Genomic DNA, 57448 nt, shown 5'->3' with positions numbered 1-57448 from the left:
CGGGCAGCGCCGCGTCCTGGAGGACTCCGCGGCGATCCTGTCCCGCGCCAACCAGGCCCTGGCCACCCTGGAGCGGTACAAGCTCCGGCTCGACGAAGTGGCCGGCACCCTGTCCGCGCTGGAGATCGAGGACCTGGTGACGGTGCGCGATGTCACCGCCGTCGCCCAGCGGTTGGAGATGGTCCGCCGGATCGCCACCGAAATCGCCGAGTACGTCGTGGAGTTGGGCTCCGACGGGCGCCTGCTCGCGCTCCAGCTCGACGAGTTGATCGCCGGCGTGGAGCCCGAACGCGAGCTCGTCGCGCGCGACTACGTCCCCGAGCCGACCGCCAAGCGCAGCCGTACCGTCGTGGAGGCGATGGCCGAACTGGACGCGCTGCCGCAGAACGAGTTGATCGAACTCACCACGGTGGCACGCGCGTTGGGCTACACCGGGTCGCCGGAGTCGTTGGACTCCGCGGTCTCGCCGCGCGGTTACCGGCTGCTGGCCAAGGTGCCGCGGCTGCCGAACACCATCATCGAGCGGCTGGTCGAGCACTTCGGCGGCCTGCAGAAGCTGCTCGCCGCCAGCGTGGACGACCTCCAGACCGTCGAGGGCGTCGGCGAGGCCCGCGCCCGGTCGGTCCGCGAGGGCCTGTCCCGGCTGGCCGAGTCCTCGATCCTCGAACGGTACGTGTAAGTCCGGCCGTTCAGCCGGCCCGGCCGGCGTCCGGCCGGTTCAGTCGTCCGTGAGCTGGAAGGACGCCTGCTTGCTGCCGTACCCGGGCTTCTGCAACTGCACCAGGTAGGTGCCGGGCTTGGCCTGCGCACCCTTCGGCTTCGCGCACTGCGGCGAGCTGGTCTTGCCGTTCCAGTTCAGCGTGTAGGACATCGAGGAGTGCGCGGGGACCTGGAGCAGGTGGGAGCCGGTGGTCGGGCAGTCGTCCGACGCCCAGACGTGGCTGGCGCCCGGCGCGCCGGTGACCGTGAACACCGCGCTCTTCGGACCGACGTCGATCTTGCAGCCGGCCGCGCCGGAGTTCGTCGCCACCAGCCGGAACTCCGGGTTCTGGCCGGGCTGGTAGGAGTTGCGCACGCTGCTGAGCGAGAGCGTGACGGTGCCCGGGGCGCAGGTCGGCAGCGAGGAACCGGCCGGCACTTCCTGGCCGGGCGCCGGCACCGTGCCGCCGGTGCCGCCGCTGCCGGAGCCGGCCGTACCCGCGCCTGCCGCGGAGCCGCCGTCACCCGCGCCGCCGTCACCCGCGCCGCTCGAAGAGCCGTCGCCCGCACCGCCGTTGGTACCGCCGTTGTCGCCGCCACCGGACGAGCCGCCGGACGAGTCGCTCGGCGCGGTGTCGCGGCCGCCGGGCTCCCCGCCGTTGTGCGGGCCGGACGGCGTGGGACCCGGGGTGATCGTGGCCGCCGGGGTGTGCGAGTCGGCGGGGGCGCTCGCCCCGTGGCCTCCGCCGCCACCACGGAAGTTGACCACCCATACCGCGATCGCCGCCGCCAGCGCGAGCAGGCACAGCAAAACAGCCCGCCGCCGCCAGTAGATAGACGATGGCAGAGGTCCGACGGGATTGCGCACAGAGCCCACAGACGCACTCTAGGGGAGATCAGTACCGTGGTGTCGCACCACCCGCCGCCATACGTCCGCTCTTTGCCGATCATCACGTTTACATCGCCCCGAAGTTGCCCCTCTCGGCACCCCAACTCGCCGCCGCCCGGCGCCATCCGCGGCACCCCCGACCCCGTCGTCACTCTGACGTGATCATCGGTAGCTGTCCGTGTCCATTGTCCCTGGCATGTGCGAGGATCGACCCGCGATGAGCAACGACCTCTCCTCCACCCAGCTTCCGGCGTCGCCCCTCTCGACGGACGACGCCGCGGCCGGCGCCCCCGGCGGCTCCGCCCGCCCCGCGTCGGTGACCACCCCTTCCTCCACGCCCGCACCCGAACCCGAACCCGCGCCCACTCCCTCATCCGACTCCCCGGCGCCCGTTCCCGTCGTGCTGCCCGCCGCCGGGGCCCTGCACGGCACCGTGATCGACTGGTTCGACGAACACGCGCGGGACCTGCCCTGGCGGCGGCCCGACGCGGGCGCCTGGTCGGTGATGGTGAGCGAGTTCATGCTGCAGCAGACCCCGGTGAACCGGGTGCTGCCGGTGCACGCGGAGTGGCTGGAGCGCTGGCCGCGCCCGGCCGACCTCGCCGCGGAGTCGCCGGGCGAGGCGGTCCGGGCCTGGGGCCGGCTCGGCTACCCCCGGCGCGCCCTGCGGCTGCACGCCGCCGCGACGGCCATAGCACATCAGCACGACGGCGAAGTACCCCGCGAGCACAGCGAGTTGCTGGCCCTGCCGGGCATCGGGGAGTACACCGCGGCGGCCGTGGCATCGTTCGCGTACGGCCGGCGGCACATCGTTCTCGACACGAACGTGCGACGGGTCTTCGCACGGGTCGTCACCGGTGTGGAGTACCCGCCGAACGCCACGACGGCTGCGGAGCGCAAGATCGCGGCCGCCCTGCTGCCCGAGGACGACAGCACCGCGGCGCGATGGGCCGCGGCCACCATGGAGTTGGGCGCGCTGGTGTGCGCGGCGCGCTCCCCGCGGTGCGGCAGCTGCCCGCTGGCGGCCCGCTGCGCCTGGCGGTTGGCCGGCTCCCCCGCGCACGAGGGCCCGCCGCGGCGCGGCCAGACGTACGCGGGCACCGACCGGCAGGTGCGCGGCCGGCTGCTGGCGATCCTGCGGGCGAGCCGCAACCCGGTGCCGCGCGCCCTGCTGGACACCGCCTGGAGCGAGCCCGTACAGCGTGCCCGCGCGCTCGACGGCCTGATCGCGGACGGTCTCGTGGAGCAGCTGCCCGACGACCACTTCCGCCTGCCGGTCTGACCGAGCCGGCCGGCTCCCGTGCGCAGTGCGGGTGCGGGTGCGGGTGCGGGTGCAGGTGCGGGCCGGAGGGATGCGAACCCCCGGAGGGTGTCACGGCAGATCCCGCCGCTCCCCCGCGACCGCCCGGGCGGGGGCACCTCCGCCCGGGCGGCGCAAGGGGCCGCTCTGCCACAGCCCGCACCCTGGTGTCACCACCCGCACGCTCACGCCCCCGCCCGGCCCCGGCGACCGTTTTACCGCCGCCCGGCGTCCCGTTCCCCCGCCGTCCGTTCCCCCGCCGTCCGTTCCCCCGCCGCTCGACCGCCGGGACGCCCGGGACGCCCGCCCGCATATCGGTGCCGCGCCCCTCTCCGCCCCCTCCCCCGGGCGCTGTTACACAACCGATGGGTTGCTGTGCGGTCGTCGTGCGGTGCTGGTCGCCAAAGCCCAACATCCGGTTCGTAGCGTCGATAGCGGCCGTGGGAGGCGTTCTCGTCGGCCCGTGAACGGTAGAGCGTTATCGGCGGGGTGGAGGCGGCACAGATGGCGGCGAACAGCGGGGTTCTGGAGTTCGAGGAGTACGTACGGACCCGGCAGGACGCCCTGTTGCGCAGTGCCCGGCGACTGGTGCCGGACCCGGTGGACGCCCAGGACCTGGTGCAGACCGCGCTGGTGCGTACCTACCCGCGCTGGGACGGCATCGCCGACAAGCGGCTCGCGGACGCGTACATGCGCCGGGTGATGATCAACACCAGGACCGAGTGGTGGCGCAGCCGGCGGCTGGAGGAGGTGCCGACCGGCGACCTGCCCGAGTCGAGCGTCGACGACGGCGCCGAGCAGCGCGCCGACCGGGAGATGCTGCGCGACGTGATGCGGGTGCTGGCGCCGCAGCAGCGGCAGGTGGTGATCATGCGGCACTACGGCCAGCTCAGCACCGAGGAGACGGCCCGTGCGTTGGGGATGTCGGCGGGTACCGTGAAGAGCACGCTGCACCGGGCGCTGGCCCGGCTGCGGCACGAGCTGGAGCACGGCAGGTACGGGTACACGCGGAGGGAGAGCCAGTGCGCCGCATAGCGCTGACTGCCGCCGTGGGTGCCTTCGCCTGCGTCACGGCCGCGGGCTGCGGTACGACGGTGACCGGTGCGCGGCAGGAGGGCCCGGCGCCCACCGCGACGATGAAGACGCCGGACACCGGCGCGCCCGCGCTCGCCGCCGACCCCGCCGCGCTGGCCGGGATGGTGCGGCGCGACTCCAGCGTGAGCGCCGACGTGCGGGAGGACCTGGAGCCGTGCACGGCCGGCGACGCCGACGACGACTCCGACGGCACCAGCCCGTCCGACGCGTCCGACGCCACCTACCCGCTGGACACCGACTCCGGCGACCTCACCTCGGGCGACGGCCCGGACCTGGTGGTCAACGTCACCACCTGCGGCGACGGCCTCGGCATCGCCGCCTACGTGTACCGGATGACCGGCACGAAGTACCGCTGCGTGTTCGCCGACGAGCGCTCCCCCGTCTACGGCAGCGTGATCAACGGCCGGCTCCAGGTCGTCCACGAGGTCTACCGGACCGATGACGCGGTGGCGTACCCGACCGGTGAGGAAACGGTCACCTACGCCTGGCACGGCACCCACTTCCTCCAGGTCTCCCGCTCCTACTTCGACTTCGGCGCGAAGACGCCCTCCGCGAAGCCCGAGCCGACCTCCACCGAGCCCGCGCCGCTGCCCAGCTCCGAACCGCTCGACCCGGGACTGCCGTCGGACACCGACCCGACCACGTCGCCCTCCCGGACGCCCTCCGCCACCGCGGAACCCAGGTCCTCGGCCGGCGCCGCGCGGGTCGGCAGCGCGAGTGGGGGACGATAGGGACATGGCCGCCACCCACGTGTTGTTCGTCGAGGACGACGACGTCATCCGCGAGGCGACCACGCTCGCCCTGGAACGCGACGGCTTCCAGGTCACCGCGGCCCCCGACGGCGTCGCCGGGCTGGAGTCGTTCCGGGCACGGCAGCCCGACCTCGCCCTGCTCGACGTGATGGTGCCGGGCATCGACGGAGTGAGCCTGTGCCGCCGCATCCGCGACGAGTCCATGGTCCCGGTGATCATGGTCTCGGCGCGGGCCGACGCGATCGACGTGGTGCTCGGCCTGGAGGCCGGCGCCGACGACTACGTCACCAAGCCGTTCGACGGCGCGGTGCTGGTCGCCCGCATCCGCGCGGTGCTGCGCCGTTTCCGCGCCGCCTCCCCCAGCGAGGAGGTCGACGAGGGCGCCGTGCTGTCCTTCGGGGACATCGAGATCGACCCGGAGGGCATGGAGGTCACCCGGGCCGGCCGCCGGCTGGCGCTGACCCCCACCGAGATGCGGCTGCTGCTGGAGTTCGCCGGCGCCCCCGGCACCGTGCTGTCCCGCGACCGCCTGCTGGCCCGGGTCTGGGACTACGCCTGGGGCGGCGACACCCGCGTGGTCGACGTCCACGTGCAGCGGCTGCGGACGAAGATCGGCCAGGACCGGCTGGAGACCGTACGCGGCTTCGGCTACAAGCTGAGGGCCTGAGGTGGCCGCGTACGAGCCGCCGCGTTCGCCGGTTCCCGGGCCCGCCCGCGATCCGGCCGCCACCGTTCCGGCGCCGGCCGCGATACCGCGCCCGGCCCGCGAGCGCTTCCCCGCGCCGCCCGATCCGCCGGCCGCGCCGCCCGCACCGGGTTCACCGAGTTCACCGGGTCCACCGGACGTACCGGGCTCGCTCGACCCGCTCGATCGCGAACTCCTCGACGGCGAGCCGTTCCACGCGTTCCCCGGCGCCCCCGGCGATGACCGGTCCGACCCTTCCGACCTCACCGAGCCGACCGACCCGGGCCCCTCGTCCCGTCGCCGCCGGCGCCCCTCGGACCGCCCGGCCCCCCGCGGCACCCGCCCGTCCCTGTCCGCCCGGCTCGGCCGCCTCGGCCGGCTCTGCGCCCGCCTGACCCGCAGGGCCCGCCGCGTCCTGCGGCGCCACCCGCTGCTGCGCCGCCTGCTCCTGCGCCGCGGCCTGCGCTGGAAGATCAGCGCGGCCATCGCCGCGGTCTCCGCCCTGGTCGTCCTCACCCTCAGCCTGGTCGTGCACAACGCCGCCCGGGTCAGCATGATCAACTCCACCCGGGACGTCCAGGACGAACGCGTCCAGTCCGCGCTGCGGATCTACGAGGCCACCGGCCGGCTGGTCTTCTACGCCCGGCTCGACGACCCCGACCTGCCCCCGGCGCTCAAGAGCTACGCCGCCAAGGGCCAGCGCGCCACCTACGTCGCCGCCGGCCGCCACGGCGCCCCGACCGTATGGGCCGAGACCCCGGCCGGCGGCCACCACGTGCTGTCGCTCAAGAGCGCCTTCAGCGACCGCTACTCCGTACTGGTCGACCTCGACCAGGCGCTCATCGTCGGCTCCATCACGGTGGTGGTCGGCGGCACCGCGATCGGCGTGCTGATCGGTGGCCGGATGTCGCGCCGGCTGCGCAAGGCCGCCACCGCGGCCCGCAAGGTCGCCGACGGCGACACCCAGGTGCGGGTGCGCGAGGCGATCGGGGGCCGCCGGGTCCGCGACGAGACCGACGAACTGGCCCGCGCGGTCGACGGCATGGCCGACGCGCTCCAGCTGCGGCTGGAGGCCGAGCGCCGGGTCACCGCCGACATCGCGCACGAGCTGCGCACCCCCGTCACCGGCCTGCTCACCGCCGCGGAACTGCTCCCGCCCGGCCGCCCGTCGGAGCTCGTCCGGGACCGGGTGCACGCGCTGCGCACCCTCGTGGAGGACGTCCTCGAAGTGGCCCGGCTGGACGGCGCCGCCGAGCACCCCGAACTCCAGGAGATCGCGCTCGGCGAGTTCGTCCGCCGCCGCGTGCCCGTGCTCGCGCCCGACGCCGAGGTGGTGGTCGCCGAGGACGCCGTCGTGCAGACCGACCCCCGCCGCCTGGAGCGGGTACTCGGCAACCTCCTGGCCAACGCGCTGCGGCACGGCGCGCCCCGGATCGAGGTCCTGGTCGACGGTGCGTTCGTCCGGGTCCGCGACCACGGCCCCGGGTTCCCCGCCGACCTGCTGCGCGAGGGGCCGAGCCGCTTCCGTACCGGCCGCACCGACCGCGCCGGCGGCGGCCACGGCCTGGGGCTGACCATCGCGGTCGGCCAGACCCGGGTGCTCGGCGCCCGCCTCACCTTCCGCAACGCCCCCGCCTCGGAGGGCGGCGGCGCCATCGCCCAGCTCCTGCTCCCCCGCGCCTGATCCGGGCCGGTCGGCTCGGCGCGGCCAGGAGGCTCAGCCGGGCACGTCAGCCCAGCGGGGCCGGGGGCCCGGCCCCCGACCCCATCCACCCCGGCCCGGCGCCGTACTCCCAGGCCCGGCGCCGTACTCCCAGGCCCGGCGCCGTACTCCCAGGCCCGGGCCTGTATCCCGGCCCCGTACTCCCAGGCCCGGCCCCCGTACCCCTGGCTCCGTACTCCCGGGAGTGCGGGCCCGGCACTGCGCTCTCAGATCGCGTCGACCTGCACCGGCGCCCCGCCGTCCGCCGGGTCCGCGGCCTTGGGACCGGACCCGCGCAGCGGCGTCTCGATGACGAACAGCGCGGCGATGAAGCCGAGCACGCTGACCATCGCGCCCCACAGGAAGACCTGGTGGGTGCCGGAGGACACCGCGTGGAAGTACCCGTCCTTCACCGTGGACGACAGGCGCGCGACCGCCTTGGGGTCGAGCTGGGCGCCGCCGCCGAGCGCGGCCGAGCCCTTGTCGCCCAGGCGCGCGGTCATGACGTCCTGCACCCGGTGCGAGAAGAGCGCGCCGAACAGCGAGACGCCGAAGGAGCCCCCGATGGTGCGGAAGAGCGTCGCCGAGGAGGAGCCCACACCCATGTCCCGCATCTCCACGCTGTTCTGCGCCACCAGCAGGGTGATCTGCATGATGCAGCCCATACCGGCGCCGAGCACGGCCATGTAGATGCCGGAGGTGGTGCGGGATGTGTCGACGCCCATCGTCGACAGCAGGTAGAGCCCGACGGTGATCAGCACGCCGCCGACGATCGGGAAGACCTTGTACCGGCCGGTGCTGGAGGTGAGCCGCCCGGCGACCATGGACACCAGCATCATCGCGAGCAGCATCGGCAGCAGGAGCAGGCCGGAGTTGGTGGCGGAGGCACCCTGCACGGTCTGCTGGTAGAGCGGCAGGAAGGTCATCGCGCCGAACATCGTGAAGCCGACGAGGAAGCCGACCACCGAGATCAGCGAGAAGTTGCGGCTGCGGAAGATGCGCAGCGGCAGCACCGGCTCCGCGGCACGGGTCTCGACGAAGAGGAAGCCGGCCAGCGCGACCAGGCCGAGCACCAGCAGGCCGAGGATCTGCGCGGAGCCCCAGGCGTACTGCGTGCCGCCCCAGGTGGTGAGCAGCACCAGCGAGGTGATCGCGACGGTGAGCAGGCCTGCGCCGAGGTAGTCGATCCGGACCGCGCCGCCGGGCTTCTTCTTCGGCAGGTGCAGCACGATGGTGATCACGGTCAGCGCGACCGCGCCGATCGGCAGGTTGATGTAGAAGCTCCAGCGCCAGCCCCAGTTGTCGGTGATGGAGCCGCCGACCAGCGGGCCGCCGATCATCGCCACCGCCATCACGCCGGCCATCATGCCCTGGTACTTGCCGCGCTCGCGGGGCGGGATCAGGTCGCCCATGATCGCCATCACGCCGACCATCAGGCCGCCGGCGCCCAGCCCCTGGATCGCCCGGAAGGCGATGAGCTGGTCCATCGACTGGGACATCCCGGACAGCGCCGAGCCGACCAGGAACAGCACGATCGAGGTGAGGAAGATCCCCTTGCGGCCGTACATGTCGCCGAGCTTGCCCCAGATCGGGGTGGAGGCGGCGGTGGCCAGGGTGTAGGCGGTGACCACCCACGACAGGTGGTTGAGGCCACCCAGCTCGCCGACGATGGTGGGCATCGCGGTGCCCACGATCATGTTGTCGAGCATCGCGAGCAGCATGGCGATCAGCAGACCCCCCATCACCACCCGCACGCTGCGCTGGCGCGGTTCGGCGGCAGCAGGCGGTGTGTCACTGCGAGGCGTGTCGGTCTGGGTCATGACCGGCGTCCCTTCCTCCGGGAGGAGGGCGGAGTCGTTCACTGAACTTACTTGCCGCCCGGCTAGTTATCTCGTCCAGCAGCAAGGTAGGACCCTAACTAGCCGGGCGTCAAGTAAGTGCGTAAGGTCGTGGTGGGGCCGTACCGTGAGTGGGCCCGTCACGCCGTGACCGTCCGAGGTCACGCGTAGTGCAGCAGGAGAGCGACCGCCATGGCTACACCGCACCACGCTCGGCGCAGCGATACGCGCCGCCGCATCCAGGACGTCGCCCTGAAGCTCTTCGCCGAGCAGGGGTACGAGAAGACGTCGCTGCGAGAGATCGCCGAGCGACTGGATGTCACCAAGGCCGCGCTGTACTACCACTTCAAGACGAAGGAAGACATCCTGATCAGCGTCTCGGAGGACCTCACGGCCCCGATCGACGAGCTGATCGCCTGGGCCCAGGGCCAGCCGCGCACGCTGGACACCAAGCAGGAGCTGCTGCGCCGCTACGGCGACGCGCTGTGGGGCGCCACCGACCTCTTCCGGTTCTTCCAGGAGAACCAGGCCACCGTTCGCGACCTGGCCATCGGCGAGTCCTTCAAGAGCCGGATCACCGCGCTCAGCGAGCTGCTGAAGGAGCCGGACTCGCCGATGACCGCGCAGGTGCGCTCGCTGACCGCGCTCTTCGCGATGCACGCGGGGATGTTCGCCATGCAGAACATCGCGGGCGGCGCCGAGGAGAAGCGCGCGGCCGTCCTCGCGGTCGCCCTCGACCTGGTCGCCCAGGCGGACGCCGACCTCGTCACCGGCTGAGGCCGGACGCCGGGCATACGGGCGCGGGGCCGCGGGGCTCGGGACTACGGGCCCCGGGCTCCGGGCCCCGGCACCGCCGCACCAGGGCGGGCACGGCGGCGGAACACGCGAAGGGGACCCGGGCATCACCGATGCCCGGGTCCCCATTTCGAGGGTCGCGCCCGCCTTACGGGTTGACGCCGTGCGCGCGCAGGAAGTGCAGCGGCTCGACCGAGGAGCCGTAGTACGGAGTGGTCCGGACCTCGAAGTGCAGGTGCGGGCCGGTCGAGTTGCCGGTGGAGCCGGACAGGCCGATCTTCTCCGCGGTGTTCACGTGCTCGCCCACGTGCACGCCTATCTTCGACAGGTGGCCGTACTGCGTGTACAGGTGCGACCCGTGCTTGATCACGATGTTGTTGCCGTAGGCGCCGCCCCAGCCGGCCGTCACCACGGTGCCCTCGTGCGCGGCGCGGACGGTGGTGCCGCTGTTGACGACGAAGTCCTGGCCGGAGTGGGTGTGAATCCAGTGCGGACCCGCCTGCGCGTAGCCCGCGCCCAGCTTGTAGCCGGTGGTCGGGGTGACCCACGACGCCTGGAGCTTCTTGGCCTTCGCGGCGGCCTTCACCTTCGCGTCCGCCTTCGCCTTGGCGTCGGCCTTCGCCTTGGCCGCGGTCTGGTCCGCGGCGGTCTTCTGGCTGACCGCCTGGGCGTGCACGGCGTCGGAGATGCTGGCGACCGTTTCGGCCGACATGAAGCCCGAGGCGCTCTGGGAGGCCGCGGCGTCCTGGGAGGAGGAGTGCGACGTGGCGGCGAACGCCGCCGTAGAGCCCAGCGCGAGCGCCACCACCAGGCCGCCGCCCACTACGGCGACCCGGCCGCGGGTGACGGTCTTCGGGGAGCGGTTCTGCGTCGTTGAGTTCTTGCGCATGAAGAAATGACCTCACTGGATGGGGGAGCGGCGAATCCGGCAGCGGTCCGTCGCGAATCCTTGGTAACCCGACATTCCGGGCACTGGCAAGGACCCCCCTTACTACGGACATTCGTAGCCGAAAAGATGCTTGATGTCCGAATTGCCCGATGCAGGTTCCTTGTAGGTACACGCCCCCGCCCCACGCACTATTTCCGTTAGTAAGTGGTCCGCGTCACGTGGGACACCTCACCGGCACTACGGTGGGAACGGCTTTCCGTGGAGCATCGGGCGCGGCTCCGGCGGAGGATTCCGAGCGTTCCCGGACCGGCGGGTCCGGGCCGAGAGGGGGGGCGGAAGAACCATGACCGCACAGGACCAGACCCAGGACGCGGCCGGGCCCGCGCTGACCGGCATGGAGCTGGCCGACGCCGTCGAGGCGGTACGGGCCGGGCTGATGGAGGGCGCGGTGCGCGGCGCCGGCGCGAACGTACGGTTCGAGGTCGGCGAGATCCACATGGAGTTCACGGTGGAGCTACAGCGGACCAGGACCGGCCGCGGCGGCGTCAAGGCGTGGATCGTCGAGGCCGGCGCGGAGGCCGCCCGCACCTCCGGCGCCACCCACACCGTCTCCCTGACCCTGCACCCGAAGTCCGCCACCGGCGGCTTCCTCGAGATCAAGGCCCCGGACGACGCGAACCCGTCGAGCGTGCAGTACGAGGGCTGACCGCCCCGTGCCCGCCCACCCGGCACCCCGCGTCGCACCGCACGTCGCGCCCCGCCGCCTCGCCGTCCTCCAGTCCGGCCACGTCCAGGGCAGCGGCTACCTGCTGACCCCGACCCTGGTGCTGACCGCCGCCCACGTCGTCGCCGGCGACGCCCCCGTACGGCTCACCACGCCCGGCGGCCCGATCCGCGCCGAGGGCCGGCGCGTGGGCACCTGGTACGACCCGGGGCGCGGCATCGACGTGGCGCTGGTCGCCGGCGAGCAGCGGCTCGCCGACGACGACGCCTTCCCCGACGCTCCCCCCGGCCACGCCTTCCCCGCCGACCGCTGGGCCGACACCGCGTCCCTCGACCCGGTCGCCGGCTGCGAGGCGATCGGCTTCCCGCACGTGCAGCGCTTCGACGGCGGCCGGCTGGACACCGAGCAGGTCATCGGCACCTACAAGCCCGGATCGAACCTCTTCAGCGAGTACGGCGTGCTCGTCGTGGACGGCGCCCCACCCACGACCGCCGACGACGACACCTCGCCATGGGCGGGCCTGTCCGGTGCCGCGGTCCTCACCGGCGGCGCCCTGCTCGGCGTGGTCGTCGCCCAGCAGAACGGCTGGCAGCAGAGCCGGATCGCCTTCACCCCGCTCGCCCGCCTGCTCGGCGACGAGACCTTCGTCGACGCCCTGGCCGCCCACGGATACCGCGTCCCGCGCCTGGTCAGCCCGCCCCGCCGCCCCCCGGACTTCGAGACCCGCTACGCCGACCACCTCGCCCGGCACCACGGCACCCTGCGGATCTTCGGCATCGACTTCACCGCCCGCTCCCGCGTCACCTGGCCGCTGGACAGCGCGTACTACGGCCTGGAGGTCACCGCCGACCGCGGCACCGGCGCCGACGGCTGGGCGCCCGGCCGGGCCGCGACCGACATCGCGGGCGGCGCCGCCGGCGGCGCCGCCGTCCGTACCGGGCCACTCCCCGCCGAGCGGGCGCTCGCCGGGCAGGACCGGGTGCTGCTGCGCGGGGTGGCCGGCTCCGGCAAGAGCACGCTGGTGCAGTGGCTCGCGGTCGGCACCGCCCGCCAGGACCTCGGCGAGCACCTGCGCCACCTGCACGGCCTGGTGCCGTACGTCCTCCCGCTGCGGACCATCGCCCGCCAGGAGAGGCTGCCGATGCCCGCGGAATTCCTGACCTCGGTGGGCACCCCGCTCACCGCTCCCCCGGGCTGGACCGAGCAGGTGCTCACCGACCGGCGCGCGCTGGTGCTGGTCGACGGCCTGGACGAGGTCGACGAGCGCACCCGGACCCGGGTCGGCGAGTGGCTGCGCCTGCTGCTCGACACCTACCCGGGCAACCGCTGGCTGGTCACCTCCCGCCCCTCCGCCGTCGAGGACTCCTGGCTCGCCGACATGGGCTTCACCGAGCTGACCCTCGCCCCGATGAGCCGCGCCGACATCCGCGCGTTCACCGCCCGCTGGCACGACGCGGCCCGCGCCACGGTGCCCGGCGACCCCGAGGAGTTGGCCCGCCTCGACGCGTACGAACGCTCCCTGCACGACGCCCTGCACACCAAGCAGGACCTCGCCCGGCTCGCCACCAACCCCCTCATGTGCGGCCTCATCTGCGCCCTGCACCGCGACCGCAACGGCTACCTCCCCACCGGCCGCAAGGAGCTGTACGACGCCGCCCTGTCGATGCTGCTCAACCGCCGCGACCGCGAGCGCGACCTCGAACCCCAGCTCACCGAGGCCCCGCAGATCCAGCTGCTGCAACGGCTTGCGTACTGGCTGGTGAAGAACGGCCAGGCGGAGATGGACCGGGCCGACGCGGTCGAGCTGGTGGCCGCCTCGCTGCCCGCGATGCCCGCGGTCGAGGCCGCGCTCGGCTCCGCCCCCGACGTCTACCGCCACCTGCTCGTCCGCAGCGGCCTGATCCGCGAGCCGGTCGCCGGCACCACCGTGGACTTCGTCCACCGCACCTTCCAGGACTACCTCGCCGCGAAGACCGCGATCGAGGAGCGCGACTTCGACCTCATGGTCCGCAACGCCCACCACGACCAGTGGGCCGACGTGATCCGGATGGCCGTCGCCCACGCCCGCCCCGACGAGCGCGCCCGCCTGCTCAAGAAGCTCCTCACCCGCGGCGACCGCACGAAGACCCACCGCAGCCGCCTCCACCTCCTCGCGCTCGCCTGTCTCGAACACGCCACGGAGCTGGACCCGGCGGTCCGGTCGGAGGTCGAGAAGCGGGGGGCCGCGCTGATCCCGCCTCACTCTTTCGGCGAGGCGGAGGAGCTGGCCGAGGTCGGCCCCATGGTGCTGGAGCTCCTGCCGGGACCGGAGGGGCTGGACGACGAGCAGGCGGAGGCCGTGGTGTACACCGCCTGGCTGATCGGCGGCGACCCCGCGGTGCCCCTACTGGCACGCTTCACGGATCACCCCGTGAACAGCGTGCGCGATCGGTTGGCCCGGTTCCCCCTCGGTGTCGACCGACTGCACTACGCGGCAAAAGTCATGGACCGGCTGCCGCGAGCTGACACGCGGTATTTCGTCGGGTCCATCGACGATCTGCGCGCAGTGCTCACGCTCGGCGGAATCGAGATCCTTAGCGCCTTCGCAACACTTGGCGGCGGATTCGACGACCTCCTCAGCGCCCAGGGTCTGACCGCCCTCGAATGGGCGGACCCCGTCACCGACGAGATGCTGACGAAGCTGGGCGCGCTGCCGAAGCTGGGCGACCTGCGGCTCGGCAAATGCGCCGGCCTCACGGATCTGTCGCCGTTGACGGGCCGGCCACTGATCGGCCTCAACTTGAACGGACTATCGCCCAGCATCGACCTCAGCGGCCTCGGTAACCTCCCGCTCCTCACGTCCCTCGCGATCAGCAGCAACGACCCCACCTGGCCGGGCACGGTCGCGCTCCCCGACGGGCTGCCCCTCACCCACCTCTACACGGGATACGGGACCCGAGGGCTCGAAGGCATCGAGCGGCTGACCGGGCTCGTGCACCTCGGCTGCCACTCGCCGCTGCCGGACCGGTTCGCCCGCGCCGACTGGGACCGGCTCGCATCGATGCCCGAGCTGACCTCCCTGTCCCTCAGCAACGGCATCACCGCGTTGCTCGAAGAGGACTTCCCACCGCTGCCGAACATCCGCGTGCTGTCCGTGACGGCGGTGCGGGACGGACTGCCGGTCGACGTGCTACGGCACTTCCCGGGCGTGGAGGAACTGTCGATCCGCCCCCTGCAGCGTTACGGCAGTGCGAGCCGGCCGCCCATCGACCTGGCGCCCTTCGCGGCGCTGCCCCGGCTCAGCCGGATCACCCTGCACGGCATCGACCCGGCAGCGATCCTGAACGCCGACGCCCTCCCCGCGCACGTCACCGTCACGCTCTGACCAGGCACCCGCGCCGAACCCAAAAGGCCCGGCCCCGGCTCCCCTCGCGGGGTGCCGGGGCCGGGCCCTGGTAGGCGCACACGCGCGCTCGGCTCACGCCGAGCGCGGCGTCACTCCTTGGAGAGGTTCGGTGCGCCGCCGGCCGTCTCCACGGGCGGGGCGTCGGCCACGGTGACCTTCTCCTCGCCGCGGAAGGTGAAGGTCGCACTCTCGCCTTCGCCCTCGACGTCCACGACCACGATGTGGCCGGGGCGCAGCTCGCCGAAGAGGATCTTCTCGGAGAGCGTGTCCTCGATCTCGCGCTGGATCGTCCGGCGCAGCGGCCGGGCGCCCATCACCGGGTCGTAGCCGTGCTTGGAGAGGAGTTCCTTCGCCTCCATGCTCAGCTCGATGCCCATGTCGCGGTCGCGCAGCCGCTCGTCCACCGCACCGATCATCAGGTCGACGATCTGGAGGATGTCCTCCTGGCTGAGCTGCGGGAAGACGATGACGTCGTCCACACGGTTGAGGAACTCGGGGCGGAAGTGCTGCTTCAGCTCGTCGCTGACCTTGTTCTTCATCCGCTCGTACCCGGACTTGGTGTCGCCCTGGGCGGCGAAGCCCAGGTTGAAGCCCTTGGAGATGTCCCGGGTGCCGAGGTTCGTGGTCATGATGATGACGGTGTTCTTGAAGTCCACCACCCGGCCCTGGGAGTCGGTCAGCCGACCGTCCTCCAGGATCTGCAACAGGCTGTTGAAGATGTCGGGGTGGGCCTTCTCGACCTCGTCGAAGAGCACGACCGAGAACGGCTTGCGGCGGACCTTCTCGGTGAGCTGGCCGCCCTCTTCGTATCCCACGTATCCGGGCGGGGAGCCGAAGAGCCGCGAGACGGTGTGCTTCTCGCTGAACTCGGACATGTCGAGCGAGATCAGCGCGTCCTCGTCGCCGAAGAGGAACTCCGCGAGCGCCTTGGACAGCTCGGTCTTACCGACGCCGGACGGGCCGGCGAAGATGAACGAGCCGCCGGGACGCTTGGGGTCCTTCAGGCCGGCACGGGTGCGGCGGATCGCCTTGGAGAGCGCCTTGACCGCGTCGACCTGCCCGATGATGCGCTTGTGGAGCTCGTCCTCCATGTGCAGCAGCCGGGTGGACTCCTCCTCGGTCAGCTTGAAGACCGGGATGCCGGTGGCGGTCGCCAGGACCTCGGCGATCAGCTCGCCGTCGACCTCGGCGACGACGTCCATGTCGCCGGCCTTCCACTCCTTCTCGCGCTTGGACTTCGCGGCGAGGAGCTGCTTCTCGTTGTCCCGCAGGGAGGCGGCCTTCTCGAAGTCCTGCGAGTCGATCGCGGACTCCTTCTCCCGGCGCACCTCGGCGATCTTCTCGTCGAACTCGCGCAGGTCCGGCGGCGCGGTCATCCGGCGGATGCGCATCCGCGAGCCCGCCTCGTCGATCAGGTCGATCGCCTTGTCCGGCAGGAACCGGTCCGAGATGTAGCGGTCGGCGAGCGTGGCCGCCTGCACCAGGGCCTCGTCGGTGATGGAGACGCGGTGGTGTGCTTCGTACCGGTCCCGCAGGCCCTTGAGGATCTCGATGGTGTGCGGCAGCGACGGCTCCGCGACCTGGATCGGCTGGAAGCGGCGCTCGAGCGCGGCGTCCTTCTCCAGGTACTTGCGGTACTCGTCGAGCGTGGTGGCACCGATGGTCTGCAGCTCGCCGCGGGCCAGCATCGGCTTCAGGATCGAGGCCGCGTCGATCGCGCCCTCGGCCGCGCCGGCGCCCACCAGGGTGTGCAGCTCGTCGATGAACAGGATGATGTCGCCGCGGGTGCGGATCTCCTTGAGCACCTTCTTCAGGCGCTCCTCGAAGTCACCGCGGTACCGCGAGCCGGCCACCAGGGCGCCGAGGTCAAGCGTGTAGAGCTGCTTGTCCTTCAGCGTCTCGGGCACCTCGCCCTTGACGATCGCCTGGGCCAGACCCTCCACGACGGCGGTCTTGCCGACGCCGGGCTCGCCGATGAGCACCGGGTTGTTCTTCGTCCGGCGGGACAGCACCTGCATGACCCGCTCGATCTCCTTCTCGCGCCCGATCACCGGGTCGAGCTTGGACTCACGAGCGGCCTGGGTGAGGTTGCGGCCGAACTGGTCCAGGACGAGCGAGGTCGAGGGAGTGCCCTCGGCCGGCCCGCCGGCCGTGGCCGACTCCTTCCCGCCGGAGTAACCGGAGAGCAGCTGGATGACCTGCTGCCTGACCCGGTTCAGATCGGCGCCCAGCTTCACCAGGACCTGGGCGGCGACGCCCTCGCCCTCGCGAATCAGGCCGAGCAGGATGTGCTCGGTGCCGATGTAGTTGTGGCCGAGCTGAAGGGCTTCGCGGAGCGACAGCTCCAGCACCTTCTTGGCACGGGGAGTGAAGGGGATGTGGCCGGACGGGGCCTGCTGCCCCTGCCCGATGATCTCCTCCACCTGCTGGCGGACCGCCTCAAGAGAAATCCCGAGGCTCTCCAGGGCCTTAGCGGCGACACCCTCACCCTCATGGATCAGGCCCAGGAGGATGTGCTCGGTGCCGATGTAGTTGTGGTTGAGCATCCGGGCTTCTTCCTGAGCCAGGACGACAACCCGCCGCGCGCGGTCGGTGAACCTCTCGAACATCGTTAATCGCTCCTCAGAGCGGTCGGGCAGTGAGGGGTCGGTCCCCTCCCTGTCCTTCCGCATGCTAGTCCCGCACAGCGGCGCCGCTCACGAATCACCCCCGCTCTCGCGAGGAAAGCCGCGCAACCGGCTGACGTCACTCCCACAACCTCGATGGTGCGAGACGATGTTCCCGCAGGCCAGGCGAATGCCCCCTTAATCAGTACGCCCGTGGCGAACGCCCGCCCCGCCTGCCCGAACACCAGCCCGTCCCACTAGGTACTTCTTACCCTCGGTGGCCGACAATCCACACCGCGAGGGCACTCGGCTCTGCGCTACGGGCGAACAACCCGCGCCGCTTTCCGGCCATCTGCGACCAACCTGCCGTCTCCCCCGCCGTCACCCCGGCCGGAAACTCCGCCGCCACCCGCATCACCAGGTGTGTTCGAATCCGGACGGCACGTAACCAGCGCGCTGGAGCGGCAGTTGACACGGCATGGGCTGGTACGAGCACGAACTGGGGTGGCCGCTGGTCGGGGGCCCGCCCCCGGCGCTGGTCACGGGGGTGCGGTTCGACGCGCTCGACGTGCCGGCGGAGGCGGGTTTCGCGATGCTGAGCCGGTTCTCCCGCCCGGGTCTGCTCGGGCCGGTCGCGCTGGACGGCCACCGGGTGCGGCTGCTGGTCGCCGCCGGAACGGCCGAGGAGCTGCCCGGGCTGCTGGAGTGGCTTGAGTGGGGGGGCATCGAGCTGGACCTCGCGGCCCTGGGCGCCGGGCAGAGCCTGCGGGCCCCCGCGCACCCCGAGTGGGGCCGCAGGGAGGCCGCGTACGACCGATCCGCACCGGTGTGGCTGCGGCCTCCTCGGCCTGGGTTCGACGTGGAGTCGACCGTGCCCGCGCTGCGTGTCGCTCCCGAGGCCGACGAAACGGGGGTTCCCGTCGGGCTCGGCACGCTGGTGGCCGCATTGGCGACCGCCTGCCACCGCGTCACGCTGCGGGCCCGCTGCCCCGATCAGCCGTGGGCCTTCTCGTACGCCTCACGGATGGTCGCGGGGACGCGGCCGCGGTCGTTGACCTCGTAGCCCTTCTCCTTGGCCCACGCGCGGATCTTCGCGGTGTCCTGACCCGAGCTGCTGCCACCGCGCACGGCCTTGGTGCGCCCGCGTCCGGCGCGACCGCCGGTGCGGCGACCACTGTCCGTGTACGGGTTGAGCAGCCCGCGCAGCTTGTCGGCATTCTCCGTAGTGAGGTCGATCTCGTACGTCACGCCGTCGAGCGCGAACGTCACGGTCTCGTCGGCCTCGCCACCGTCGAGGTCGTCCACAAGAAGGACCTGAACCTTCTGTGCCACCGGCTTCCCTTTCATCGAAAACGGATTAACGGTAAAAGCAAAGCGCCTTTCACCGAAAAACACAAACCCCTTGCGCGAAGTGGCTCCCCCGTGCGCCAGCGCGATCCGGACATACCGGTCTCAGAGTTGCAGCAGCATCCGGCTGTTACCCAAGGTGTTGGGTTTCACTCGCTCCAGGTCGAGGAACTCGGCGACACCCTCGTCATTGGAACGCAGCAGCTCGCCGAAGACATCGCCGTCCACCGGGGTCTCACCGATCTCCACGAAGCCGTGCCGGGCGAAGAAGTCGACTTCGAAGGTGAGGCAGAAAATACGTCTGACGCCGAGCCAGCCGGCAGTGTGCAGCAACTTCGCCAGCAACTGGTGCCCGACACCGGCCCCGCGCAGCGAGCGGTGCACGGCGAGCGTCCTGACCTCGGCCAGGTCCTCCCACATCACGTGCAGCGCGCCGCAGGCGACCACATCCGCGTCCTCGTCGCGTTCGGCGACCCAGAACTCCTGGATGTCCTCATAAAGGGTCACCGTGGCCTTGTCCAGCAGGATGCCGTCCCTGGCATAGGAGTCCAGCAGCCGCCGCAGAGCGGGGACATCGCCGGTTCGGGCCCGGCGGATGGTCACGTCATTCGACATCAGGGGCATGGGCGGACGCTATCGCCCTTCGGGTTCCTCCGGTCCGCCAGGGTCCACGGACTGGATGATGCGCAATGCGTCCCGCACGGCTTCGCGCTGTTCCGGCGACATCATGCCGAAGAAGTGCACGAGGGCCTCGGCGGGGTTGTCGCTCGCCGCCCAGGCTTCGTTCATCAGTGCGGCCGAGTACGCCGCGCGCGTCGATACCGCCTCATAGCGATATGCGCGGCCTTCCGCCTCACGGCGCAGCCACCCCTTCTGCCGGAGGTTGTCCATTACGGTCATCACCGTTGTGTAGGCGATGGAACGGTCCCGTGAGAGGTCTTCGAGTACCTCACGAACCGTGACCGCGCGGTTCCACTCCCACACCCGGGTCATCACGGCGTCTTCGAGTTCTCCGAGTGGTCGGGGCACACCGGAAATACTACGGGCGGAACGCGACGAATGTCGTAATTACCGCTCTTCGCGACTTTCGGGGCAGTGGCGAGGCGGTCGAGCGGCGGGCCGGTGCGCCGGGTGGCGGCGCACCTGGGCCGGTCAGCGCTCTTCGGGGGTGGCGACCCGGGCGGCCCGGGCGGCCTCGGCCGCGGCGAGCGCGGCGTCCACGGCCGCGTCCTCCTTGGCCTTGTTGGCGCCGCCCTGGTTCTTGACGATGGTGACGATCAGGGCGGTGAAAAGCACCGCCATCACCAGCGGCGGCACGATGGCCGAGATGTAGTCCATGCCGCCCAGCGTAGCCACCCCCGTTCGCGCTAGGCGGAGCGGGCCTCGTCCGGTTTGCGGTCCCGCCGGTTCGGCGGCCAGATCTCGGCCGGGGTGGGGGTGCGACGGCCCGGGTCGCGGGGTTCGGCGGCGGGCGGCGGGGTGGCCGGTTTCGGCTTGGCACCCGGGGTCGGGGCCGGCCGCGGCTTCGGATCGTCGGCGGCTCCGGCCGCGGTGGCGGCGGCCGGCAGGGGCAGGGTCAGCAGGCGGCGCGGGGCGGGCATGTGGGCCTCCAGACGCTGGCGTACGTCGTTCTCCGCGAGGGTTTCGCAGCGGCGCAGCAGGGCGGTGCGGCGGTGGTGCTCCGGGGTTCCGCTGGGCAGTGCGCGCAGCCGGCGCAGTGCGGCGAGGTCGTCAGGACCGGGCAGGTAGCCGCCGGCGAGGGCGGTGGCGAGGCGGTCCAGATAGCCGCTCACCGCGCCGGGCAGTGCCAGCCGGTAGCGGTGCAGCTCGGCCTGCTGGAAGGCGCGCATCCGGCCCGCCTCCCGTACGGCGTCCTCCAGGCCGTCCGCGAGCCGCAGGCAGTCCTGCACGTACTCCGCGGGGCGGGGCGCGACCACCAAAGTGGGCACCCCCGCCCTTCTGTGCGGGCCCAGCACCTCCGCGAGCGCGCGCCGCAGCACGCGCACCTCGTCCGCGCTGAACGCCATTCCCCCTCGGTTTCCATGTGGCGTTGGCATGCATGGACATTAATCGTTAAGCGGACAAACCTCACGTATCGCCGCGCGGCTCGCCGGGAAGCCGCGCCGTCCGCGCGGCTACCCGGTCGGAGGAGCTGTCCGCGCGGCTGCGCGGTCGGCGGGGCTGTCGGCGGGGCTACGCGGTCGGCGGGGCGTTGCGGGCGTAGACCAGCCGCAGGCCGATGAGGGTGAGCCAGGGCTCGTGCGCGTCGATGAGGGACGCCTCGCCCAGCACCAGGGGCGCGAGGCCGCCGGTGGCGATGACGGTGACGTCGTCGGGGTCGTCGGCCAGTTCGCGGGCCATCCGCTCGGCGATCCCGTCGGCCTGTCCCGCGAAGCCGTAGAGGATGCCGGACTGCATGGCCTCGATGGTGTTCTTGCCGATGACGCTGCGCGGCCGGGCCAGCTCGATCTTGCGGAGCTGGGCGCCGCGCATGCCGAGCGCGTCGACGGAGATCTCGATGCCGGGGGCGATCGCGCCGCCCACGTACTCGCCGCGCGAGGAGACCGCGTCGAAGGTGGTCGCGGTGCCGAAGTCCACCACGATGCACGGGCCGCCGTAGAGGTGCACCGCGGCGAGCGAGTTGATGATCCGGTCGGAGCCGACCTCCTTGGGGTGGTCGACCAGGATCGGCACGCCGGTCTTCACGCCGGGCTCGACGAGGATCGCCGGCACGTCGCCGTAGTACCGCCGGGTCACCTCGCGCAGTTCGTGCAGCACCGACGGCACCGTGGAGCAGATCGCGATGCCGTCGATGCCGTCGCCGAGGTCACCGAGCAGCGGATGCATGCCCATCAGGCCCTGCAGCAGGACCGCCAACTCGTCGGCGGTGCGCCGTGGATCGGTGGAGATCCGCCAGTGCTCCACGATCTCCTCGCCGTCGAAGAGCCCGAGCACGGTGTGGGTGTTGCCGACGTCGATGGTGAGCAGCATCCGCCTCTACGCTTCCGCTCGCAGGTCGAGGCCGATGTCGAGGATCGGGGACGAGTGGGTCAGCGCGCCGACCGCCAGGAAGTGCACCCCGGTGTCGGCGTAGGCGCGGGCGGTGTCCAGGGTGAGCCGGCCGGAGGACTCCAGCAGCGCCCGGCCGCCGACGATGGCGACCGCCTCGGCGGTCTCGGCGGGCGTGAAGTTGTCCAGCAGGATCAGGTCGGCGCCGGCCTCCAGCACCTCGCGGACCTGGTGCAGGGTGTCCACCTCGACCTCGATCGGCACGTCCGGGAACTCCTCGCGGACCAGCTTGAAGGCCGCCGAGACACCTCCTGCGGCGACCACGTGGTTGTCCTTGACCAGGGCCGCGTCCGACAGCGACATCCGGTGGTTGGCGCCGCCGCCGCAGCGCACCGCGTACTTCTCCAGCGCGCGCAGGCCCGGCGTGGTCTTGCGGGTGTCGCGCACCTGCGCCTGGGTGCCGGCCAGGGCGTCGGCCCAGGCGCGGGTGGCGGTGGCGATGCCGGACAGCCGGCACAGCAGGTTCAGCGCGCTGCGCTCGGCGGTGAGCAGGTCGCGGGTGCGGGTGCGTACGGTCAGCAGCTTCTGCCCGGCGGTGACCCGGTCGCCGTCCTCGACGTGCCGCTCCACCTCGAACTCGTCGGTGCACACCACCGACAGCACGGCCTCGGCGACCCGCAGCCCCGCCACGGTGCCGTCCTCCCGCGCGGTGAAGTCCCCGGTGGAGAACGCGTCCTCGGGCACTGTCGCCACCGTGGTGACGTCCACGCCCTGGTCGAGGTCCTCCTCGATCGCCATGTGCGCGATGTCCTCGACCTGTACGGGGTCCAGGCCCGCGTCGATGATCAGCGCGGCGAGGTCCGGGTCGAGGCCGCACTCCAGCGGGTCCAGGTCGTACGGGTCGTGGGCGTCGCCGCAGCCGCAGCCGTCACCGCAGCCGCCGCCCGCGGAGTCGGCGGGGGGCGGGCCGAGCGTCGGCAGCGGGAGGGCGACGGGCTGAGGCCGGTCGGGGCCCACGGGGCCAGCGGGGGGTGTCACGGAAGCTCCTTCGTGTGCTGCGTGCGTTGCTGCGGGCGTTGCTTCGTCCACTGCTCGTGCGTGCTGCCGCGTCCCACGGCCGCTTCGTGCCACCGCGTCCCACGGCTTCGTCCGCTTCTCACGGCCGGGTCCGCCGGAGGGTGGGGGCGGCCCCATCATCCCCGATCCCGGCGGCCGGGGTGACCGCCGCCGGAAGCGGGCCGGGACGGGTGGCCGGCAGGGCCGGGCCGTCGGTGGCGCGGACGTCCAACGTGCCGTGCGGGGTGAGCCGGACCACCAGGTGGCGGCGCCAGTCGCGGTCGTCGCGGTCGGGCCGGTCCTCGCGCCAGTGGCAGCCGCGGGTCTCCTCGCGGCGCCGGGCGGCGGCCACCAGCACCCGGGCCACCAGGCCCAGGTTGGTCGCCTCCCACGTCTCCACGCACGGCTCCGCGGTCTTGCCGTCCCGGTCGTACGCCTCCATCGCCGCGGTGTGCAGCCGCTCCAGGGCGCCCGCGGCCGTCGCGAGGCTGTCCGCGCTGCGCAGCACGCCGGCGCCCGCGGTCATGATCCGCTGCACCTCGTAGCGCGCCTCGGAGGCCAGCAGCGGGGCGTCGGCGGGGGCCGGCGGAACCGGCTCGCCCGGCGCGGGCCGGGTGCCCGCCATCACGTCGGCGGCGATCCGCTCGGCGAAGACCAGCCCTTCGAGCAGGGAGTTGGAGGCGAGCCGGTTCGCGCCGTGCACGCCGGTGCAGGCGACCTCGCCGCAGGCGTACAGGCCCGGCACGGTGGTCCGCCCGCGCAGGTCGGTGCGCACCCCGCCGGACGCGTAGTGCGCGGCGGGCGCGACCGGGATCGGCTCGGTGACCGGGTCGATGCCGTGCGCGCGGCACGCGGCCAGGATGGTCGGGAACCGCTCGGCCCACATCCGCGCGCCGAAGTGCCGGGCGTCGAGGTACATGTGCTCGGCACCGGTCTCCTGCATCCGGCGCATGATGCCCTTGGCGACGATGTCGCGCGGCGCCAGCTCGGCCAGTTCGTGCTGCCCGACCATGAAGCGCACGCCCTCGGCGTCGATCAGGTGCGCGCCCTCGCCGCGGACCGCCTCGGACACCAGCGGCTGCTGGCCCTCGGCGTCCGCGCCCAGCCACAGCACGGTCGGGTGGAACTGCACGAACTCCAGGTCGCTCACCTCGGCACCGGCCCGCAGCGCCAGCGCCACACCGTCGCCGGTGGACACCGCGGGGTTGGTGGTCGCGGAGAAGACCTGCCCCATCCCGCCGGTGGCCAGCACGACCGCGCCCGCGCGCACCGCCCCCACGCCGTCCCGGGCGCCCGCGCCCATCACGTGCAGGGAGACGCCGGCGGTACGGCCCTGGGCGTCGGTGAGCAGGTCGAGCACGAGGGCGTTCTCGACGAACTCGATGCTCCCCTCGGCAGCGGCAGCGGCATCGGCAGCGGCATCGGCATCCGTGCCGGCGGCGGCAGCGACCGGAGCCGCGTCGGCGGCCGGGTCCTGAGGGTGGGACGCCCCGGCGTCCACCACCGCGGCGATCAGCGCGCGGGACACCTCGGCGCCGGTCGCGTCACCGCCCGCGTGGGCGATGCGGCGGCGGTGGTGGCCACCCTCGCGGGTGAGCAGGATCGTGCCGGCCGCGTCGGTGTCGAAGTGGGCGCCGGTCGCGATCAGCCGGCGGACCGCGTCCGGGCCCTCGGTGACCAGGACCCGCACCGCGTCCTCGTCGCACAGGCCCGCGCCCGCCACCAGGGTGTCGTCCAAGTGCTGGGCCGGGGTGTCGCCGTCGCCGAGCGCGGCGGCGATGCCGCCCTGCGCCCAGCGGGTGGAGCCGTCGTCCAGATGCGCCTTGGTCACCACGATGACCTTCGCGCCGGCCGCGGCGCAGCGCAGCGCCACCGTCAGCCCCGCCACACCCGAGCCGACCACGACCACGTCGGAGTCGAGCGACCAGCCGGGGGCGGGGGCGTGCAGGCGTATGCCGGTGGCGTCGCCGGGGCCGGCGGAACCGGCGGAGGAGGTGGTCATTCGGGGGCTCCGAACTCCAGGGGGAGGTTGTCGATCAGGCGGGTGCCGCCGACCTTGGCGGCGACGGCCAGCACGGCGGGGCCGGTGTGGTCCGGCGCGGCCTCGGTGAAGGTGGCGGGGTCGATCAGCGCGACGTAGTCCAGCTCGACCGGAGGTTCGGCCGAAGCGGCGGCGTCCAGGACCGCGCGGGCGGCGCGCACCGTCGCCTGAGGGCCGCGCGGGGCGGCCTCACGGCCGGTGAACAGCGCCCGGGACAGCTCGCGGGCCGAGATCCGCTCGGCCTCGGACAGGTAGCGGTTGCGGCTGGAGCGCGCCACGCCGTCGCCCTCCCGGACGGTCGGCACGGCGACGATGTCGACCGGGAAGTTCAGGTCGGTGGCCATCCGGCGGACCAGCGCGAGCTGCTGGGCGTCCTTCTGCCCGAAGAACGCGGCGGTCGGCGTCACCCCGGGCCCCGGCGGAAGCGGGTTCGTCAGGTGCAGCAGCTTCGCGACGACCGTGAGCATGCCGTCGAAGTGGCCGGGCCGGGACGCGCCCTCGAACCGCTCCCCCATCGGGCCGGCCGTGATCCGCACCTGCGGCGGGCCGCCCGGGTACACCTCGTCGGTGTCCGGCGCGAAGACGAAGTCGGCGCCCGCCGCCTCGGCGAGCTTCACGTCGGCCTCCAGGGTGCGCGGGTAGCGGTCCAGGTCCTCGTGCGGCCCGAACTGGAGCGGGTTGACGAAGACCGTGACCGTGACGACGCCGCCGCCGGCGTGCGCGCGGGCGGCACGGATCAGGGCGGCGTGGCCGTCGTGGAGCGCGCCCATCGTCATGACCACGGCCGCGGCGGGGGCCAGGTCGCGGGCGTGGTGGACGAGTCGGGTCATCGGGTCCCCCCGTCGGCGAGGGCGCCCAGCAGCGCCTCCGCGTATTCGGCCTTGAGCATTCCGTTGGCGAGCGCGCGGTCCGCGGTGGCGCGGGCCATCGCCACGTACGACGCGACGGTCTCCGGTGCGTGGGTGCGCAGTTCGGTCAGGTGGGCGGTGACCGTGCCGGCGTCGCCGCGGGCCACCGGGCCGGTGAGGGCGGCGTCGCCCGAGCGCAGCGCGTTGTCGAGCGCGGCGCCCAGCAGCGGGCCGAGCATGCGGCCCGGCTCCTGCACGCCGGCCTGCCGCAGCAGGTCCATCGCCTGGGCGACCAGCGTGACCAGGTGGTTCGCGCCGATCGCGAGGGCCGCGTGGTACAGCGGGCGGGCGGCCTCCTCGATCCACTCGGGCTCGCCGCCCATCTCGATGACCAGCGCCAACGCGGCCGTACGCAGCTCACCGGGCGCGGTGACGCCGAAGCAGCAGCCGGCCAGGCGCTGCACGTCGACGGGCGTGCCCGTGAACGTCATCGCCGGGTGCAGCGCGAGCGGCAGCGCCCCGGCACGCAGCGCGGGCTCCAGTACGGAGGTGCCGTACCGCCCCGACGCGTGCACCAGGAGCTGGCCCGGTCGTACGGCGCCGGTCTCGGCCAGGCCGCGCACCAGCGCGGGCAGCGCGTCATCCGGGACGGTCAGCAGCACCAGGTCCGCCCGGGCCAGCACCTCGGCGGGCTCCACCAGCGGCACGCCCGGCAGCAGCGCTTCCGCGCGGCGGCGGGACGCCTCCGACACTCCGCTGGCGGCCACGGGATGGTGCCCCGCTAGCTTCAGCGCGGCGGCCAGTACGGGGCCGACTCGCCCCGCACCCACCACGCCCACGGTGAGCCTCGCCGGCTTCTCCTCCACCACGCCTCCCAGCCTCGGCGACCCCCTTCTCGTCAACCTTACGCGAACAGGGTGCCCCTGACCCCCGGGCGCCCCCGTCCCCTTCGTCACAGGGCCCCGCGGTGGGCGGCCGGTCCCCCGGCCGGCAGGACGGGGGCACCCGGGGGGTCCGGTCACGGCAGAGCAGAATCGGGGGATGGATACGACGGAACAACTACGGGCCCGGCGGCGCGCTGCCGTGGAAGCGTGTTCGCGGGTGCTGGCCTTCGGCCACGACCGCACCCTGCGGGAGTGGACCGCGCGGCTCAGCGAGGACGCCACCACCGCGGGGGTGGACCTGGACGCTCCCGCGGACCTGTACGGGAACGGCGTGGTGGAGGAACTGGAAGCGAGGGTCGCCACCCTGCTCGGCATGGAGTCCGCCGCGTTCTTCCCGACCGGCACGATGGCCCAGCAGGTGGCCCTGCGGGCGTGGGCGGGCCGGACCGGGAACCCCACGGTCGCCCTGCACCCGCTCGCGCACCCGGAGATGTACGAGCGGGACGCGCTGCGCACGGTGAGCGGGCTGCGCACGGTGCACCCGACGAGGGCCCCGCGGCTGCCGGACGCGACCGAAGTACGCGACTTCGAGGAGCCGTTCGGCACGCTGATGCTGGAACTCCCGCTGCGTGACGCGGGGTTCGTACTGCCGACCTGGGAGGAGCTGGGCGCGACCGTGGCCGCCGCCCGCGAGCGCGACGCGGTCGTGCACTTCGACGGCGCCCGACTGTGGGAGTGCGCACCGCACTTCGGCCACACGCTGCCGGAGATCGCCGCGCTCGCCGACAGCGTGTACGTGAGCTTCTACAAGTCGCTCGGGGGGCTCTCGGGCGCCGCGCTCGCCGGCTCGGCCGACTTCGTGGCGGAGGCGAAGGCGTGGCAGCACCGCTACGGCGGCCGGCTCGCGCACCAGTTCCCGGCGGTGCTGTCGGCGCTGGCCGGCCTGGAGCGGGAGTTGCCGCGGCTGCCGGAGTACGTCGCGCACGCGAAGACCGTGGCGCGGGCGCTGCGCGAGGGTCTGGCGGACGCGGGCGTCACGCTGCCGCGGGTGCACCCGGCCGAGCCGCACACCCACGAGTTCCAGCTGTGGCTGCCGTACCCGGCCGAGGCGCTGGACGACGCCGGGCTGCGGATGGCCGAGGAGACCGGGATCAGCCTCTTCGGCCTGCGGCGCTTCATGGAACCCGGGCCGCCCGGGCTGTCGATGACCGAGGTCTCCGTGGCCGGGTCCGCCCTCGACTGGACGGACGCCGACATCCGCGCGGCCGCGGCGGCGTTCGCCGAACGGCTGGGCTGACCGGCCGTTCGGAACGGCCGGGCTAACCCGGGCTCCCGGACCGTATGACCCCCATGTCCATACGGTCCGGCCCGGTGGCGCCCCAGGCCGCTCGGCCTCGTCGGCCGGCCTCGTCGTCGGCCCCGCCCACCGGGCCGGATCAGTCCGCCACCCGGATCAGCAGCTTGCCGGTGCTGGTCCGCGACTCGACCAGCACATGCGCCTGCGCGGCGTCCGCCAGGCCGAACTCCGCGCTGACCGGCAGCTCCACCCCGCCCTCGGTGACGGTGTGGAACGCCCGGTCGGCCATCACGCGCAGCAGCGCCGGATCGGCGGCGGCCAGCCCGAGAAGGGAGAAGCCGCCCACCGTGAGGGCCGTCGGCATGACGTCCTCGGCGCCGATCCGCCACGGCTCGGCGCCCCCGGCGTTGCCGAAGGAGATCAGCCGGCCGAACCGCGCGACCACCGCCTTCGTACGGCGGAAGGTCTCGCCGCCGACCGGGTCGAGGGCGATGTCCACACCGCGGCCGCCGGTCGCGGCCAGCACCTCCTGGTCGAAGGTGTCGATCGTGAAGACCTGGTCGTAACCGGACTTGAGGGCGTGCTCGGCCTTCTCCAGGCTGGAGACGACCCCGTAGACCGCGCTGGCGCCGCCGGCCCGGGCGAGCTGGCCGGCGACGGTGCCGACCCCGCCGGCCGCGCTCTGCACCAGGACGGTGTCGCCCTCGCGGAGCCTGGCCACCTCGTGCAGCAGGCCGTACGCGGTCGGCAGCACGCTGGGCAGGGTGGCGGCGGTGCGCAGGTCGATGCCGCCGGGGAGGACGAAGACGGCGGAGGCGGGGGCGACCACCACGTCGGCGTAACCGCCACCGTCGAGGAAGGCGGCGACCTCCTGGCCGGGGGTGAACTCGCTGACACCGTCGCCGACTTCGCGGACCAGGCCGGAGACCTCGAGGCCCGGGCGGAAGGGCAGTTCCGCCACCCGGTAGCCGATGGAACGGGCCAGTATGTCGGCGAAGTTGACCCCGGCGTAGGCGATGTCGATGGTCACCTGGCCTGGCCCCGGGCGTGGTTCGGGCACGTCGACGAGGGTGAGTACCTCGGGTCCGCCGAACTCCTCGATGACGATGGCGCGCATGTGGTGCTCCCCCTAGCTGGTCGGCCACCGCGCCGAGGTGCTGCGGGCGCGGCGCCTACGGTCGATCCGTACCTGGTCGGGTGTTGCCGCTGTGCCGGTGTGAACTGAGTGCATTCTTCCCTGGGAACTCCCCTGTGCCGCCTGCTTGTTCCCGACCTTCACCGGAAGATCACCGCACCGGAGGCTCACTGCGCGCCGCCGCCTCCCGCGCGCACCAGGCCGGACTCGTAGGCGAGCACCACCGCCTGTACCCGGTCGCGCAGTTCGAGCTTGGTGAGGATGCGGCCGACATGGGTCTTGACCGTCGCCTCGGACAGCACCAGCTTCCTGGCGATCTCGCCGTTGGACATGCCCTGGGCGACCAGCAGCAGCACCTCGCGCTCGCGCTCGGTGAGCCGGTCGATCCCGGGGTGGCCGGCGGGCTCCGCCGCGTTGGGCAGCATCGGGGTGAAACGGTCCAGCAGCCGGCGAGTGGTGCTCGGGGCGACCACCGCGTCCCCGCTGTGCACCGCGCGGATCGCGGTCAGCAGTTCGTCCGGCGGCACGTCCTTGAGCATGAACCCGCTGGCGCCCGCCTTGAGCGCGGTGAAGGCGTACTCGTCGAGGTCGAAGGTGGTCAGGATCAGCACCCGGGGCACGGCGGGCGACCCGGCGCGGGCCGCGTCCTGGGCCGCGCCGCGGTCCGTGTGGCGGTCGCCGCCGCAGATCCGGCGGGTGGCCTCCACGCCGTCCATCCGGGGCATCCGCACATCCATCAGCACCACGTCGACCCGGGTGTGCCGGAGCACCTCCAGCGCCTCGGCGCCGTCGCCCGCCTCGGCCACGACCTCCATGTCCGGCTGGGCGGCGAGCACCATCCGGAAGCCGGTGCGCAGCAGCACCTGGTCGTCAACGAGCATGACGCGGATCGCCATCGGTCGGGGTCCTTTCGTGGTCGGGTGGTGGGGTCGCGAGGTGCCGCGGCGGCGGTCAGGGGACCGTCAGGGGCCGCCGCCGGTGCCCGGGGCGCACGGGGGCGGCGGCGGGGTCCGGCGGGCAGCAGGGGCGCGACGGGGCGGCAGCGGCCGGGAGTGTCATCCGGCGCCGCGCAGCGGCAGCACCGCGCTGATCCGGAAACCGCCGCCGGGGCGCGGCCCCGCCGTGAGGGTGCCGCCGACCATGCCGATCCTCTCCCGCATGCCGATCAGCCCCTGGCCCATGCCGTCCCGGCCGCCCTGCGCGTACAGCTCGCGCCGCGCGCCCCGGCCGTCGTCCTCGATCAGCAGGTCGAGCGAGGCGTCCCCGAAGCCGAGCAGCACGCTGGCGCTGGCGCCGTCGCCGCCGTGCTTGCGCACGTTGGTCAGCGCCTCCTGCACGATGCGGTACGCGGTCAGCTCGACGCCGCTGGACAGCGGGCGGGCCTGCCCGGCCACCTCGAAACGCACCGGCAGGCCGGCGCCGCGCACCTGGTCGATGAGGTCCGCGAGTTGGTCGACGCCGGGCTGCGGGACGTACTCGCCGCCCGCGTCGTCCCCGGCGCGCAGCAGTCCGAGCAGCCGCCGCATCTCGGCGAGCGCCTGCCGTCCGGTGGTCGAGATCGTGGAGAGGGCCTGCTTGGCCTGGTCCGGCGCGGCGTCCAGCACGTACGCGGCGCCGTCGGCCTGGACGACCATCACCGACACGTTGTGCGCCACCACGTCGTGCAGTTCCCGGGCGATACGGGCCCGCTCGGCGGCCACCGCCGCCTTCGACTGGGCCTCGCGCTCCCGGTGCAGCCGCGCGGCCCGCTCCTCCAGCTCGGCGTAGTACGCCTTCCGGGTGCGCAGGCGGTCGCCGACCACCCAGGACAGCGCGAAGATCACGGTCAGGAAGAAGGTCTGGAGCAGCGTGGTCCAGATCGTGGAGTACTCGGTGTGCGGCGGCCAGCGGAGCATCGACACCGGCGCGGCGGCCAGGCCGCCGATCAGGGCGAGCCGGGAGGACCAGCGCGCGCCGTTCGACGCGCAGGTGTAGATGATCACCAGGAAGGCGAAGTTGCCCGGGTTGGCGTGCACGTCCAGGACGAGTTGCAGCAGACCGACGGCCACCGCGAGCAGCAGCAGCCGCTCCGGGGCCTTGCGGCGCAGTGCGACGACGGCGGCCAGCGCGAACGACAAGGGGATCGCGGCGAGGCGGGCCGGCCTCGAAGGGGTGCTGTCCACGACGACCCACAGCGCGCACGACACCAGCAGGACGACGGCCCAGAAGCTGTCGACCCACGTCGGGTGTCGGCGGAAAAAGTCGTAGACGCGCTGCACATAACCCAGCGTAGGCATGGCAACCCGTCGCGGGGTCAGCCCCCAGAGCGATCCGCGCTACTCCCCAAGGTGGACCTCCGGTCGGGTCGGCCGCTTCCGGGGCGCCCCCGCGGGCGGCGGTGCCCTCTTCCCGAGGCGAGGGCGCCCTCAGCCCGCGCGGCGGTGGTTGGGGCGGGAGGTGGAGCGTGCGCGCTTCTCGACGTACATGCGTTGGTCGGCGGAGTGCAGGACCTCCTCCGCGGTCATGCCGCAGCCGGCCCAGCCGATGCCGAAGGAGGCGCCGACCCGGACCGCGCGGCCGTCCACGCGGATGGGCGGGATGATCGCGTTGCGCAGCCGCACCGTGAGGTCGGTTGCGTCCGCCGGGGCGAGCCCGTCGGCGAGGACCACGAACTCGTCGCCGCCGAGCCTGGCGACGGTGTCGCCGTCGCGGACGGCCCCGGTGAGGCGGCGGGCGACCTCGATGAGGACGGCGTCGCCGGTGTGGTGCCCGAACCGGTCGTTGATGGACTTGAAGCCGTCGAGGTCGCAGAAGAGCACGGCGAGCCCCTTGCCGGCCGCTTCCTCGTCGCCCTCGTCGGGCGCGACCGTGTGGACGTGGGAGTCGAAGGAGAGCGGCGCGGCCAGCTCGTCGGGCCCGTAGCCGTAACTGAAGGCGAAGCCGTCGCCGCCCTCGGGCTCGGCGGGCAGCCCCGAGGGGTCGGCGGGGCCGCGCTCCTGCGGGTGCGAGCACAGCCGTGCGGACAGCCGGGACCGCAGTTCCGCGCTGTTGGGCAGCCCGGTCAGGGAGTCGTGGCTGGCGCGGTGGGCGAGCTGGAGCTCGCGGCTCTTGCGCTCCTCGATGTCCTCGACGTGGGTGAGCAGGAACCGCGGCCCGTCGGTGGTGTCGGCGACCACCGAGTTGCGCAGGCTCACCCATACGTAGCTGCCGTCGCGCCGCGCGAGCCGCAACTCGGCCCGCCCGCCCTCGGCGGACGTACGGAGCAGCAGCCCGACGTCCTCGGGGTGCACCAGGTCGGAGAAGGAGTAGCGCCGCATCACGGAGGCGGAACGGCCCAGCAGGCGGCAGAGCGCGTCGTTGGCGCGCAGCAGCTTGCCGTGCTGGTCGCCGCCCATCTCGGCGATGGCCATGCCACTCGGGGCGTACTCGAACGCCTGCCGGAAGCTCTCCTCGCTCGCCCGCAGCGCCTGCTGGTCGCGCTCCAGCCGGACCAGGGCGCGCTGCATGTTCGCCCGCAGCCGGGCGTTGCTGATCGCGATGCCGGACTGGAAGGCGTACATCTGGAGGGCCTCACAGCCCCAGGGACCGGGGTGGCGGCCGCTGGTGGGCCGGTCGACGGATATCACCCCGATCAGCTCGCTGCCGACCGTCTGGGAGGCGTACATGGGCGCGTAGAGGCGGTCGCCGGGGTGCCACTCGTCGGGGAAGCGGGGCAGCGGGCCCTCGGTGTGCCACTGCGGCACGTCGTCGTCGATCAGCACCCAGCCCTCGGTGTGCGGGATGAAGCGCAGGGTGCCCCACTGCTCGCCCATGGCCAGCCGGCGGTCCCAGGACGCGCGCGAGCCGACCCGCCCGGACAGCAGCGCCTCGCCCGCCGCGCTCCCGGCGAACGCGGCCACCACGAGGTCGCCGTCGGGCCGGACCAGGTTCACGGCGGCCAGTTCGTACCCCAGGCCGCGGACCACTCCGTCGGCGACCGCCTGGAGCGCGTCCGCGAGGCTGCGCGCGGTGTTGAGGTCCGCCACGACCTGATGGAGCTGACGCAGGGTCGCGAGACGGACATACGGCTCCGACTCGGTGTCCATGCCCTAGTGCCCTCCCCACGGGTCCGGCGGCAACTCCAGCGAGGTTTCCCATGCCCCGGTCGCCGTAGCGACCGCGTCGTAATTCACAGTCTTCCAATTACAACGCCACTGAATCACAGCGAGCTGTCCAGTCGGTACACAGGGTCAACAATTCCTGCCGCTTGTGACTCAAGTCACACCCACAGGTAGGCAGTTGAGTACAGAACGTAGAGCACCGGTCCTAGGACCCGATACCCGCGCGGGATGGGACCGCAGCCCGATGCGACGGCTTCCTACCGGCCCGTAACGTAAGGAAACGTGCTTCACACTCCGCCTGGACGGCATCCTGGGACCACCATGGGTCAGACCGTCAGCACCGACGACTTCCGCGCCGCCATGACACGCCTGTCCGCGGGCGTCGTCCTCATCACCGCGCACGACCCGGAGGACGGGCCGCGCGGCGAGGACGTCGGCATGACCGCGACCGCGTTCATGTCCGTGTCGCTCGAACCGCCGCTGGTACTGGCCAGCGTGCGGGTCGGGTCGCGGATGGAGGAGCTGCTCGACCGGCAGCCCCGGTGGGCGGTGTCCGTGCTCAGCGAGAGCCAGCGGCACATCGCCGGGCGGTTCGCGATGCGCGGGCGGATCAGCGACCGGCTGCTGTTCGAGGACGTGTCCTACTACCGCGGTGAGGCGTCCGGCGCCCCCATCCTCGGCGGCGCCCTGGCGATACTCGAGTGCGAGACCGAGCAGCATGTGCTCGCGGGCGACCATGTGCTCGTCATCGGCCGGGTGCTGACCGCCCGCACGCCGAGCGCCGAGGGCGGCCCGCTCACCTATTTCCGCGGCCGCTACCGCTTCCTCTCCTGATTTCTCTCCCGGCGGCGGGCGGGGCCGGGTCCTGGCCATCCGGGTCCCGGACGGCCGGTCCTGGATAGCCGGGTCGCCGGACGGCCGGGTCGCCGGACGGCCGGGTCGCCGGACGGCCGGGTCGCCGGACGGCCGGGTCGCCGGACGGCCGGGTCGCCGGACGATTCGGTCCAGAACCGCTCAGTCCCAGGCGCCGCCGCGGCCCTTCTTCGTCTGGCTGCGCTGCTTCTTCTCGCGCAACCGCTTCTCGTTGATCCCCCGGGGGATGCGGGTGGGGCGGCGCGTCTTGGGCGGCGGGGCGGTCGCCTGCGCGAGGATCGCGGCCATCCGGGCCGCGGCCGTCTCGCGGTTGCGCCACTGCGAGCGGTGCTCCGACGCCCGCACCGTGAGCACCCCGCCCACCAGGCGGCCCGACAGCCGCTCCAGCGCCCGCGCCCGCCACACCGGCGGCAGCGACTCGTTGGCCGCGAGGTCGAACCGCAACTCGACCTGGCTGTCGCTGGTGTTCACATGCTGGCCGCCGGGCCCGGACGAGCGGGAGAAACGCCACATCAGCTCGGCCTCCGGGACGGAGACCGAGCCGCGAATGATCAGTGGCCCGGGCATGACTCCATGATCCCGCCACCACCCCCTCCGCGTCACGGGGATTTCCCCGCCGGATCGGAACCGTACGAACCCCCCTTGGCGTTCAGACGGGTGACGGTAGTTTCGTCCGGAACATCTACGACCACACAAAGGGGACTTCCCATGGCGGTAAGCCTGACCAAGGGCGGCAACGTCTCACTGACGAAGGAGGCGCCCGGTCTGACCGCCGTCACCGTCGGCCTCGGCTGGGACGTCCGGACCACCACCGGCACGGACTTCGACCTCGACGCCAGCGCGATCGCGGTGAACGCGACCGGCAAGGTCTACTCGGACGGCTTCTTCGTCTTCTTCAACAACAAGCAGAGCCCCGACCAGTCCATCGTGCACACCGGTGACAACGTCACCGGCGAGGGCGACGGCGACGACGAGCAGATCAACGTCAACCTCGCCGCGCTGCCGGCCGACATCGACAAGGTCGTCTTCCCGGTCTCGATCTACGACGCCGAGACCCGCAGCCAGAACTTCGGCCAGGTCCGCAACGCCTACATCCGCGTCCTCAACCAGGCCGGCGGCGCCGAGATCGCGCGCTACGACCTGAGCGAGGACGCCGCCACCGAGACCGCCATGGTCTTCGGCGAGCTGTACCGGAACGGGGCGGAGTGGAAGTTCCGCGCCATCGGCCAGGGGTACGCCTCCGGCCTGGTCGGCATCGCGAGCGACTTCGGCGTCAACCTCTGACCACTCGACGTCCGACCGCTCGACGTCTGGACCGCTCGACCTCTGACAGCTCGACCCCTGGCCGCGCTCAGCGGTTCGGCGGACCCGCGGACGGCTCCCCCGCCCGGCATCTCCGGTGCGACGGGAGCCGTCCGCGTGTTCGCCCTCAGCGAACATGGGGGGCCGGCGGCGCGGTTCGGCGGAGCAGTCGGCCGATCGGACCGATCGGTCGCATGATCGGCCTGCCGTCCTTGGGAACTCCTTTACGCTTCCGATGAGTTCTCGGTAGGGAACAGCGACGAACCGTACGACCGCAGCGCGGCCCCGTACCGACACACGCTCAGGAGAGACGCCATGGCACTGTGGGACCGCTTCAAGGAATCCGCCCAGGGCATGCAGACACAGCTCAACGCGAAGAAGAACGACCTCAAGAGCGGCGCCTTCCGCGACGCCAGCATGGCGATCTGCGCGCTGGTGGCCGCGGCCGACGGCAGCGTCGCGCCCGAGGAGCGGCGCCGGGTGGCCTCGCTCATCGCGAGCAACGACGTCCTGCAGAACTTCCCGGCCGCCGACCTCCAGCGCCGTTTCGACGACTACCTCGACCGGCTGGCCGCGGACTTCGACTTCGGCAAGGTGGCCGTGCTCCAGGAGATCGCCAAGGTGCAGAAGAAGCCTACCGAGGCACGGGCGGTCATCCAGATCGGTATCGTCATCGGCGGCGCGGACGGCGTGTTCGACAAGTCCGAGCAGGGAGTGGTACGCGAGGCGTGCTTCGCGGTGGGCCTCAACCCCGCGGAGTTCGACCTCTGACGCGGGGAGGGCCGGTGGATGCCGGATGACGAGGAACAGGCGCTGGCGGTGTACGAAGCGCTGCGCCAACTGGGCAGCGCACTGCCGGGCGAGATGGGCCGCGCGACCGACCTCGACCAGGAGCGGGCCACCGCGGCGCTGGGGCGGCTGACCGAACTCGGCCTGGTCCACGGGCGCCCCGACGGCCAACTGGAGCCCGTGGAGCCCGACACCGCGCTGGTGCGCGCCATGGACGTGTACCACCGGGCCGCCGAGGACCACGCGAGCCGAGCCGAGTCCTTGTACCGGGCCACCCAGGCCCTCCTCTACGTCTACCGGCCCGCCGTCGAGCGCGTGTCGAACAAGGTGGAGATCGAGTCCATCACGGACCCCCGGGCGAAGGTGCGGATGGTCGCCGCGATGAACGCGATCGCCCAGACCAGCGCCGACTCGTTGCACCCGGGTCCCATGCCGCCGATGGAGCTGCTGGAGCTGTCCATCGAGCAGGACACCCAGATGCTCAAGCGGGGTGTGCGGCTGCGCGCGATATACCCGGAGGCCGTTCTCCAGTCGTCCAAGCACCTCCGGTACCTGGAGCGGTTGTCCGGCCTCGGCGTGGCGGTCCGGCTGCTCGACCACGCGCCGTTCGACATCCTGCTCCAGGACCGGGAGGTGGCCTGCCTGCCGGCGAATCCCGATCACCCCGGTGGTTCGCCGATGCTGCTGGTCCGCAGCACCAAACTGGTGTGGCCCCTCCAGGTGATCTTCGAGGACTACTGGCTGCGCGCCGTCCCGCTGGCGGACGCGGCCTCCTCCGGCACCGACACGTCGGTCTTCACCCCGCAGGAGCGGGTGGTGATCCGGCTGATGGCCACCGGTCTGAGCGACGACCAGATCGCCCGCAAGATGGGCGTGCACCGTCGCACCGTGCAGCGGGCGGTGGCGAAGCTGATGGACCGGCTGCACGCCGGAAGCCGCTTCGAGGCGGGCCTGAAGCTCGGGCAGGACAAGGGCTTGGCACGGGTGCTGCCGCCGAGCCGGAGCGGGTCCGGCGTGGCCGTCGGCTGAGTCGGCCGAGTCGGGGGCGGCGGTGGCTGTAGCTGCGGCGGTGGCTGTGGCCGGGGCTGTGGCGGCCGAGTCGCCTGGGTGGGCCGGCTGTCCGGCCGCTCGTTCCCGTGCGGTGGACGCGCGGGAACGAGCGGCACTGGGGGCCGTTGGGCCGGTCGGCCCCCATGACGTCCGCCGAGGACTCCCCCCCGGGCGACCGGGCGAGCAGACCGGTCGTGCCCTCGGCGGCACCCGGCCACAGCAATACGGGGAAACCGCGGCCGGCGGCGCCAAGGCGCCTCGGCACCTTCGGGAGGCGGGGAGTCACGCCGCGAGGTGCCGTACTGAATTGATATCCGAACAAGCCAGGGGATGCCTAGCTGCGTTTGCCCTCCTCCATCCCGGACGCACGTCTCCAACCCCACCACGACCAGGGATTTCGTCCTTCGACGGGCAGCCTTGTCCAAAAAGCGACACGTACCAATATGGACACCCGAACCCGCGTCTGTGACGACGATGCGGCAGCCGGGACTCCGGTGGAGACTTGGCGGGGGAAGGGAACCACCAGGCGCTGTCCCGCCGTCACTCATCGTCGGAGAGCGCGGTGGCACCGCGGTCGTGGGGGAGATGAAGCGGATGGAAGAGTCGGCGGACAAGGCTGCGGAGACGGCCGAGGAGACGGCTGCGGGGACGGCCGAGGAATCGGGTTCCGGGGATTCCAGCCCGGGCGATTCCGGCCCAGGGGATTCGGGCTCAGACGATTCCCGCCCAGGGGATTCGGGCTCAGGGGATACCCGCCCGGACAATTCCGGCGCGGAGGGCCCCGACTCTGATCCCGACCCCGACCCCGACTCAGGCTCCACGTGGTGGCGCCGGCACCCGCGTTGGACCGCGGGGGTGGCGGTGGCGGCCGTGGTGGCCGGGGCGTTCACCGGCGGATGGTTCGCCGCGCCGCCGGACCACACGTACACACCACAGGTGGCGGCCTCGCAGCCGGTCACGGTGACCGCCGCACAGGCCCACCAGGGCGTGTCCTCCTGGCCGACGCTCGGCAACCGGCCGAACGACCGCGGCCCGGGGCACGCGGCCATGGAGATCCTGCTCTCCAACGGCTTCGGCCCGCACTCCTGGGTCAACTACCCCGACTTCAGGCCCGATTCACAGACCCCCCTCGTCTACGACAACCACCACCCGAGCGGCGAGATCCTGTTCTCCGGCACGGTGCCGCATCTCCCCCACGTGACCCTGGTGTCGACCGGCGGCGAACTGCTGCAGTACGAAAGCGGCCCCGGAGCAGGGTCGGAGAAGATCGTCTACCGCGCGCCCGCGCCCTGGGACGACACTCCCTTGTTCAGTCCACCGCTCGCGCTCAACTGGGAACACCAGTCGGGCGCGCCTTCCCCGCTGGCCATACCGCCGTGGCTGACCCACGTCCAGGTCGAGGGCTTCGACGGCAAGGATCTCGGCTGGCGGCCCCTGAAGGTCACCGACGGACTCAGCGCCCCTGTCCCCCCGTTCGGCTACCGGTCGACCACCGTCGGGGGCCAGCACATCGTCGACATGCACAGCGACTGCGGGATCGGTGCGCTGATCCAGGCCGATGACACGTCGTTGGGCAAGCCCCGCAAGGTCACCTTCGTCTACGCCCCGGGCTGGCCGTACGCGGTCAGCCTCACGTACGCGCCGTCCAACGCCGATCTGCCCGGACCCGCCGGGCCGGCGCCGCTCGACCAGCCCTACATCCGCCGGATGGCCGGAGATCTGCTGTGCGGGACGTCCGGCATGGACGAGGGAGATCCCCCGGCCTCGGAGGTCGAGTGGACCCAGGAGTGGCACGGCACCACCTCCCCCGACGGTGAGGTGGCAGTGGTCCAGCAGAAGGTCTCGTATCCCTCCGGCGGTGACTACGGCGAGGACTCCCGCAGTGGACTGCTGGAGGTCGGCATCGACAAGGCGTCGGTCTACACCGACCTCGGCTCGAACTACGACACTTCCGGTCGCTACGCCCCCGCGGTCTCCATCGGCTGCGTCACCGATGCGGGCGGGCTGACGGTGGTCGGCCCCACGACCGCCACCACCGTCACCCTGGTCGACCCGCTGGCCGGACGGCACTGGTCAGGGCACGGCCACGTGCTCAAGGTTCCCAAGGGCCAGTTGCCGAAGAAGGGGACCTACCTGGCCGCGATGGCGGTCACGCCGGGGAAGAACGGCGGCACCGACACCAGGGACTGCGCGGCGCCGTAACGCCCTGCCGGGCGGGCGGGCGGTCGGGCGGACGGCTGGCCGGGCGGGCGGTCAGGCGCGCGGACAGGCGATCCAGCGGTGGGGCGGCGCGCCCAGGTTCGCGTATGCCTTGACGGTTATATTCCCGGTGGGGAATATTAGGTCGCATGGACACCGCGGTGTGGGGCGCGCTCGCCGACGAGAACCGGCGGGCGATACTCGGCCGGCTGCTGACCGGCCCGCAGCCCGTCGGCGAACTGGCCGAACGGTGCGGGCTGAGCCAGCCCAGCATGTCCAAGCACCTGCGGGTGCTGCGCGAGGCCGGACTGGTCCGCGTGCAGGTCGACGCGCAGCGCCGGGTGTACGCCCTGGAGCCCGCGCCGATGGCGGAGCTGGACGCGTGGCTGGCACCGTACCGGCGGCTGTGGAACCGGAGTCTGGACGCGCTCGGCCGCCGCTTGGACGAGGCGCACGCGGGTTCCGTCGAGCGGTCCGCGCCGGCCGAGCCGTCCGAGCAAGCCGCGTCGGCCACGTCAGCCGAGCCGGCTGCGTTGGCTGCGGCCGATCCCGAGGAGCGGGCTTCGCTCGCGCCACCGACGCGACCGGCACGCCCGACACCGCCGAGGCAACCGAGGCAACCGAGAGACAGGAAGCAGCCATGAACGTCATCGACCCCGGCAGCTACCTCGAACTGGACGGCGGACGGTCCGCGGTCCGCTTCGAACGGGTCTACGACCACCCGATCGACCGGGTGTGGGCGCTGGTGAGCGAACCGACCGAACTGGCGCACTGGTTCCCGTTCCCCCGGATCACCGTCGACCTGGCGGTGGGCGGCGAGATCACCTTCGCCGGCGACCCCAACATGCCGGACATGGTGCTGACCGGCGAGGTCACCGCGGTCGACCCGCCGCACCTGTTCGCCTTCACCTGGGGCGGCGACGAGTTGCGGTTCGAACTGACCCGGCTGGACGGCGCCCGTACCCGCCTCACCCTCACCGACTTCCTGGAGAGCCCGGACGCGGCGGCGCGCAACGCGGCCGGCTGGGACCTGTGCCTGGCCGCCCTCGACGCCCGAGCGGCGAGCGAAACCGCGGGCTCGGTAGCGGGCTCGGTAGCGGGCGAAGCAGCAGGTGAAGCAGCAGGTGAAGCGGCCGGCGCGGCGGTGAACCGACGATCCGGCGAGCGGCCCGCGCGGCATCGGCCCAGCGGCCCGCCGCCCACCTGGCAGCGGCGCTACGACGCCTACGTCGCGGCGGGCATGCCCAACGGCGCCCCGTTCCCCGGCAGTTCCTGACCCGCCGCGGGAACGAACGTCGCCGGGTGGCAGTAGGGCAGCGGGTCGATCGCCCGGTCGGTGCAGAACCGCGCGATCAGGTCGCCGAGTTCGTCGCTGCGCTCCACCGGCAGGAGGTGGTCGGCCTCCTTGACGGTGGTGAACCAGGCACCCTCCAGGCAACGCGCGGCGGCCAGGCCCATGGCGGGCGGCGTCAGCGTGTCGTGCTCACCCGTCAGCACGAGTGCGGGCACGCGGGGCGCCGGCCGCGGCACGTACCAGTCGTGGGACATCAGACGGTGGTTGTGCTCCACGTCCATCCGCACCTCCTCGGCGCTGCGCCCGGCGAACTGCCGGTACAGCAGCCGGGACACGGCGGCGTACCGCCGTACGGTCCCGGTGCCGGGCGGGGACATGAAGCGGTCCACCAGCTCGCGGGCGATGTCGTCGCTGCGGCCCTCGGCGAGCATCGCCATCCAGCGCGGCACGCAGTCGGTGTAGTCCTTCGGCAGGTCCCTGGTCATGCCGACCAGCATCAGCCGCCGTACCCGATCGGGGTGGCGCTGGGCGAAGCGCAGCCCGATCGCGCCGCCGAAGCAGGCGCCCAGCAGGTTCGCCCGGGAGACCCCGAGGTCGTCGAGGGTCCCGAGCACCGCGTCGGCGAGGAAGTCGATGCCGTGCCGGGCGGGCAGGAAGGCGGCGCCGCCGTATCCGGGCAGGTCGACGGTGATCACATGGCCCAGCGGGAGCAGCGCGCGCTCGAACCGGGTCCAGGACAACCGGTCCTGGGAGGAGCCGCCGAGGATCAGGAACGGTTCGGTGCTCGGGTGCTCGCACCAGGCGACCCGGGAGACGAAACGGAAGCCGTCGGCGCTGAGTTCGCGTTCCTCGACCCCGCGGTGGCCGACGCACCCGGATGCTTCGCGGTCGGACGGTTCACGGTCGGACGGTTCGCGGTCGGGCAGTTCGCGGTCGGGCAGTTCGCGGTCAGGTCGCTCCGGTTCCGGCCGCCCGAACCCCGGTTGCCCGGGACCCGTTTGGCCGGGACCCGTTTGGCCGGGCAGCGCGGCCCGCGTCGTAGCGATTGTCATACCGGGACACTCCTGGTTTTTCGGGCAGGGCGAACTGCATCCCTATCACGGTCGGGCCCGCTCGGTGGCACCCCCGGGCGGGCGCCGCCGACGTACGCCAGTGCCAGCCGTAGGTGGTCGGCATCGACCTCCTCGGCGCGCCGGCCCCAGCCGACCGCGTATCCCGCGGGCGCGCGAGAACGCCCCCGTGCGACCCGACCGGTGGGACGGGACGCACGGGGGCGCGATGCACGTCGTGCCCGTCCGACGTACCGGGCGAGCGGACGGCGCTATACGGGTGCGGGTGCGGGTGCGGGCGTGCGGCTCAGCTCGGCACCTTCCAGTTCTGCGCCGCCGAGCCGTTGCAGCCGTACAACTGGAGCTGGGTACCGTTGGCCGTGGACGAGTTCGGGTCGTCGAGGCACAGCCCGGACTCCGGGTTGACCAGCGATCCGTTCGAGCCCGCGGTCCACTGCTGGGCGCCGCTGCCGTTGCAGGTCCACAACTGGATCAGCGTGCCGTTGGTGGTCCCGCTGTGGTCGGCGTCCAGGCACTTGCCGAGGGTCCGGAGCGTGCCGTCGGCGGCGACGATCCAGTCCTGCGCGTAGGTGCCGTCGCAGCCCCAGATCTGGACGTGGGTGCCGTCGGCGGTACCGGAGGTCGCGTCGTCCACGCACAGGTTCGACCCCACCCCGGCGGCGATCGGGCCGATCTTCGGCGAGGCCGGCGCCGTGGTGTCACCGGCGTACGACGGCGGGGCCGCGGACGCCGCCGTCGCCCAGGAAGTGTTGGCGGTGGTGCCGAGGGTGTAGTCGAGCGTGCCACCCGCGGTGATCGCCGTGGTGGGGGCGTAGGCGTTGTTCCAGGCCGTACCGTTCCACGTCGCGGACTGCACGTAAGGGGCGTTGTCGGCGGCGCCGTTACCGTTGATCGTGAGCGTGTTGCCGGACGGCAGCGTGACCACGGCCTGGGTGAACAGCGGTGAGCCGAGGGCCAGATCGGACGTGCCCGGGGTCTCGGGGTACATGCCGAGCGCGGCCCAGACGTACCAGGCGCTCATCGCACCCAGGTCGTCGTTGCCGTCGGCCAGCCCGCCGGGGGTGTTCGCCCAGATCTGGTCCTGGATCGCCCGCACGGTGCCCTGCGTCTTGTAGGGCGCGCCGGTGTAGTCGTACTCCCAGGGCAGTTCGATGCTGGGCTCGTTGCCGACCCAGGCGTAGCCGTCGTCACCGGTGAAGCTGCGCAGCGTGGTGTCCAGGTAGTCGTTCATGGCCGCGTTGCCGCCCTTGGCCTTCGCCAGGCCGCCGATGTCGAACGGCACCATCCCGGTGTAGATCCAGGAGTCGGCCTCGACCATGTCGGTGCCGCTGGTGGGGTCGAAGCCGCCGGTCCAGGAGCCGTCCGCGTTGCGCGGCTCGACGAAGCCGGACGCCGGGTTGAGCACGTTGCGCCAGTCCTGCGCGCGGTTGGCGTACGTCTTCTGGTTGCCGGTGTCGCCGAGCGCACCGGCGAAGGCCGAGAGCGCGAAGTCGGCGGTGTTGTACTCCAGCGTCGTGGCCACCGGGCCGTAGAAGTTGCAGCAGCCGTAGCTGCCGTCGTGCGGCATGTATCCGGGCGAGTTCAGGTAGTTCAGGCCCGGCCGGTCGTTGTTGGTCTTGCTCGCCTGAGCGACCATGTCCGCCAGCGCGGTGGCGGTGTCGAACTTCGTGGCGCCGAAGGCGTGGTAGTCCGCGAGGATGGCGTCCGCGGGGTCCCCGACCATGACGTACGACTCGCCGTTGTCCTCGGACCACTTGGGGAAGATCCCGGTCTGCGCGTAGTCGTCGACCATCGACTGCGCGGTGTCCGAAGCGGCCTGCGGGTCGACCAGCGCCTCGAGTTGGGCCTGGGAACGGTAGATGTCCCAGCCGGAGTAGTTGGCGTACGCCGCGCTGTGGCCGGAGTCCACGGTGTGCGTCTTGCCGTCGAAGCCGTAGTACTGGCCGTTGGTGTCACTGATCACGTTCGGGTGCAGCAGCGAGTGGTAGAGCGCGGTGTAGAAACTCTGCTGCTGCGCGGAGGTCCCGCCCGCGATCTGCACCTTGCCGAGCGCGCTGTTCCAGGAGCCCTGCGCGGCGGTGCGGGTCGCGTCGAAGTCCCAGCCGCCGTTCTCCGCCGTGCGGTTGGCGACCGCGTTGGCGACCGACACGTACGACACGCCCACCTTGGCCTGCACGACCGGGTTGGACGTGGTGTTGAACGTGACGTAGCCGTTCGACGCGGCGGCGTCCGGCGACTTCGATGTCGCGGCCTTCGGCGCCTTGCCGTGCAGCACCGGCTTGTTGGGCTTCTCGGCGGCGTTCTTGGAGGCCTTGCCCGACGTCGCGGGGGCGGTCGCCGACGGCTTCACGACCGAGCTGCCCTGCGACGCGAACGGCTGGTCGAAGACCATGTCGAAGTACACGGTGTACGTGTTGCCCGCGCCGCAGAAGTGCCCGCTGGTGACCTGACCGCTCACCTCGGTGTCCGAGACCTTGGTGAACTGCGTCGACGTGTCGCCGTTCTGGCTGCCGTTCAGCTTGAAGACCAGGTTGGACTGGGTGCTGGACGGGAACGTGAAGCGCGCCATCCCGCTGCGCGTCGTAGCGGTCAGCTCGGTGGTCACCTGATTGTTGAGCGTGACCTTGTACGACCCAGCGGACGCCGACTCGTTGGAGTGCGAGAACGCGTCCGTCGCGCCCGTGTTCACCGCACCCACCGTGGGCAGCACCGGTATGTCACCGGCCGCACCGCAGCCGGGCCCGGCGATATGGGTGAGGCTGAAACCGGTGATCGTCGAGTCGTTGTACTCGTAACCACCACCGGACGGACGCGACGGCGTGTCCGGGCTCCACTGCACCATGCCGAACGGCACGTCCGCGCCCGGGAAGTCGTCGGCCTGGTTCGAAGTCCCGATGAACGGGTTGACCAGGGTGGCCGGCGACGTGACGAGCGCGGCCTTCCCGGCCGCCGACGCGGGAGTACACATCCCGGCCACGGCCAGCGCCGCAGCCGCGAGCACGCCGATCACGGCCGCTCCGGGTGGTCTCGACAGTCGTGTCATCGCGGGTACTTCTCCTCTGCTCGTGAGTTCGACATCGTTGTCTGGCTCCACAGGAGCGCGACTCCGGAGTGATAAGCGAGATCCGACAACGTTGTCAGGCCATACGGAGATGGAACGCGTACTGATGCGAGTGCGTACATGGGGGGACTCCGGGGCTCAGGGGCGCCCAAGGACGCCGACGAGAGGAGAGCGCTCTCGGCGAAGTTAGCCACGCGGCAGGAACACGTCAATGACCCGTGCAAGCGGTCGGACCAATGAGGGGGTGGGGATTCGCGGCGGGATTCGCGGCGGAGTTGGGGGCGCCGAGGGACGCGGGCGGGGATGGTGCGGCTTGGGGGTATCGGCGCAGAGTGCGGCAACGTAGGTGGTTGGTGCGACGCTTGGGAGTGTTGGGGCGGGTTGTTCGGGGTCGGGGGCGCGTCATCCGATGTCTGGCGCGGGGGGCGCGGGGGGCGCGGGGGGCGGGAGTGCAGGAGAGTGCCCGGCGGCGTGGACGGCGACGACATCGGGCAAGGGATCGGACAACAGAAGGGCAAAGCGGACTGCGATCAGCAGCGACACGACGGCCGCAGGCAGACGTCGCGCTGCCCACACACGTCGCCCAAGTCGGCGCGGTCGCAGGGCAGAAGGCTTCAGCCCAGGCCCGCGCAGCCGCTGATCGAGGTCGGACTACGCCTCGCCGCCTTCCACTCGACGTCGCCCTCGATCAGTCGGCCGACGGCGAAGCCGACCGCCCCGAGCGCGGCCACGAGTATGAACGCGCCGAATCCCCCGAACCACCCGGCAAAGGCCAGCGCCATGCCCACCAGCAACCCGATAACTGCCCTGCTCATACTTCACCTCACATGATGTGCCAACTCCGGACTTGGACGAGGAACCGAACCTCATGGCGAACTCGGATCTGAGTCTGAGTCTGAATCTCGGGACCGATGCCGACCTGGGCCTCTGGATTGCGCGCTTCGGCTCCGAGGCCCGAGGCTTGCGTCACTCGACGCGCGAGTCAGAGACCGGCTCGTCGCCGTCGAGCAGATGCACGTCGTTGACAGCGACGTTGACTTCGACCACTTCGAGGCCGGTAATGCGCTCCACGGCCACTATGACGTTCTCGCGGACGTCACGGGCGACGTCGGCGATCGGGACGCCGTACTCGACGATCACATCCAGGTCCACCGCGGCCTGGCGCTCGCCGACCTCGACCTTCACTCCCCGCCCCACATTGGGACGGGAGCCGGGCACACGGTCGCGGACAGCACCAATCGTGCGGGACAGGCCACCACCCATGTCGTAGACACCGGGGATCTCGCGCGCAGCCATGCCCGCGATCTTGACGACCACGACATCGGCGATGGACGTCTTCCCCCTGTTCGCAGCCGGCTCGCTCGCGCCGGCACTGCCACCGCTGACCGTCGTGGAGCCCTGACCGGGCTTCACGCCGCTCTCCACCATCTTTCGTACGGGCGCCTCAACCTGCTGTGCAACCATCGCTGTCTCCTTGATCGTGCGTTGTCGTGACGTGCGGTTAATGAGTTGGACCCGGCCGGCGGAGATTCGTCACGCATCCGCGGCGAAGATTTTTTCCGAGCTGATCCGCCCGCACGGCGTGACATCCGGCGATCTCGCGTGTCGAAGACAATGAGCGAACGAAAGGAGCCGCCGCGTGTCGGGGTACCGCAAAATCACCAGGCCGGGCAGCGCAGACACCGGCAGCACAGCGCCGCCCGGCGCCTCGAAAGCCGTCGCCGCGCCCGCGGCCAAGGTAGAACTGCCGCCGGCGGCAGCACCGGCCGATCTGTCTTTGTCCGAGCCACCGTTGTCCGACCCGCCGGTCGACGGATTGCTGACCGAGGAATTACTGACCGACGAATTGCTGGCCGTACGCGCGGGAGAAGGGGACGAGGATGCCTTCGCGACACTCGTACAACGGCATGCCGGACCGCTGCTGCAACTCGCCGAGCGGCTGCTGGGCAACCGCGTGGAGGCCGAGGACGCCGTTCAGGACGGCTTCGTCAGCGCCTGGCGCAGACTGCCCGAGTTCCGTGGCGAGGCACGGTTCAAGACCTGGATGTACCGAATCGTCACCAACCGCTCTCTGAACGTCCTGCGCTCGCGCCGCCCGCTCGTCCCGCTCGACGGCACCCCCGAGCTCCCGGCGCCGGACCACCAGACCTCACCCGAGCGCGTGACCGAGTCCCGAGCGGCCACGCGCGCCCTGGCCGAGGCGATGTCTCTGCTCTCGCCGGAACAGAGAGCCTGCTGGGTGCTCAGAGAGTTAAACGGACAGACGTACGAGGAGATCGCCGAACTGGTCGGAATCAGCCCTCAGGCGGTTCGCGGGCGCATCTTCCGTGCACGACGCGGCCTGACGGAGGCGATGGGCGCATGGCGATGACCAGCAACCCGGGCGGAGCCGGCCGCCTGCCCGGCCAGACACCGGAGCCACTCCCCGACGACGAGCAACTGCTCTGCGGCCGCATGCTCTCCGAGGTGTGGGAGTCCACCGACAGCGGTGAGAGCGACCAGCACGCCCTCCGCTGCCCTTATTGCTCGGCCGCGTTGGCCGACCTCGATCTGCTCGGCGGCGCGATCAGGGAGTTGCGCTCCAGCACGCCTCCACCGATGGACACCGCCTCCCTCTCCGAACGCGTCATGGACGTGGTCCGCTTGGAGCTGCGGCCCGGTCGCACACTGCCTCTCGGCGAACCCGAGGAGGACGCGTGGATCACCGAGGCCACGGCGGCCAGGGTTCTCCGCGCCGCAGCCGAGTCGCTGCCGGGAGTACGGGCCGGGTCATGCCGAATCGCGCCCGTGGCGATGGACGAGCTGAACGATCCGCTCCTACCGGCTCGCCCCGGGCTGCCCGGCCGGGAGCCGGTCCGGGTGCGCCTGGAAGTGACGTTCCCGTTCGCCCCCGACCTCAACGAACTCGCCGACCAGGTACGCCAGGAGGTCTTCGCAGCCGCAGACCGCCAACTGGGCCTGCGCGTGGCGGCGGTCGACGTACGCCTCACCGATCTCCTCGATGAGGCGGTCAGCGAAGGACGGACCCGATGACCCAACCCGCCGCCCGCGAGGTACTCACCGCCCAGGTCGCCACCGCTGTCTGCGAAGTGCCCGGCGTCGCATTCCTCAAGCCCAGTCTCAGCGGACTGCTGAGAGCGTCCATACGCTCCACGACACAGGGAGCATCGCGCCAATCTACCGAGGGTGTCCGCCTCACCCCCGGTGAGGGCCGGCCGTCGTGGACGGTGAGCGTCCACGTCGTCGCCCGGCGCGGCCATCGCGCGCTCGACGTCGCCCGCGCGATACGGGAAGCGGCCACGGCCGCTCTGGCCGTGACCTCGGTGAATGGCCAGTCACCGCCGCCGGTCACGGTCAGCGTCACCATCAGCGGGATCGTCTGACCCGGTCCCGGTCCCGGTCCCGCTCCCGGTCCCGGTCCCGGTCTCGGTCCCGCCGTGCTCCCGACTCGGCCACGCCCGGCCACGCCCGCCCGCACCCGCACCCGCACCCGGGCAAGCCAGGACAGAGCGGGATATGACGGCCCAGGTCCAGCAAAGAACACGGCCAAGAGAGGGTCCGACGACGGGTTCAGCCCAGCAGCAGCGATGTGGGCTGAGCCGAGAGCGCCTGGTCCAGTACCAGGGACGCCGCTCCCACGGCGGCCACGTTCTCGCCGAGGGTGGTGGTGACGACCGCAGTCGGGTGGGTCGCCTTGACGAACGGCGAGCGCGCAACCATCGGTTCTATGACAGGAAGGAGATGATCGGCAAGCACCTGCCAGGTCGTACCACCGAAGACGATGGTGTCGACGTCCAGCAGGGTCGCGGCAGCGCAGACACCACGGCCGATACGGACAGCAAGTTGATCGATGATGGACTTCGCCGCCTCGTCGCCCTCGGCGGTGAGTGAGGCCAGCCGTTCCACACCGCGCGGGGCGTCGGCCGGGTCCAGCACGGTGAACTCCGCACCGAGCACGCCGAGTGAGATGGCCTCGTCGACGAGGGTCCGGATCGAGCAGCCCGCGCCGAGGCCGCCGACCTCGCCCGCGTTGCCGGAGACACCGCGCAGCACGGTGTCCTGCACCACCAGTCCCATGCCCGAGCCAGTACCGAAATAGAAGAAGAGGAGGTTGCGACTCGCGGTGGCCGCGCCGGCCCAGCGTTCGGCGACGACTGCGGCGGTGACGTCCTTGTCGAGGAGTACCGGGTAGCCGGTGGCCTCACTGAGCCGGTCACGGAGGGGGAAGCTGCCCCACCCGTGCAGTTCAGGAGGGTCGAGTACCTGGCCGGCCACGGTGTCGACGGGACCGGGTGCGGCAACGCCGAGGCCCAGTATCCGTTCGGCGTCGACGCCGGACTCGCCGACCAGGGCGGCCACCGAGGCCGCCATGCCCGACACGATCTGGTCGGAGCCGCCACCTCTCGGCGTCCGCTCGCTGTACTGCGCCACCACCGCGCCCAGCAGGTCGACCAGGACATAGGTGATGACCGCCGGGTCGAGGTGCACCCCCACAGCGTGCCGGGCCGTGGGGACGACCTCCAGGAGGGTGCGCGGCTTGCCAGGACCCGTGCTCCGCTTCCCGGACTCCCGCGCCACGCCCTGGTCGAGCAGTCGGCGGGTGATGTTCGAGACGGTTTGGGCGGACAGGCCGGTGGCCTGGGCGAGTTCGACCCGGCTCAGCCCGGACGGGTGTCGGCGGATGGCATCGAGGACGACGGACTCGTTGTAGTCGCCCATCCGCGGCAGGTTGGTGCCGCGGCGGATCGGCGGTCTGTCGTTGCCGGCGCTGTCGATGGTCGTCAACCGTGCCTCTCCCAGCCTCGGATGGCGGACGCGGCACCAGGCCACCGCCCCTTCGACGGCGTTGATGGGTGGCATGGTACGCCACCGGATTCTCCGTCCGGACCGGTCCGCCGAGCCGCCGGTCCGGGGTCGCTTCCCGTGCCGGCGGCCGACATCGTTCGCTCCGTTCGCTGGGTGTGGTCGCGGTCAGGCGCGGGGAAGGCGCAGGGTCACCATCTGGAAGGGCCGCAGGGTGAGGACCGCCCCGCCGTCCGCCGTTTCGAGGCCCGCGGTGTCGGTGAGCGGCCGCTCCAGCAGGTCGGTCAGCCCGGCACGGTCGGCGGCGAAGCCGTCGGCGCGGAGTGTGGCGCGGGCGCGGCCGCCGTTCGCCTCGTAGAGGCGGACGACAAGGTCGCCGCTGCGGTCGTCGGCGAGCTTCACCGCGCTCACCACGATCGCGTCGTCGTCCACGGTCACCAGGGGGGCCACGGCGTTCGCGCCGGAGGTGCGGCGCTCGGGGAGGTTCGCCCGGTAGCCCTCGCGGACGGCGTCGGCGATGGTGGCGCCCGGCACCAGCGCGTGGCGGAAGCGGTGGACGCCCTGGTCGGTCTCCGGGTCGGGGAAGCGCGGGGCCCGCAGCAGCGAGGCGCGCACCGTGGTCGTCGTACCGGCGTCGGCTCCGGCGCGCACCGCACGGGTGACGTCGTGGCCGTATGTCGCGTCGTTGACGAGCGCGACGCCCCAGCCCGGCTCGTCGAGGTGCACGAACCGGTGGTTGCACGCCTCGAACTTGGCCCACTCCCAGCTCGTGTTCTGGTGGGTGGGCCGGTAGACATGGCCGAACTGGGTCTCGGACGCGTACCGGTCGGCGCGTACGTCCAGGGGGAAGGCGAGCTTGAGGAACCGCTCGGTCTCGTGCCAGTCCACCTCGGTGTCGATGTCGATCCGCTTGGCGTCCGCCGGAAGCGACAGCAACTGGACGACCCGGGAGTCGCCGAAGGCACGTTCGACGCGGACCGAGGCGCCGTCGACACGGAGGTCCGCGACGTCCGTGAGGTCGGCGCCGACGTTCCGGTAGAAGGCGTCGACGTCCCACGCGTCCCACTGGTTGGGCAGGTCGGGGTGGAGCTGGAGCAGGTTGCCCGCCTGCCCGGGGGCGATGGACTCGCGTCCGGCCGCGATGTCGTAGGCCGACACCACCAGTCCGCGCGCGTCGATCTCGACCCGCAGCAGACCGTTGTCCAGGATGTAGCCGCCGCCCTCGCGCACGGCCGGGGTCACCGTCTCCGGCGAGCCGGCGACACCCGCGCCACCGGCCGGAACGCCTCCGCGCCCGTGCGGAGCCGAGTTGAAGACCACGTCGCCGACGCCGGCCCGCTCCCCCGAGCTCCCCGCGCCCTCTCCGGTCCCCGCGAGCGCGCGCTGCGCCTCGCCGATGATCCCTTCGAGCTCCTCGGCCACGAGCGCATAGGTCCGCCGCGCCTCACTGTGCACCCAGGCGATCGACGAACCGGGCAGGATGTCGTGGAACTGGTGCAGCAGCACCGTCTTCCAGATCCGGTCCAGCGCCTCGTAGGGGTACGGCGCCCCGGTGCGTACGGCCGCGGTGGTGGCCCACAGCTCGGCCTCGTACAGCAGGTGCTCGCTGCGCCGGTTGCCGCGCTTGGTCTGCGCCTGGCTGGTCAGCGTGGCGCGGTGCAGTTCCAGGTAGAGCTCGCCGACCCACACCGGCGGGTCGGGGTACTCCGCCTCCGCCTTGGCGAAGAAGTCCGCGGGCGCCTCCCACTCGACGGTCGCCGACCCTTCGAGGCTGCGCAGCCGAGCGGCCTTGGCGACCATCTCCCGGGTGGTGCCCCCGCCTCCGTCGCCGTATCCGGTCGGCGCGAGGGAGCGGCTGGCGACGCCCTTCTCCTTGAAGTTGCGTGCCGCATGGGCGATCTGGCGGCCGGCCATCTCGCAGTTGTAGCTGTCGACGGGCGGGAAGTGGGTGAAGACCCGGGTGCCGTCGATGCCCTCCCACGCGAAGGTGTGGTGCGGGAAGGTGTTGGTGCGGCTCCACGAGATCTTCTGGGTGAGCAGCCACTTGGAGCCGGCGGCCTTGATGATCTGCGGCAGGCCGGCGGCGAAGCCGAAGGTGTCGGGGAGCCAGACCTCCTCGTTGTCCACGCCGAACTCTTCGATGAAGAAGCGCTTGCCGTGCACGAACTGGCGGGCCATGGCCTCGGACCCGGGCATGTTGGTGTCGGACTCCACCCACATCCCGCCGGTGGGCACGAACCTGCCGTCCGTGACCGCCTGCTTGACCCGGGCGAACACCTCGGGCCGGTGTTCCTTGATCCACGCGAACTGCTGGGCCTGCGACATCGTGAAGATGAAGTCGGGATCGTCGTCCAGCAGGGCCGTCATGTTGGACGCGGTGCGCGCGACCTTGCGGACCGTCTCCCGCAGCGGCCACAGCCAGGCCGAGTCGATGTGCGCGTGGCCGACCGCGCTGATCCGGTGCGCGGCCGGAACCGCGGGCGCGGCGAGCACTCCCGCCAACTCGTCCCGCGCGGCCTGCGCGGTGGCGTTCACGTGCTGCAGGTCCACGGCGTCCAGCGCGCGGCTGACCGCGCGGAGGATCTCCCAGCGGCGCGCCCCCTCCAGGGGCAGCTCCGCCATCAGCTCGCCGAGCACCTCCAGGTCCAGGACCAGGTTCCACACCGTCTCGTCGAAGACCGCCAGCACCATCTGCCCGAGCACGTACTGCGGCGCGTCGCCGGCGGTCGCGCGGTCACCGAGCACGGTGGGCTGGAACGGCACCTCGCCGTCGATGTCGGGGTTGGACGCGGCCTCGATGTGCCAGCGGACCGTCTCGCCGCCCGCGACCGGCGAGCCGACGCGTACGGCGGAGTTGCGCGGGTGGAGCCCCTTCACCGGGGTGCCGTCGGGCCGGTAGACGAGGCCCTCGCATTGGAATCCGGGGGTGCGCGGGGTGAATCCGAGGTCGAGCACGGCCTCGACGGTCCGGCCGGCCCACTCGGCGGGCACGGTGCCGCTGACCTTGAACCAGCTCGTCCCCCAGGGCGAACCCCACGGCGTGCCGGCGGAGATGGGCTGCGTCGTCGCCGACAGCCCCTCCGCTACGGGCACGGGCTCGCCGGAGGTGGACCAGATCTCCACGGTCAGCGGCGTCGTCTCCGGGTGGATCGCCGGACGGATGCGCTCCCGCAGGACGCGCTCCAAGCGTGCCTCGACCAGTTTGCGGTCGTCATGCATGAGGACGGTCTCCTGATAGCTGGGCTCGACAGGGCGGGGTGCCGGTCAGAGGCCGGTTGCGGCGCCCGGGTCCGGGCGCTCGCAGATGGGGTTCGACCTTTGACGTCTACGGGGGAACGGGCAGCGTACGTCCGGCACGAGGTCCACCTTCGGCGACCGAGACATTCTCGGCGTTCCGCATATGACGAACATTCCGGACGGTCGATTCGTGCCCCTTGGGCGACGGGACGAACCCGCCGCGGCTCACCAGGGGATGACGACCGGCCCAGCCGCCGCGGACGACGAGCGCCCGCCGGGTGTCGGTGGTCAACGTGGTTGCACGCTCCCATCGGCGCTGCGCGGCAGAGCGCAGCGGTCGGGTTCTTACGGCATCGGCCACCAGCCGTCCTGGCGCCAGGTCATGGCGATCAGGTCCTCCGCACGGCAGGTGTCGGTGTAGTGCCGTTCGAACCTACGAACCGCCCGCCGAGTTTGTCAATACGTTTTACGAACCCCTCCGTCATTGAACGGTATTCAATGCGGAGCGCTTCGCTCCGGAACCGGGTGGTACGGCCAGGCGGTCTCCCGGCCGGTCCCCCGGGCGCGCTCTGGCAGACGCGGAGGCCCGGCGCGGGCATCCGGACACCGTTGTTCATGGCGCTCGTCCGGCCCTTGCCGGGCATGGCGGTCCTCGTCCGCGGAAGTCGGTGAACGTCGCGGAAGTCCCCGGACCGGCGGTACGTCCGGCGTTAGGGCCAGCGGTACGTCCGGCCGGACCGGCGGCGGTACGTCCGAGCGTGGTGCGCTGCGCCGTGGGCGCCCTGCGCGTCGTCGGCGGCGCGCCTCAAAGACGGCGGTGCGGGCCAAAGACCGCGGCGCCGTCAGCGTTACCGGGCGATGTCGAACGTCCGGGCGGCGGAGTCGTAGGAGGAGGTCTTCGCGCCGGGCATCTTCCCCCCGGCCGCGAGGCTGATGTCGACCCGCGTCACGTCCTTGCCGAGTCCGGCCGCCGCGGCCACCCGGACGCGGACCCGCGCGCTGGCACCCGCCTTGAGCGACGTGCTCAGCACATGGCCGACCGCGTTGGCGGACCGCGTCACCGCGACCCACCGGTGGCCGTCGTACTGCTGCATGGTGAAGCCATCGGCCACATCGGCGCCGGTCGGGTCGCAGCCGACGACGTCGTCCGCGCTGCACGGGGAGATGTTGAGCCCGGCGTCCACCTGCGCGATGTCCCGGGTGGACACGTTGTGGACGGCATACGTCGCCTCGGTCCAGCGCCCGTCGCGGTGCAGCGTGGTGCCCTTCATGTCGAGCACGCTGACGGTGAGGGCCGCGAGCGGCGCCTTCACGCTGTCGCTCGCCAGGGTGCGGCCGGCCGAACTGAGCGTCGCGTGCACGGCCACGGCGTCGTCCGCGCCGGACGGCCCGTACTGCGGGTTGAGGTAGAGGCGCCAGATGTCCTCGTCCTTGATGGGCACGGTGTAGCTGCCGGACAGGGTGTCGAGCCCGGCCTTGGGTCCCGCGGACCTGGCGAGCTTCAGGGTGGGCCAGCCGTCCCAGCCGGTGGACCCCACCGGCTCGTACTGGGTCTTCAGCGACTTGCCGGCCGGGACGTCGAACCGCAGCGCGACCTTCACCTTCGGAGGGTGCGCTCCGTTGGTGTGCATCGACAGGGCCAGCAGGCCGTCGGTGCCCCGCGCGTAGGTGTCGAGCGCTTGCAGCTTGAGGGACACCGGCGGATCGGGGGTCGGCGTCGGATCGGCCTTGCTCCCCCCGTCCCCGCCCCCGCACGCCGCGACCACCGCGGCCACCAGCACGGCGGTGACCGCCACCCGCCAACGCGACAGCCCGACCCGCATCCCGAACCCCCATGGCCTCGCCGATCAAGAAAGAGAGCCCCCTGAGAGGCTTCAACAGCATAGGCAGACTCGGTACTTCGGGCCGGAACTTCCGCTGCTCGCAGGCACGACGCCGGTCGTCGTACGCGGCGGCAACAGTTGGCGGCCAGCGGCCTGCGTTCGGCGGCCAGCGCTCAGCGCTCAGCGCTCAGCAAGGGCGCCCCGGCGGGCCGGCCGGACCGTGGACGTCGCAGCCGGCCCCACGCATCCGGCCGTCAATCCATGTCCACGCCGGCCAGGGCGTTGCCGATCAGGCGGGTGGCGAACTCGGGGTCTTCGGTGAGCTGGTTGATGTGCTCCGCGAGGAGGAAGGCGGTGGCTTCCAGCGGGGTCATCTCGCTCTCGGTCCAGTAGCCGTACTGCTTGCGCCACAGGCCGGGGCCCAGGCCGGTGGCCGCGGCGATCACCAGGCCGGCCATGGTGGGAATGGTCTCCGGGCGGACGCTATTGGGCATCTTGCGCATCGTGCCCACGAGGTCGGGCACCACGTGTTCGATGGCGTCCTTGCCGTGGTCGTCGTAGGCCGCCTGAAGCCACCGCATGAACATGTAGACGAGCGTGCAGGCGCCGTCCAGCACGGCATCGGCTTCCTTGGGGCTCATCGACGCGGTGAACTGGTCGATCAGGAGCTGCTGTTCAGGATCGACCCCGGTCCTGTTGGCGTGGACGGCCTTGAGCCGGGAGTCGATCATCATGAGGGCCGTACCCACGTCGCCCACCGGGGCGAACTCGGGGCTGCAAGGCGATGACACCAGTTTTCTCCTCAACTCATGCGGAACAGAGGGGCGTTCCCGACGGCAGCTCCCTCGCAAGCCGGCCGGCGGGCGGTTACGGGAAAACCGTAGGTCGACAACTCCCCCCTGAACGGCCCAGATCCGTTGCCGCGTCATACAGGCAGATACGGGGACACCCGGTGCGAGGACCGAACAAAGCGCTCATTCGACGGGCCCGGCCTTTTCCCAGCCCGATCGGCCCCACCCTCGGCCCCGACAGCAGCCCGACCGGTCACGCTGCCCCTACCGCCCGGCCCGGGCCGGACACCCGCCGGCACCGCAGGCACCACCGCACCGCCGTCCCCAACCGAAACAGGCAGCGGGCAGCAGGTGGCGGGCGGCGGGCAGCCCGTGCCGCGCCCACTCGGTCTCGGTCTCGGCGGTCCGCATACGATCCCCACGCGGTCGACCCGTCCGGGGAAGCGGCCCGCTGCCCGCGGCCACCTCGTCACCGCCGGCCATCGGCACCCCTCGCGGCGGCGGCCCGCCGTCAGGAAAGCCGCGAAAGGGACAAATGTGGAGCCCCCTGTCGGGTTCGAACCGACGACCTACGCTTTACAAGAGCGTCGCTCTGGCCAACTGAGCTAAGGAGGCGCGGGGGCCAGTGTACCGGGCCAGGGGTGTGGGGGTGTGGCGAAAATCTTGCCCCGGGGGCTGGTGACAAGACGGAAATCGGCAGGTAGCGTCACGGTGAGCCCGCTGGTGAGGCGGGCTGTTCGATTTCGCGGAACACCTCCGGAGCCACTCCGGAAGCTTCCTTTACTCGGATCGTCCGGCACGTTCCTGCCGGTGAAGGGACTGTGAACAGTCATGGCAACTGTCACGTTCGACAAGGCGACCCGGATCTACCCGGGCGGCGACAAGCCCGCGGTGGACGGGCTCGAGATCGAGGTCGGGGACGGCGAGTTCCTGGTGCTGGTCGGCCCGTCCGGCTGCGGCAAGTCGACCTCGCTCCGCATGCTCGCGGGGCTGGAGGACGTCAACGCCGGCGCCATCCGCATCGGTGAGCGCGACGTCACGCACCTGCCGCCGAAGGACCGGGACATCGCGATGGTGTTCCAGAACTACGCGCTGTACCCGCACATGACCGTCGCGGACAACATGGGCTTCGCCCTGAAGATCGCGGGCGTCAACAAGGCCGACATCCGCAAGCGGGTGGAAGAGGCCGCGAAGATCCTCGACCTCACCGAGTACCTCGCGCGCAAGCCGAAGGCGCTCTCCGGTGGTCAGCGGCAGCGTGTCGCGATGGGCCGCGCGATCGTGCGTGAGCCGCAGGTCTTCCTCATGGACGAGCCGCTGTCGAACCTCGACGCGAAGCTGCGTGTGCAGACCCGTACCCAGATCGCCAGCCTCCAGCGCCGGCTGGGCGTCACCACCGTCTACGTCACCCACGACCAGGTCGAGGCCATGACGATGGGCGACCGCGTGGCGGTGCTCAAGGACGGTCTGCTCCAGCAGGTCGACAGCCCCCGCAACATGTACGACCGCCCGGCCAACCTCTTCGTCGCGGGCTTCATCGGCTCCCCGGCGATGAACCTGGTCGAGGTGCCGATCACCGACGGTGGCGTGAAGTTCGGCAACACCGTGGTGAACGTGGCGCGCGACGCGGTGAAGGCCGCGGCCGACAAGGGTGACAAGACGGTCACCGTCGGCGTCCGCCCCGAGCACTTCGACATCACCTCCGGCGCCGGCGGCCTGTCGAAGGAGGGCCCGGAGGGCCTGGCCGTGACCGTCAACGTCGTCGAGGAACTCGGCGCCGACGGTTACGTGTACGGCTCCGCCGAGGTCGGCGGCGAGCACAAGGACCTGGTGCTCCGCGTCGGCGGCCGCGAGATCCCGGAGAAGGGCGCCGTGCTGCACGTCGTGCCGCGCCCGGGTGAGAGCCACGTGTTCGCCACCTCCACGGGCGAGCGCCTCAGCGACTGAGCGACCGAGCGCCTCAGCGGCTGACACCAGCGCTGACACGAGCGATTCGGCGGGGGGGGGGGGGGGGCGGGGGCGGCGGGGCCGCCCCCCCCCCCGGGGGGGGGCCGCCCCCCCCCGCCCCCCAAACCCCCCCCCCCCCCCCCCCCCCCCCAAA

The 57448-nt window shown here is 72.0% G+C and carries 48 protein-coding genes, 1 tRNA gene and 1 pseudogene (1 of these 50 running past the window's edge); 22 read left to right on the top strand and 28 right to left on the bottom strand.

The window, feature by feature from the left end:
- On the top strand, window positions 1–679 hold the 3' portion of the coding sequence (gene disA / locus ACIPAE_RS34030) for a DNA integrity scanning diadenylate cyclase DisA (protein ID WP_402450564.1). Its footprint begins 482 nt before the window's first position; 679 of the gene's 1161 nt are visible here — the last part of the coding sequence; the start codon falls outside the window, past its left edge; its stop codon occupies window positions 677–679.
- Between the two features lie 39 nt (window positions 680–718).
- Here disA and ACIPAE_RS34025 read toward each other — a convergent pair whose 3' ends face one another.
- Window positions 719–1510 (bottom strand): hypothetical protein, encoded by a 792-nt coding sequence (locus ACIPAE_RS34025; RefSeq protein WP_402450563.1) that lies wholly within the window; start codon window positions 1508–1510, stop codon window positions 719–721.
- A 295-nt stretch (window positions 1511–1805) separates the two neighbouring features.
- Between ACIPAE_RS34025 and ACIPAE_RS34020 the strand changes: the two genes are divergently transcribed.
- The 5 genes from ACIPAE_RS34020 to ACIPAE_RS34000 all read left to right on the top strand — a co-directional run bounded on the left by ACIPAE_RS34020 (window position 1806) and on the right by ACIPAE_RS34000 (window position 7104).
- On the top strand, window positions 1806–2870 hold the full coding sequence (locus ACIPAE_RS34020; protein WP_402450561.1) for an A/G-specific adenine glycosylase: 1065 nt from the start codon (window positions 1806–1808) through the stop codon (window positions 2868–2870).
- 522 nt (window positions 2871–3392) lie between these two features.
- Window positions 3393–3923: a SigE family RNA polymerase sigma factor gene (locus tag ACIPAE_RS34015; RefSeq protein WP_328467668.1), complete on the top strand. Its 531-nt coding sequence runs from the start codon at window positions 3393–3395 to the stop codon at window positions 3921–3923.
- Window positions 3911–4714, top strand: a complete 804-nt coding sequence (locus ACIPAE_RS34010; protein WP_329366103.1) for a hypothetical protein — start codon at window positions 3911–3913, stop codon at window positions 4712–4714. The genes ACIPAE_RS34015 and ACIPAE_RS34010 overlap by 13 nt, the downstream gene beginning before the upstream one ends.
- A 4-nt stretch (window positions 4715–4718) precedes the next feature.
- Window positions 4719–5402: a two-component system response regulator CseB gene (cseB, locus tag ACIPAE_RS34005; RefSeq protein WP_366412604.1), complete on the top strand. Its 684-nt coding sequence runs from the start codon at window positions 4719–4721 to the stop codon at window positions 5400–5402.
- 451 nt (window positions 5403–5853) lie between these two features.
- A complete protein-coding gene (locus ACIPAE_RS34000) occupies window positions 5854–7104 on the top strand; it encodes a HAMP domain-containing sensor histidine kinase (RefSeq protein WP_329374054.1) in 1251 nt (416 codons plus the stop codon).
- A gap of 245 nt (window positions 7105–7349) precedes the next feature.
- Here ACIPAE_RS34000 and ACIPAE_RS33995 read toward each other — a convergent pair whose 3' ends face one another.
- On the bottom strand, window positions 7350–8942 hold the full coding sequence (locus tag ACIPAE_RS33995; protein ID WP_402450558.1) for an MDR family MFS transporter: 1593 nt from the start codon (window positions 8940–8942) through the stop codon (window positions 7350–7352).
- A gap of 210 nt (window positions 8943–9152) precedes the next feature.
- Between ACIPAE_RS33995 and ACIPAE_RS33990 the strand changes: the two genes are divergently transcribed.
- Entirely contained in the window at window positions 9153–9737 is a 585-nt protein-coding gene (locus ACIPAE_RS33990; RefSeq protein WP_329366110.1) for a helix-turn-helix domain-containing protein, read from the top strand.
- Window positions 9738–9903: 166 nt separating this feature from the next.
- Here the strand turns inward: ACIPAE_RS33990 and ACIPAE_RS33985 are convergent, their stop codons facing one another.
- Window positions 9904–10644, bottom strand: coding sequence for a M23 family metallopeptidase (locus ACIPAE_RS33985; protein ID WP_366412605.1), 741 nt, complete (start codon window positions 10642–10644; stop codon window positions 9904–9906).
- 343 nt (window positions 10645–10987) lie between these two features.
- Between ACIPAE_RS33985 and ACIPAE_RS33980 the strand changes: the two genes are divergently transcribed.
- Together ACIPAE_RS33980 and ACIPAE_RS33975 are read left to right on the top strand one after the other, a co-directional pair.
- Window positions 10988–11350 (top strand): trypco2 family protein, encoded by a 363-nt coding sequence (locus tag ACIPAE_RS33980; protein ID WP_366412606.1) that lies wholly within the window; start codon window positions 10988–10990, stop codon window positions 11348–11350.
- 7 nt (window positions 11351–11357) lie between these two features.
- Window positions 11358–14732, top strand: a complete 3375-nt coding sequence (locus tag ACIPAE_RS33975; RefSeq protein ID WP_402450556.1) for an NACHT domain-containing protein — start codon at window positions 11358–11360, stop codon at window positions 14730–14732.
- Window positions 14733–14842: 110 nt separating this feature from the next.
- On the opposite strand, the gene ACIPAE_RS33970 is transcribed toward ACIPAE_RS33975, so the two are convergent.
- Window positions 14843–17362, bottom strand: a complete 2520-nt coding sequence (locus tag ACIPAE_RS33970) for an ATP-dependent Clp protease ATP-binding subunit (protein WP_328467655.1) — start codon at window positions 17360–17362, stop codon at window positions 14843–14845.
- A 475-nt stretch (window positions 17363–17837) separates the two neighbouring features.
- Here ACIPAE_RS33970 and ACIPAE_RS33965 point away from each other — a divergent pair, with 475 nt between their 5' ends.
- Window positions 17838–18422, top strand: a complete 585-nt coding sequence (locus ACIPAE_RS33965) for an SCO3374 family protein (RefSeq protein ID WP_329366119.1) — start codon at window positions 17838–17840, stop codon at window positions 18420–18422.
- On the opposite strand, the gene ACIPAE_RS33960 is transcribed toward ACIPAE_RS33965, so the two are convergent.
- The 10 genes from ACIPAE_RS33960 to ACIPAE_RS33915 all read right to left on the bottom strand — a co-directional run bounded on the left by ACIPAE_RS33960 (window position 18353) and on the right by ACIPAE_RS33915 (window position 26529).
- Window positions 18353–18691, bottom strand: coding sequence for an Lsr2 family protein (locus tag ACIPAE_RS33960; RefSeq protein WP_328467651.1), 339 nt, complete (start codon window positions 18689–18691; stop codon window positions 18353–18355). The two genes, ACIPAE_RS33965 and ACIPAE_RS33960, sit on opposite strands and share 70 nt — an antisense overlap.
- Window positions 18692–18811: 120 nt before the next feature.
- Entirely contained in the window at window positions 18812–19330 is a 519-nt protein-coding gene (locus ACIPAE_RS33955; protein WP_328467649.1) for an amino-acid N-acetyltransferase, read from the bottom strand.
- A 9-nt stretch (window positions 19331–19339) separates the two neighbouring features.
- Window positions 19340–19735, bottom strand: a complete 396-nt coding sequence (locus ACIPAE_RS33950) for a BlaI/MecI/CopY family transcriptional regulator (RefSeq protein WP_328467647.1) — start codon at window positions 19733–19735, stop codon at window positions 19340–19342.
- Between the two features lie 123 nt (window positions 19736–19858).
- Complete coding sequence (locus tag ACIPAE_RS33945) at window positions 19859–20044, bottom strand: hypothetical protein (RefSeq protein ID WP_328467645.1); 186 nt, start codon at window positions 20042–20044, stop codon at window positions 19859–19861.
- A 29-nt stretch (window positions 20045–20073) separates the two neighbouring features.
- Window positions 20074–20733: a hypothetical protein gene (locus tag ACIPAE_RS33940; RefSeq protein ID WP_366412608.1), complete on the bottom strand. Its 660-nt coding sequence runs from the start codon at window positions 20731–20733 to the stop codon at window positions 20074–20076.
- A gap of 166 nt (window positions 20734–20899) precedes the next feature.
- Complete coding sequence (locus ACIPAE_RS33935; protein WP_328467641.1) at window positions 20900–21697, bottom strand: type III pantothenate kinase; 798 nt, start codon at window positions 21695–21697, stop codon at window positions 20900–20902.
- A 6-nt stretch (window positions 21698–21703) separates the two neighbouring features.
- On the bottom strand, window positions 21704–22696 hold the full coding sequence (gene nadC, locus ACIPAE_RS33930) for a carboxylating nicotinate-nucleotide diphosphorylase (RefSeq protein WP_366412624.1): 993 nt from the start codon (window positions 22694–22696) through the stop codon (window positions 21704–21706).
- Window positions 22697–22871: 175 nt separating this feature from the next.
- Window positions 22872–24773: an L-aspartate oxidase gene (locus ACIPAE_RS33925; RefSeq protein WP_402450551.1), complete on the bottom strand. Its 1902-nt coding sequence runs from the start codon at window positions 24771–24773 to the stop codon at window positions 22872–22874.
- Window positions 24770–25642, bottom strand: a complete 873-nt coding sequence (panC, locus tag ACIPAE_RS33920; protein WP_402450549.1) for a pantoate--beta-alanine ligase — start codon at window positions 25640–25642, stop codon at window positions 24770–24772. Before panC ends, ACIPAE_RS33925 begins: the two co-directional genes overlap by 4 nt.
- Complete coding sequence (locus ACIPAE_RS33915) at window positions 25639–26529, bottom strand: Rossmann-like and DUF2520 domain-containing protein (protein WP_402450546.1); 891 nt, start codon at window positions 26527–26529, stop codon at window positions 25639–25641. Before ACIPAE_RS33915 ends, panC begins: the two co-directional genes overlap by 4 nt.
- Window positions 26530–26701: 172 nt before the next feature.
- Here ACIPAE_RS33915 and ACIPAE_RS33910 point away from each other — a divergent pair, with 172 nt between their 5' ends.
- The gene (locus tag ACIPAE_RS33910) at window positions 26702–27841 is read left to right on the top strand and encodes a threonine aldolase family protein (RefSeq protein ID WP_402450545.1); all 1140 of its coding nucleotides are present in this window, start codon (window positions 26702–26704) and stop codon (window positions 27839–27841) included.
- 139 nt (window positions 27842–27980) lie between these two features.
- On the opposite strand, the gene ACIPAE_RS33905 is transcribed toward ACIPAE_RS33910, so the two are convergent.
- From ACIPAE_RS33905 to cdgB, 4 genes are all read right to left on the bottom strand, one after another.
- A complete protein-coding gene (locus ACIPAE_RS33905) occupies window positions 27981–28958 on the bottom strand; it encodes a zinc-binding dehydrogenase (RefSeq protein ID WP_329366133.1) in 978 nt (325 codons plus the stop codon).
- Window positions 28959–29143: 185 nt separating this feature from the next.
- Window positions 29144–29872: a response regulator transcription factor gene (locus ACIPAE_RS33900; RefSeq protein WP_329366135.1), complete on the bottom strand. Its 729-nt coding sequence runs from the start codon at window positions 29870–29872 to the stop codon at window positions 29144–29146.
- A 159-nt stretch (window positions 29873–30031) separates the two neighbouring features.
- Complete coding sequence (locus ACIPAE_RS33895) at window positions 30032–31234, bottom strand: sensor histidine kinase (protein ID WP_366412612.1); 1203 nt, start codon at window positions 31232–31234, stop codon at window positions 30032–30034.
- Between the two features lie 147 nt (window positions 31235–31381).
- The gene (gene cdgB / locus ACIPAE_RS33890; protein ID WP_329366137.1) at window positions 31382–33040 is read right to left on the bottom strand and encodes a diguanylate cyclase CdgB; all 1659 of its coding nucleotides are present in this window, start codon (window positions 33038–33040) and stop codon (window positions 31382–31384) included.
- Between the two features lie 336 nt (window positions 33041–33376).
- Here cdgB and ACIPAE_RS33885 point away from each other — a divergent pair, with 336 nt between their 5' ends.
- Window positions 33377–33889 (top strand): flavin reductase family protein, encoded by a 513-nt coding sequence (locus tag ACIPAE_RS33885; RefSeq protein WP_328467624.1) that lies wholly within the window; start codon window positions 33377–33379, stop codon window positions 33887–33889.
- 180 nt (window positions 33890–34069) lie between these two features.
- On the opposite strand, the gene arfB is transcribed toward ACIPAE_RS33885, so the two are convergent.
- Entirely contained in the window at window positions 34070–34495 is a 426-nt protein-coding gene (gene arfB, locus ACIPAE_RS33880) for an alternative ribosome rescue aminoacyl-tRNA hydrolase ArfB (RefSeq protein WP_328467622.1), read from the bottom strand.
- A 141-nt stretch (window positions 34496–34636) separates the two neighbouring features.
- Between arfB and ACIPAE_RS33875 the strand changes: the two genes are divergently transcribed.
- The 6 genes and pseudogenes from ACIPAE_RS33875 to ACIPAE_RS33850 all read left to right on the top strand — a co-directional run bounded on the left by ACIPAE_RS33875 (window position 34637) and on the right by ACIPAE_RS33850 (window position 40544).
- The gene (locus ACIPAE_RS33875; RefSeq protein WP_328467620.1) at window positions 34637–35212 is read left to right on the top strand and encodes a TerD family protein; all 576 of its coding nucleotides are present in this window, start codon (window positions 34637–34639) and stop codon (window positions 35210–35212) included.
- Window positions 35213–35545: 333 nt separating this feature from the next.
- Entirely contained in the window at window positions 35546–36001 is a 456-nt protein-coding gene (locus ACIPAE_RS33870) for a TerB family tellurite resistance protein (protein ID WP_328467618.1), read from the top strand.
- Window positions 36002–36019: 18 nt separating this feature from the next.
- Window positions 36020–37048: a helix-turn-helix transcriptional regulator gene (locus ACIPAE_RS33865; protein WP_329366142.1), complete on the top strand. Its 1029-nt coding sequence runs from the start codon at window positions 36020–36022 to the stop codon at window positions 37046–37048.
- An 876-nt stretch (window positions 37049–37924) separates the two neighbouring features.
- Complete coding sequence (locus ACIPAE_RS33860; protein ID WP_402450538.1) at window positions 37925–39271, top strand: hypothetical protein; 1347 nt, start codon at window positions 37925–37927, stop codon at window positions 39269–39271.
- Between the two features lie 146 nt (window positions 39272–39417).
- Window positions 39418–39717, top strand: a pseudogene (locus ACIPAE_RS33855) (ArsR/SmtB family transcription factor); the annotation flags it as partial.
- A gap of 191 nt (window positions 39718–39908) precedes the next feature.
- Complete coding sequence (locus ACIPAE_RS33850; protein WP_402450536.1) at window positions 39909–40544, top strand: SRPBCC family protein; 636 nt, start codon at window positions 39909–39911, stop codon at window positions 40542–40544.
- Here ACIPAE_RS33850 and ACIPAE_RS33845 read toward each other — a convergent pair.
- The 4 genes from ACIPAE_RS33845 to ACIPAE_RS33830 form a co-directional block, all read right to left on the bottom strand.
- Window positions 40493–41614 carry an alpha/beta fold hydrolase gene (locus tag ACIPAE_RS33845; RefSeq protein WP_402450534.1) on the bottom strand — a complete coding sequence of 374 codons (1122 nt, stop codon included), beginning with the start codon at window positions 41612–41614 and terminating at the stop codon, window positions 40493–40495. The genes ACIPAE_RS33850 and ACIPAE_RS33845 overlap by 52 nt on opposite strands.
- Window positions 41615–41918: 304 nt before the next feature.
- On the bottom strand, window positions 41919–44675 hold the full coding sequence (locus ACIPAE_RS33840) for a lectin (RefSeq protein ID WP_402450531.1): 2757 nt from the start codon (window positions 44673–44675) through the stop codon (window positions 41919–41921).
- Window positions 44676–45307: 632 nt separating this feature from the next.
- Window positions 45308–45508, bottom strand: a complete 201-nt coding sequence (locus ACIPAE_RS33835; protein ID WP_402450528.1) for a hypothetical protein — start codon at window positions 45506–45508, stop codon at window positions 45308–45310.
- 151 nt (window positions 45509–45659) lie between these two features.
- On the bottom strand, window positions 45660–46121 hold the full coding sequence (locus tag ACIPAE_RS33830; RefSeq protein ID WP_329374060.1) for an Asp23/Gls24 family envelope stress response protein: 462 nt from the start codon (window positions 46119–46121) through the stop codon (window positions 45660–45662).
- Window positions 46122–46485: 364 nt separating this feature from the next.
- Here ACIPAE_RS33830 and ACIPAE_RS33825 point away from each other — a divergent pair, with 364 nt between their 5' ends.
- The 3 genes from ACIPAE_RS33825 to ACIPAE_RS33815 are packed head-to-tail and all read left to right on the top strand — an operon-like array spanning window position 46486 to window position 48076.
- A complete protein-coding gene (locus ACIPAE_RS33825) occupies window positions 46486–47064 on the top strand; it encodes an RNA polymerase sigma factor (protein WP_402450596.1) in 579 nt (192 codons plus the stop codon).
- Window positions 47055–47726 (top strand): Asp23/Gls24 family envelope stress response protein, encoded by a 672-nt coding sequence (locus tag ACIPAE_RS33820; protein ID WP_402450526.1) that lies wholly within the window; start codon window positions 47055–47057, stop codon window positions 47724–47726. The genes ACIPAE_RS33825 and ACIPAE_RS33820 overlap by 10 nt, the downstream gene beginning before the upstream one ends.
- The gene (locus tag ACIPAE_RS33815; protein ID WP_366412618.1) at window positions 47723–48076 is read left to right on the top strand and encodes a hypothetical protein; all 354 of its coding nucleotides are present in this window, start codon (window positions 47723–47725) and stop codon (window positions 48074–48076) included. Before ACIPAE_RS33820 ends, ACIPAE_RS33815 begins: the two co-directional genes overlap by 4 nt.
- A gap of 187 nt (window positions 48077–48263) precedes the next feature.
- Here ACIPAE_RS33815 and ACIPAE_RS33810 read toward each other — a convergent pair whose 3' ends face one another.
- The 5 genes from ACIPAE_RS33810 to ACIPAE_RS33790 form a co-directional block, all read right to left on the bottom strand.
- Window positions 48264–49412, bottom strand: coding sequence for an ROK family transcriptional regulator (locus ACIPAE_RS33810; RefSeq protein WP_329374064.1), 1149 nt, complete (start codon window positions 49410–49412; stop codon window positions 48264–48266).
- 252 nt (window positions 49413–49664) lie between these two features.
- A complete protein-coding gene (locus ACIPAE_RS33805; RefSeq protein ID WP_402450525.1) occupies window positions 49665–52715 on the bottom strand; it encodes an alpha-mannosidase in 3051 nt (1016 codons plus the stop codon).
- Between the two features lie 866 nt (window positions 52716–53581).
- Window positions 53582–54556 (bottom strand): hypothetical protein, encoded by a 975-nt coding sequence (locus tag ACIPAE_RS33800; RefSeq protein ID WP_402450522.1) that lies wholly within the window; start codon window positions 54554–54556, stop codon window positions 53582–53584.
- Between the two features lie 254 nt (window positions 54557–54810).
- A complete protein-coding gene (locus ACIPAE_RS33795; RefSeq protein ID WP_366412621.1) occupies window positions 54811–55347 on the bottom strand; it encodes a hypothetical protein in 537 nt (178 codons plus the stop codon).
- Window positions 55348–55885: 538 nt separating this feature from the next.
- Window positions 55886–55962: transfer RNA gene (locus ACIPAE_RS33790), tRNA-Thr, on the bottom strand.
- Window positions 55963–56178: 216 nt separating this feature from the next.
- Between ACIPAE_RS33790 and ACIPAE_RS33785 the strand changes: the two genes are divergently transcribed.
- The gene (locus tag ACIPAE_RS33785; RefSeq protein WP_329366166.1) at window positions 56179–57294 is read left to right on the top strand and encodes a sn-glycerol-3-phosphate ABC transporter ATP-binding protein UgpC; all 1116 of its coding nucleotides are present in this window, start codon (window positions 56179–56181) and stop codon (window positions 57292–57294) included.
- Window positions 57295–57448: the final 154 nt, after the last annotated feature.

Source organism: Streptomyces sp. NPDC087270, assembly GCF_044744625.1.
Lineage (GTDB): Bacteria > Actinomycetota > Actinomycetes > Streptomycetales > Streptomycetaceae > Actinacidiphila.
The sequence above is the reverse complement of the archived record's forward strand: the minus strand, read 5'-3'. Positions and strand labels throughout refer to the sequence as shown.

Bases quoted from the DNA above. Each gene is read 5' to 3' on its own strand.
- ACIPAE_RS34020 (WP_402450561.1), top strand. From the start codon at position 1,806: ATGAGCAACGACCTCTCCTCCACCCAGCTTCCGGCGTCGCCCCTCTCG.
- ACIPAE_RS34015 (WP_328467668.1), top strand. From the start codon at position 3,393: ATGGCGGCGAACAGCGGGGTTCTGGAGTTCGAGGAGTACGTACGGACC.
- cseB (WP_366412604.1), top strand. From the start codon at position 4,719: ATGGCCGCCACCCACGTGTTGTTCGTCGAGGACGACGACGTCATCCGC.
- ACIPAE_RS33995 (WP_402450558.1), bottom strand. From the start codon at position 8,942: ATGACCCAGACCGACACGCCTCGCAGTGACACACCGCCTGCTGCCGCC.
- ACIPAE_RS33990 (WP_329366110.1), top strand. From the start codon at position 9,153: ATGGCTACACCGCACCACGCTCGGCGCAGCGATACGCGCCGCCGCATC.
- ACIPAE_RS33985 (WP_366412605.1), bottom strand. From the start codon at position 10,644: ATGCGCAAGAACTCAACGACGCAGAACCGCTCCCCGAAGACCGTCACC.
- ACIPAE_RS33980 (WP_366412606.1), top strand. From the start codon at position 10,988: ATGACCGCACAGGACCAGACCCAGGACGCGGCCGGGCCCGCGCTGACC.
- ACIPAE_RS33970 (WP_328467655.1), bottom strand. From the start codon at position 17,362: ATGTTCGAGAGGTTCACCGACCGCGCGCGGCGGGTTGTCGTCCTGGCT.
- ACIPAE_RS33965 (WP_329366119.1), top strand. From the start codon at position 17,838: ATGGGCTGGTACGAGCACGAACTGGGGTGGCCGCTGGTCGGGGGCCCG.
- ACIPAE_RS33955 (WP_328467649.1), bottom strand. From the start codon at position 19,330: ATGCCCCTGATGTCGAATGACGTGACCATCCGCCGGGCCCGAACCGGC.
- ACIPAE_RS33945 (WP_328467645.1), bottom strand. From the start codon at position 20,044: ATGGACTACATCTCGGCCATCGTGCCGCCGCTGGTGATGGCGGTGCTT.
- ACIPAE_RS33940 (WP_366412608.1), bottom strand. From the start codon at position 20,733: ATGGCGTTCAGCGCGGACGAGGTGCGCGTGCTGCGGCGCGCGCTCGCG.
- ACIPAE_RS33935 (WP_328467641.1), bottom strand. From the start codon at position 21,697: ATGCTGCTCACCATCGACGTCGGCAACACCCACACCGTGCTCGGGCTC.
- ACIPAE_RS33925 (WP_402450551.1), bottom strand. From the start codon at position 24,773: ATGACCACCTCCTCCGCCGGTTCCGCCGGCCCCGGCGACGCCACCGGC.
- panC (WP_402450549.1), bottom strand. From the start codon at position 25,642: ATGACCCGACTCGTCCACCACGCCCGCGACCTGGCCCCCGCCGCGGCC.
- ACIPAE_RS33910 (WP_402450545.1), top strand. From the start codon at position 26,702: ATGGATACGACGGAACAACTACGGGCCCGGCGGCGCGCTGCCGTGGAA.
- ACIPAE_RS33905 (WP_329366133.1), bottom strand. From the start codon at position 28,958: ATGCGCGCCATCGTCATCGAGGAGTTCGGCGGACCCGAGGTACTCACC.
- ACIPAE_RS33900 (WP_329366135.1), bottom strand. From the start codon at position 29,872: ATGGCGATCCGCGTCATGCTCGTTGACGACCAGGTGCTGCTGCGCACC.
- cdgB (WP_329366137.1), bottom strand. From the start codon at position 33,040: ATGGACACCGAGTCGGAGCCGTATGTCCGTCTCGCGACCCTGCGTCAG.
- ACIPAE_RS33885 (WP_328467624.1), top strand. From the start codon at position 33,377: ATGGGTCAGACCGTCAGCACCGACGACTTCCGCGCCGCCATGACACGC.
- arfB (WP_328467622.1), bottom strand. From the start codon at position 34,495: ATGCCCGGGCCACTGATCATTCGCGGCTCGGTCTCCGTCCCGGAGGCC.
- ACIPAE_RS33875 (WP_328467620.1), top strand. From the start codon at position 34,637: ATGGCGGTAAGCCTGACCAAGGGCGGCAACGTCTCACTGACGAAGGAG.
- ACIPAE_RS33870 (WP_328467618.1), top strand. From the start codon at position 35,546: ATGGCACTGTGGGACCGCTTCAAGGAATCCGCCCAGGGCATGCAGACA.
- ACIPAE_RS33865 (WP_329366142.1), top strand. From the start codon at position 36,020: ATGCCGGATGACGAGGAACAGGCGCTGGCGGTGTACGAAGCGCTGCGC.
- ACIPAE_RS33850 (WP_402450536.1), top strand. From the start codon at position 39,909: ATGAACGTCATCGACCCCGGCAGCTACCTCGAACTGGACGGCGGACGG.
- ACIPAE_RS33845 (WP_402450534.1), bottom strand. From the start codon at position 41,614: ATGACAATCGCTACGACGCGGGCCGCGCTGCCCGGCCAAACGGGTCCC.
- ACIPAE_RS33840 (WP_402450531.1), bottom strand. From the start codon at position 44,675: ATGACACGACTGTCGAGACCACCCGGAGCGGCCGTGATCGGCGTGCTC.
- ACIPAE_RS33835 (WP_402450528.1), bottom strand. From the start codon at position 45,508: ATGAGCAGGGCAGTTATCGGGTTGCTGGTGGGCATGGCGCTGGCCTTT.
- ACIPAE_RS33830 (WP_329374060.1), bottom strand. From the start codon at position 46,121: ATGGTGGAGAGCGGCGTGAAGCCCGGTCAGGGCTCCACGACGGTCAGC.
- ACIPAE_RS33820 (WP_402450526.1), top strand. From the start codon at position 47,055: ATGGCGATGACCAGCAACCCGGGCGGAGCCGGCCGCCTGCCCGGCCAG.
- ACIPAE_RS33815 (WP_366412618.1), top strand. From the start codon at position 47,723: ATGACCCAACCCGCCGCCCGCGAGGTACTCACCGCCCAGGTCGCCACC.
- ACIPAE_RS33810 (WP_329374064.1), bottom strand. From the start codon at position 49,412: ATGGGCGACTACAACGAGTCCGTCGTCCTCGATGCCATCCGCCGACAC.
- ACIPAE_RS33805 (WP_402450525.1), bottom strand. From the start codon at position 52,715: ATGCATGACGACCGCAAACTGGTCGAGGCACGCTTGGAGCGCGTCCTG.
- ACIPAE_RS33800 (WP_402450522.1), bottom strand. From the start codon at position 54,556: ATGCGGGTCGGGCTGTCGCGTTGGCGGGTGGCGGTCACCGCCGTGCTG.
- ACIPAE_RS33785 (WP_329366166.1), top strand. From the start codon at position 56,179: ATGGCAACTGTCACGTTCGACAAGGCGACCCGGATCTACCCGGGCGGC.